The organism is Mameliella sp. CS4, assembly GCF_019392335.1.
Classification (GTDB): domain Bacteria; phylum Pseudomonadota; class Alphaproteobacteria; order Rhodobacterales; family Rhodobacteraceae; genus Antarctobacter.
The window spans coordinates 1-54,891 of the sequence record NZ_JAHXRQ010000010.1; the positions used below are offsets into that span (position 1 = coordinate 1).

Annotated in this window: 57 protein-coding genes and 1 pseudogene (1 of these 58 only partly in view); 25 read left to right on the forward strand and 33 right to left on the reverse strand. The window is 65.5% G+C overall.

Going from position 1 to position 54,891, the window contains the following annotated elements; genetic code table 11:
- Together KZZ07_RS13365 and KZZ07_RS13370 are read left to right on the forward strand one after the other, a co-directional pair.
- Positions 1-147 (forward strand): annotated as a pseudogene (locus KZZ07_RS13365) (bifunctional methylenetetrahydrofolate dehydrogenase/methenyltetrahydrofolate cyclohydrolase); the annotation flags it as partial.
- 146 nt (positions 148-293) lie between these two features.
- The gene (locus KZZ07_RS13370) at positions 294-1,181 is read left to right on the forward strand and encodes an NAD-dependent epimerase/dehydratase family protein (RefSeq protein WP_219514761.1); all 888 of its coding nucleotides are present in this window, start codon (positions 294-296) and stop codon (positions 1,179-1,181) included.
- Positions 1,182-1,193: 12 nt separating this feature from the next.
- Here the strand turns inward: KZZ07_RS13370 and KZZ07_RS13375 are convergent, their stop codons facing one another.
- The 4 genes from KZZ07_RS13375 to KZZ07_RS13390 form a co-directional block, all read right to left on the reverse strand.
- Positions 1,194-1,616, reverse strand: a complete 423-nt coding sequence (locus tag KZZ07_RS13375; RefSeq protein WP_219514762.1) for a PaaI family thioesterase — start codon at positions 1,614-1,616, stop codon at positions 1,194-1,196.
- A gap of 41 nt (positions 1,617-1,657) precedes the next feature.
- Positions 1,658-2,335: a ligase-associated DNA damage response endonuclease PdeM gene (pdeM, locus tag KZZ07_RS13380; protein WP_219514763.1), complete on the reverse strand. Its 678-nt coding sequence runs from the start codon at positions 2,333-2,335 to the stop codon at positions 1,658-1,660.
- 48 nt (positions 2,336-2,383) lie between these two features.
- Positions 2,384-2,782: a hypothetical protein gene (locus KZZ07_RS13385; protein ID WP_219514764.1), complete on the reverse strand. Its 399-nt coding sequence runs from the start codon at positions 2,780-2,782 to the stop codon at positions 2,384-2,386.
- A 170-nt stretch (positions 2,783-2,952) separates the two neighbouring features.
- The gene (locus tag KZZ07_RS13390; RefSeq protein WP_219514765.1) at positions 2,953-5,391 is read right to left on the reverse strand and encodes a ligase-associated DNA damage response DEXH box helicase; all 2,439 of its coding nucleotides are present in this window, start codon (positions 5,389-5,391) and stop codon (positions 2,953-2,955) included.
- 166 nt (positions 5,392-5,557) lie between these two features.
- Here KZZ07_RS13390 and KZZ07_RS13395 point away from each other — a divergent pair, with 166 nt between their 5' ends.
- Genes KZZ07_RS13395 through KZZ07_RS13405 form a run of 3 tightly spaced genes read left to right on the forward strand, consistent with a single transcriptional unit; the run spans position 5,558 to position 8,350 of the window.
- Positions 5,558-6,634 carry a CaiB/BaiF CoA transferase family protein gene (locus KZZ07_RS13395; protein WP_219514767.1) on the forward strand — a complete coding sequence of 359 codons (1,077 nt, stop codon included), beginning with the start codon at positions 5,558-5,560 and terminating at the stop codon, positions 6,632-6,634.
- On the forward strand, positions 6,631-7,299 hold the full coding sequence (locus tag KZZ07_RS13400; RefSeq protein ID WP_219514769.1) for a nitroreductase: 669 nt from the start codon (positions 6,631-6,633) through the stop codon (positions 7,297-7,299). The genes KZZ07_RS13395 and KZZ07_RS13400 overlap by 4 nt, the downstream gene beginning before the upstream one ends.
- Before the next feature lie 22 nt (positions 7,300-7,321).
- Positions 7,322-8,350, forward strand: coding sequence for a trans-3-hydroxy-L-proline dehydratase (locus tag KZZ07_RS13405; RefSeq protein WP_219514772.1), 1,029 nt, complete (start codon positions 7,322-7,324; stop codon positions 8,348-8,350).
- Here the strand turns inward: KZZ07_RS13405 and KZZ07_RS13410 are convergent.
- Positions 8,347-9,279, reverse strand: a complete 933-nt coding sequence (locus KZZ07_RS13410) for an aldo/keto reductase (RefSeq protein WP_219514774.1) — start codon at positions 9,277-9,279, stop codon at positions 8,347-8,349. The genes KZZ07_RS13405 and KZZ07_RS13410 overlap by 4 nt on opposite strands.
- A gap of 160 nt (positions 9,280-9,439) precedes the next feature.
- On the opposite strand from KZZ07_RS13410, the gene KZZ07_RS13415 reads away from it, so the two are divergent.
- Together KZZ07_RS13415 and KZZ07_RS13420 are read left to right on the forward strand one after the other, a co-directional pair.
- Positions 9,440-10,165, forward strand: coding sequence for a vWA domain-containing protein (locus KZZ07_RS13415; protein WP_255564340.1), 726 nt, complete (start codon positions 9,440-9,442; stop codon positions 10,163-10,165).
- Between the two features lie 112 nt (positions 10,166-10,277).
- Complete coding sequence (locus KZZ07_RS13420) at positions 10,278-10,784, forward strand: pilus assembly protein N-terminal domain-containing protein (RefSeq protein WP_219514776.1); 507 nt, start codon at positions 10,278-10,280, stop codon at positions 10,782-10,784.
- Positions 10,785-10,850: 66 nt separating this feature from the next.
- Here KZZ07_RS13420 and KZZ07_RS13425 read toward each other — a convergent pair whose 3' ends face one another.
- From KZZ07_RS13425 to KZZ07_RS13470, 10 genes are all read right to left on the reverse strand, one after another.
- On the reverse strand, positions 10,851-11,927 hold the full coding sequence (locus tag KZZ07_RS13425; RefSeq protein WP_219514778.1) for a BMP family ABC transporter substrate-binding protein: 1,077 nt from the start codon (positions 11,925-11,927) through the stop codon (positions 10,851-10,853).
- 30 nt (positions 11,928-11,957) lie between these two features.
- A complete protein-coding gene (locus tag KZZ07_RS13430) occupies positions 11,958-12,881 on the reverse strand; it encodes an ABC transporter permease (RefSeq protein ID WP_219514780.1) in 924 nt (307 codons plus the stop codon).
- Positions 12,881-13,966, reverse strand: a complete 1,086-nt coding sequence (locus KZZ07_RS13435; protein ID WP_219514782.1) for an ABC transporter permease — start codon at positions 13,964-13,966, stop codon at positions 12,881-12,883. The genes KZZ07_RS13430 and KZZ07_RS13435 overlap by 1 nt, the downstream gene beginning before the upstream one ends.
- 27 nt (positions 13,967-13,993) lie before the next feature.
- Positions 13,994-15,517, reverse strand: a complete 1,524-nt coding sequence (locus KZZ07_RS13440) for an ABC transporter ATP-binding protein (RefSeq protein ID WP_219514784.1) — start codon at positions 15,515-15,517, stop codon at positions 13,994-13,996.
- Positions 15,484-16,434 carry a xanthine dehydrogenase accessory protein XdhC gene (xdhC, locus tag KZZ07_RS13445; RefSeq protein WP_219514786.1) on the reverse strand — a complete coding sequence of 317 codons (951 nt, stop codon included), beginning with the start codon at positions 16,432-16,434 and terminating at the stop codon, positions 15,484-15,486. Before xdhC ends, KZZ07_RS13440 begins: the two co-directional genes overlap by 34 nt.
- A complete protein-coding gene (gene xdhB / locus KZZ07_RS13450; RefSeq protein WP_219514787.1) occupies positions 16,431-18,773 on the reverse strand; it encodes a xanthine dehydrogenase molybdopterin binding subunit in 2,343 nt (780 codons plus the stop codon). Before xdhB ends, xdhC begins: the two co-directional genes overlap by 4 nt.
- The gene (xdhA, locus tag KZZ07_RS13455) at positions 18,770-20,152 is read right to left on the reverse strand and encodes a xanthine dehydrogenase small subunit (protein WP_219514788.1); all 1,383 of its coding nucleotides are present in this window, start codon (positions 20,150-20,152) and stop codon (positions 18,770-18,772) included. The genes xdhB and xdhA overlap by 4 nt, the downstream gene beginning before the upstream one ends.
- Before the next feature lie 202 nt (positions 20,153-20,354).
- Positions 20,355-20,828: an SRPBCC family protein gene (locus tag KZZ07_RS13460; RefSeq protein ID WP_219514789.1), complete on the reverse strand. Its 474-nt coding sequence runs from the start codon at positions 20,826-20,828 to the stop codon at positions 20,355-20,357.
- Between the two features lie 2 nt (positions 20,829-20,830).
- Positions 20,831-21,166 carry an ArsR/SmtB family transcription factor gene (locus KZZ07_RS13465; protein WP_219514790.1) on the reverse strand — a complete coding sequence of 112 codons (336 nt, stop codon included), beginning with the start codon at positions 21,164-21,166 and terminating at the stop codon, positions 20,831-20,833.
- Between the two features lie 54 nt (positions 21,167-21,220).
- On the reverse strand, positions 21,221-21,823 hold the full coding sequence (locus tag KZZ07_RS13470; protein WP_219514791.1) for a MarR family winged helix-turn-helix transcriptional regulator: 603 nt from the start codon (positions 21,821-21,823) through the stop codon (positions 21,221-21,223).
- Between the two features lie 164 nt (positions 21,824-21,987).
- On the opposite strand from KZZ07_RS13470, the gene KZZ07_RS13475 reads away from it, so the two are divergent.
- Positions 21,988-23,496, forward strand: coding sequence for an MDR family MFS transporter (locus KZZ07_RS13475; protein ID WP_219514792.1), 1,509 nt, complete (start codon positions 21,988-21,990; stop codon positions 23,494-23,496).
- A 4-nt stretch (positions 23,497-23,500) separates the two neighbouring features.
- Here KZZ07_RS13475 and KZZ07_RS13480 read toward each other — a convergent pair whose 3' ends face one another.
- The gene (locus tag KZZ07_RS13480; RefSeq protein ID WP_219514793.1) at positions 23,501-24,430 is read right to left on the reverse strand and encodes an alpha/beta hydrolase family protein; all 930 of its coding nucleotides are present in this window, start codon (positions 24,428-24,430) and stop codon (positions 23,501-23,503) included.
- Between the two features lie 189 nt (positions 24,431-24,619).
- On the opposite strand from KZZ07_RS13480, the gene dnaE reads away from it, so the two are divergent.
- A complete protein-coding gene (dnaE, locus tag KZZ07_RS13485) occupies positions 24,620-28,156 on the forward strand; it encodes a DNA polymerase III subunit alpha (RefSeq protein ID WP_219514795.1) in 3,537 nt (1,178 codons plus the stop codon).
- A 97-nt stretch (positions 28,157-28,253) separates the two neighbouring features.
- Positions 28,254-29,072: a hypothetical protein gene (locus KZZ07_RS13490; protein ID WP_219514796.1), complete on the forward strand. Its 819-nt coding sequence runs from the start codon at positions 28,254-28,256 to the stop codon at positions 29,070-29,072.
- A 268-nt stretch (positions 29,073-29,340) separates the two neighbouring features.
- Here KZZ07_RS13490 and KZZ07_RS13495 read toward each other — a convergent pair whose 3' ends face one another.
- Positions 29,341-29,547: a SlyX family protein gene (locus tag KZZ07_RS13495; protein WP_255564341.1), complete on the reverse strand. Its 207-nt coding sequence runs from the start codon at positions 29,545-29,547 to the stop codon at positions 29,341-29,343.
- A gap of 128 nt (positions 29,548-29,675) precedes the next feature.
- Here KZZ07_RS13495 and hisS point away from each other — a divergent pair, with 128 nt between their 5' ends.
- The 3 genes from hisS to hisG are packed head-to-tail and all read left to right on the forward strand — an operon-like array spanning position 29,676 to position 32,916.
- Positions 29,676-31,148: a histidine--tRNA ligase gene (gene hisS, locus KZZ07_RS13500; protein WP_219514798.1), complete on the forward strand. Its 1,473-nt coding sequence runs from the start codon at positions 29,676-29,678 to the stop codon at positions 31,146-31,148.
- Positions 31,145-32,227: an ATP phosphoribosyltransferase regulatory subunit gene (locus KZZ07_RS13505; protein ID WP_219514799.1), complete on the forward strand. Its 1,083-nt coding sequence runs from the start codon at positions 31,145-31,147 to the stop codon at positions 32,225-32,227. Before hisS ends, KZZ07_RS13505 begins: the two co-directional genes overlap by 4 nt.
- On the forward strand, positions 32,224-32,916 hold the full coding sequence (gene hisG, locus KZZ07_RS13510) for an ATP phosphoribosyltransferase (protein WP_219514800.1): 693 nt from the start codon (positions 32,224-32,226) through the stop codon (positions 32,914-32,916). Before KZZ07_RS13505 ends, hisG begins: the two co-directional genes overlap by 4 nt.
- A 54-nt stretch (positions 32,917-32,970) precedes the next feature.
- Here hisG and yghU read toward each other — a convergent pair whose 3' ends face one another.
- On the reverse strand, positions 32,971-33,819 hold the full coding sequence (gene yghU, locus KZZ07_RS13515; RefSeq protein ID WP_219514801.1) for a glutathione-dependent disulfide-bond oxidoreductase: 849 nt from the start codon (positions 33,817-33,819) through the stop codon (positions 32,971-32,973).
- Positions 33,820-33,889: 70 nt separating this feature from the next.
- Between yghU and KZZ07_RS13520 the strand changes: the two genes are divergently transcribed.
- A complete protein-coding gene (locus KZZ07_RS13520) occupies positions 33,890-34,390 on the forward strand; it encodes a YdcF family protein (RefSeq protein WP_370631156.1) in 501 nt (166 codons plus the stop codon).
- Between the two features lie 16 nt (positions 34,391-34,406).
- On the opposite strand, the gene KZZ07_RS13525 is transcribed toward KZZ07_RS13520, so the two are convergent.
- From KZZ07_RS13525 to KZZ07_RS13545, 5 genes are all read right to left on the reverse strand, one after another.
- Positions 34,407-34,796, reverse strand: a complete 390-nt coding sequence (locus tag KZZ07_RS13525) for a hypothetical protein (RefSeq protein ID WP_219514803.1) — start codon at positions 34,794-34,796, stop codon at positions 34,407-34,409.
- A gap of 83 nt (positions 34,797-34,879) precedes the next feature.
- Complete coding sequence (locus tag KZZ07_RS13530; protein WP_219514804.1) at positions 34,880-35,311, reverse strand: DUF1489 family protein; 432 nt, start codon at positions 35,309-35,311, stop codon at positions 34,880-34,882.
- A 266-nt stretch (positions 35,312-35,577) separates the two neighbouring features.
- Positions 35,578-37,869: an adenosylcobalamin-dependent ribonucleoside-diphosphate reductase gene (locus tag KZZ07_RS13535; protein ID WP_219514806.1), complete on the reverse strand. Its 2,292-nt coding sequence runs from the start codon at positions 37,867-37,869 to the stop codon at positions 35,578-35,580.
- Positions 37,870-38,005: 136 nt separating this feature from the next.
- Positions 38,006-38,275 carry a hypothetical protein gene (locus KZZ07_RS13540; protein ID WP_219514808.1) on the reverse strand — a complete coding sequence of 90 codons (270 nt, stop codon included), beginning with the start codon at positions 38,273-38,275 and terminating at the stop codon, positions 38,006-38,008.
- A 130-nt stretch (positions 38,276-38,405) separates the two neighbouring features.
- Positions 38,406-39,290, reverse strand: a complete 885-nt coding sequence (locus KZZ07_RS13545) for a sulfotransferase (protein WP_219514809.1) — start codon at positions 39,288-39,290, stop codon at positions 38,406-38,408.
- A 267-nt stretch (positions 39,291-39,557) separates the two neighbouring features.
- Between KZZ07_RS13545 and KZZ07_RS13550 the strand changes: the two genes are divergently transcribed.
- The 4 genes from KZZ07_RS13550 to KZZ07_RS13565 are packed head-to-tail and all read left to right on the forward strand — an operon-like array spanning position 39,558 to position 43,469.
- Complete coding sequence (locus tag KZZ07_RS13550; protein WP_370631157.1) at positions 39,558-40,517, forward strand: metal ABC transporter solute-binding protein, Zn/Mn family; 960 nt, start codon at positions 39,558-39,560, stop codon at positions 40,515-40,517.
- A complete protein-coding gene (locus KZZ07_RS13555) occupies positions 40,514-41,329 on the forward strand; it encodes a metal ABC transporter ATP-binding protein (RefSeq protein ID WP_219514811.1) in 816 nt (271 codons plus the stop codon). Before KZZ07_RS13550 ends, KZZ07_RS13555 begins: the two co-directional genes overlap by 4 nt.
- Positions 41,326-42,543, forward strand: coding sequence for a metal ABC transporter permease (locus KZZ07_RS13560; RefSeq protein WP_219514814.1), 1,218 nt, complete (start codon positions 41,326-41,328; stop codon positions 42,541-42,543). The genes KZZ07_RS13555 and KZZ07_RS13560 overlap by 4 nt, the downstream gene beginning before the upstream one ends.
- Positions 42,540-43,469 (forward strand): metal ABC transporter permease, encoded by a 930-nt coding sequence (locus tag KZZ07_RS13565; protein ID WP_370631158.1) that lies wholly within the window; start codon positions 42,540-42,542, stop codon positions 43,467-43,469. Before KZZ07_RS13560 ends, KZZ07_RS13565 begins: the two co-directional genes overlap by 4 nt.
- A gap of 55 nt (positions 43,470-43,524) precedes the next feature.
- Here KZZ07_RS13565 and KZZ07_RS13570 read toward each other — a convergent pair whose 3' ends face one another.
- Together KZZ07_RS13570 and KZZ07_RS13575 are read right to left on the reverse strand one after the other, a co-directional pair.
- Positions 43,525-44,070: an RNA polymerase sigma factor gene (locus tag KZZ07_RS13570; protein ID WP_219514817.1), complete on the reverse strand. Its 546-nt coding sequence runs from the start codon at positions 44,068-44,070 to the stop codon at positions 43,525-43,527.
- Positions 44,063-44,245 (reverse strand): NepR family anti-sigma factor, encoded by a 183-nt coding sequence (locus KZZ07_RS13575; protein ID WP_255564342.1) that lies wholly within the window; start codon positions 44,243-44,245, stop codon positions 44,063-44,065. Before KZZ07_RS13575 ends, KZZ07_RS13570 begins: the two co-directional genes overlap by 8 nt.
- Before the next feature lie 90 nt (positions 44,246-44,335).
- On the opposite strand from KZZ07_RS13575, the gene KZZ07_RS13580 reads away from it, so the two are divergent.
- The gene (locus KZZ07_RS13580) at positions 44,336-45,148 is read left to right on the forward strand and encodes a response regulator (RefSeq protein ID WP_219514818.1); all 813 of its coding nucleotides are present in this window, start codon (positions 44,336-44,338) and stop codon (positions 45,146-45,148) included.
- A gap of 73 nt (positions 45,149-45,221) precedes the next feature.
- Here the strand turns inward: KZZ07_RS13580 and KZZ07_RS13585 are convergent, their stop codons facing one another.
- Positions 45,222-45,719, reverse strand: coding sequence for a Dps family protein (locus tag KZZ07_RS13585; RefSeq protein WP_219514819.1), 498 nt, complete (start codon positions 45,717-45,719; stop codon positions 45,222-45,224).
- Between the two features lie 127 nt (positions 45,720-45,846).
- On the opposite strand from KZZ07_RS13585, the gene KZZ07_RS13590 reads away from it, so the two are divergent.
- Positions 45,847-46,044 carry a hypothetical protein gene (locus KZZ07_RS13590; RefSeq protein WP_219514820.1) on the forward strand — a complete coding sequence of 66 codons (198 nt, stop codon included), beginning with the start codon at positions 45,847-45,849 and terminating at the stop codon, positions 46,042-46,044.
- Between the two features lie 67 nt (positions 46,045-46,111).
- Here the strand turns inward: KZZ07_RS13590 and KZZ07_RS13595 are convergent, their stop codons facing one another.
- Entirely contained in the window at positions 46,112-46,300 is a 189-nt protein-coding gene (locus tag KZZ07_RS13595; protein ID WP_370631168.1) for a PLDc N-terminal domain-containing protein, read from the reverse strand.
- Between the two features lie 36 nt (positions 46,301-46,336).
- The gene (locus tag KZZ07_RS13600; RefSeq protein WP_219514822.1) at positions 46,337-46,597 is read right to left on the reverse strand and encodes a DUF7218 family protein; all 261 of its coding nucleotides are present in this window, start codon (positions 46,595-46,597) and stop codon (positions 46,337-46,339) included.
- Between the two features lie 260 nt (positions 46,598-46,857).
- On the opposite strand from KZZ07_RS13600, the gene KZZ07_RS13605 reads away from it, so the two are divergent.
- Positions 46,858-47,754 carry an amidoligase family protein gene (locus KZZ07_RS13605; protein ID WP_219514823.1) on the forward strand — a complete coding sequence of 299 codons (897 nt, stop codon included), beginning with the start codon at positions 46,858-46,860 and terminating at the stop codon, positions 47,752-47,754.
- A complete protein-coding gene (locus tag KZZ07_RS13610) occupies positions 47,751-48,452 on the forward strand; it encodes a gamma-glutamyl-gamma-aminobutyrate hydrolase family protein (RefSeq protein ID WP_219514825.1) in 702 nt (233 codons plus the stop codon). The genes KZZ07_RS13605 and KZZ07_RS13610 overlap by 4 nt, the downstream gene beginning before the upstream one ends.
- A gap of 71 nt (positions 48,453-48,523) precedes the next feature.
- Here the strand turns inward: KZZ07_RS13610 and KZZ07_RS13615 are convergent, their stop codons facing one another.
- The 5 genes from KZZ07_RS13615 to KZZ07_RS13635 form a co-directional block, all read right to left on the reverse strand.
- A complete protein-coding gene (locus KZZ07_RS13615; RefSeq protein ID WP_219514827.1) occupies positions 48,524-48,721 on the reverse strand; it encodes a CsbD family protein in 198 nt (65 codons plus the stop codon).
- An 83-nt stretch (positions 48,722-48,804) separates the two neighbouring features.
- Entirely contained in the window at positions 48,805-49,272 is a 468-nt protein-coding gene (locus tag KZZ07_RS13620) for a baeRF12 domain-containing protein (protein ID WP_219514828.1), read from the reverse strand.
- A gap of 141 nt (positions 49,273-49,413) precedes the next feature.
- Positions 49,414-50,889 carry a phospholipase D family protein gene (locus KZZ07_RS13625; protein ID WP_219514829.1) on the reverse strand — a complete coding sequence of 492 codons (1,476 nt, stop codon included), beginning with the start codon at positions 50,887-50,889 and terminating at the stop codon, positions 49,414-49,416.
- Positions 50,890-50,902: 13 nt separating this feature from the next.
- Positions 50,903-52,618, reverse strand: a complete 1,716-nt coding sequence (locus KZZ07_RS13630) for a sensor histidine kinase (protein WP_219514830.1) — start codon at positions 52,616-52,618, stop codon at positions 50,903-50,905.
- Between the two features lie 228 nt (positions 52,619-52,846).
- Positions 52,847-54,001 carry a sensor histidine kinase gene (locus KZZ07_RS13635; RefSeq protein ID WP_219514832.1) on the reverse strand — a complete coding sequence of 385 codons (1,155 nt, stop codon included), beginning with the start codon at positions 53,999-54,001 and terminating at the stop codon, positions 52,847-52,849.
- 203 nt (positions 54,002-54,204) lie between these two features.
- Between KZZ07_RS13635 and KZZ07_RS13640 the strand changes: the two genes are divergently transcribed.
- The 3 genes from KZZ07_RS13640 to KZZ07_RS13650 form a co-directional block, all read left to right on the forward strand.
- Entirely contained in the window at positions 54,205-54,366 is a 162-nt protein-coding gene (locus KZZ07_RS13640) for a DUF1328 family protein (RefSeq protein ID WP_219514833.1), read from the forward strand.
- A 68-nt stretch (positions 54,367-54,434) separates the two neighbouring features.
- Positions 54,435-54,695 carry a hypothetical protein gene (locus KZZ07_RS13645; protein WP_219514836.1) on the forward strand — a complete coding sequence of 87 codons (261 nt, stop codon included), beginning with the start codon at positions 54,435-54,437 and terminating at the stop codon, positions 54,693-54,695.
- Positions 54,696-54,707: 12 nt separating this feature from the next.
- Positions 54,708-54,891, forward strand: the 5' portion of a protein-coding gene (locus KZZ07_RS13650) for a hypothetical protein (protein ID WP_219514837.1). 155 nt of this gene lie beyond the right edge of the window; only the first 184 of its 339 coding nucleotides appear in the window; the start codon lies at positions 54,708-54,710; the stop codon falls past the right edge of the window.

Here is a 54,891-nt window from a genome sequence, read left to right on the forward strand (position 1 = left end):
TACGAGAGCTGCGCCGAAGTGGCGGGCGCGATCACGCCGGTGCCCGGCGGGGTGGGGCCCATGACCATCGCCTGCCTGCTGGCCAACACGCTGACCGCCTGCTGCCGTGCCAACGGGTTGGAAGAACCGGAGGGGCTGACCGCCTGAGCGACAGATCCTGACACCAAGGACGCGCCCCATCGGGGCGCGTTTTCGTTTCCGTGGACATCGGCGCGGACCGGCACGGTCTGCGTCCTCTGGCCAATCTGACCAAGGACCGGCATGGTGCCCCCAAAAAGGGGAGGACAAGAACCATGCGTATTCTGTTTACCGGAGGCTCCGGCAAGGCCGGGCGTCACGTCGTTGCCTACTTGTTCGAACAGGGGCACCGGGTGCTGAACGTCGACCGGGTGCCGCTGGACCTGGACGGTGTCGACAACCGTCTCACCGATATCACCGATGCGGGGCAGGTCTATGACGTCATGAGCAGCCTTGCGGGTCTCGACGAACTGGAACCGGGCACCGGGGTGCCGAAATTCGATGCCGTGGTGCACTTTGCCGCCGTGCCCCGCATCTTGATCACGTCGGACAACGAATGCTACCGGGTCAACACGCTGGGCACTTACAACATCATCGACGCGGCGGTGAAATTCGGCATCCGCAAGATCGTCTTTGCCTCGTCCGAGACCACCTATGGCGTCTGTTTCGCCGATGGCGAGCGCAAGCCCGACTACCTGCCCATCGACGAGGAACACCCGACGGTGCCCGAGGACAGCTATGCCATGTCCAAGGTCTGCAACGAGGTCACGGCGCGCAGTTTCCAGGCGCGCAGCGGATTCGACATCTACGGCCTGCGGATCAACAACGTGATCGAGCCGCATGAATACGCGGAGAATTTTCCGGCTTACATGGAAGATCCGGCGCAGCGGCGACGCAATATCTTTGCCTATATCGACGCGCGTGATCTGGGGCAGATGGTCGACAAGTGCCTGGCGACCGACGGACTTGGCTACGAGGTCTTCAACGTGTCGAACGACGATCACTCGGTCGGGCTGACCACGCCGGACCTGATCGAACGGTTCTACAAGGGCGTGCCGGTCAAGGGCGAGATCGGAGAGACCGAGACCCTGTACAGCAACCGTAAGGCCAAGGACCTGCTGGGCTACCAGCCGCGTCACAGCTGGCGCGACGTACTGGGTTGAAAAGGCCGGGTGTCAGCCCGTTTTCAGGGGGACGCGGACCATCGTGCCGGTCATGCGGGCGATATGGCGTTCCTCGGTTCCGGTGACGGCAAAGACATCGGCTTGTGTCACCAGCATGCGCTTGCCCGGCTTGATGACGCTGCCACGGGCGACCAGCCGGTCCCCGATACCGGGCGCAAGATAGTGGATCGCCATTTCTGACGTCACGACGTCGCTCTCAGCGTCCAGCAGGGTGACGGCGGCATAGCCCGCCGCGCTGTCGCCGATGGCAAAGGGCAAGGCGCCATGCGCAAAGCCCTGCTGCTGTGACACCTCGGGCCGGATCGGCACCTCGATCTCGATCTCGCCGGGGGCGACGCGGGTCAGTGAGGCGCCAAGGGTGACAAGCATGCCCTGGCGGTCGAAACTGTTGCGAATGCGGGTGTCTAGGTCCATGTCGCGACTTGGCCATGCCCCGGCGCCAAGGGCAAGAGGGATCAGCCCGCCCGGGCGCGACGGGGCATCGGAATGGCCACGGGACGGGGACCGGTCAGGATGGCCTGGGCCTCGGGATCCATCAGCCCCGACAGGACCGGCGCATCACAGTAAAGCCCGCCGGTGTAGGCGCCATAGGCGGGCAGGATCAGGCGGGTGTCGTCGATCAGGAAACAGGGCCGGGTCACGCTGCGCCCCCTGAGGGACAGCCGCGCCTTGGGATGATAGTGGCCCGAAACCTCTGCCCGGCCATCGGGTGTGGCGATATGGCGAAAACTCAGCCCACCCTCAACGTGTTCTGCACGATGCGCACCGTTCAGCGTCACGGGGGCAGGATCGTGGTTTCCCGCGATCCAGATCCACTCTCGTCCGGCTTGCAGGCGTGTGATCCACAGTAGGTCCTCTTGCGGCAGCGCGGCCTCTATGCCCGGCGCATCGAAACTGTCGCCCAGGCAGATCACCGTCTGGGCCCCGGTGGCGGCAAGATCTTCGTCCAGCCGTTGCAGGGTTTCCCGCGTCTCGTAAGGCGGAAGCTGGGCGCCCCCCACGGCGGAAAGCCGGGCGGATTTGCCAAGATGCAGGTCAGAGACCACCAGTATCCCGGCCTCGGGCCAATTCAGCGCCCCGGACGACAGGGCCTGAAGGGCGGCGCCATGAAATGAGAACCCATGCGTGTTCATGGCTTGTTCTTGACACGCCGGGGCTGTGTCCGCAAGCGGGTGCAAGGCTCAGGCGGCCTTGCGTTCGTCCTCTACCGCGGTCCGGGTGTTGCCTGTCTTGCGGGCGGCTTTTTCGGCGCGTGCATCTGCGGCCCAGAGATCCAGCAGGTCCTGTGCGTCGGCCTTCCAGTCGTCGAGGGTGGGTGTTTCGGTCTGGCCACTGCTTGCCTGGCGCCGCTCCGCGACCAACGGCAGGATGACGGTCAGGGCCAGTGCCAAGGCGACCGTCACGACAGCACCGCCAACCCAGGCCGTCGCCAGGACCCAGCCCCAGTGCAGGCCGGCCACCTGTGCGGCGACGCCCATTCCCGTGATGCAAAGGATGTTCAGAACGAGGATCGAAAAGACGTTGAGAACGGCGGGGGTGTCATCGTGAAGCTGGTCGGGATCGAAATGGACAGACATCATTCGGGGCTTTCGTTGTGAGGGGGCAGCGTTCTGTCTGCCAGGACCTGCCCCGGGGCAGGCCGCCGTTTTGGCCCTGCAATTGCTATAGAGGACCACGCAGGACGGATCACGCGGGCGCTCGGGTGGTTCGGCGCGAAATCGGAGAGTGGGCCTATCCGATGGGATAGGGATTACCAGGGCACCCGCCAGGCTGGCTTCGTCTCGACCTGCGCCAGCCCGCTTTCGTTCAGCAGGCGGGTGATTTCTTCTTCCATCAGCCGTTCATCGGCAGAGCCGCGTACCGGCACTCGCCCCGGTTCCAGGAAAAGCGGCGCGGCCAGGGGCGTGACGCGGGAGAGACGCAGATGGTCGATCCGGTCACCCACGCGCTCGCACATCTCGCGGATCCGGGCGAAGTCGACCAGCCCGCGCATGGCCTCTTCGCGGGTGATCTGCATCAGCAGGTGCTCGGGGTCGTATTTCAGCAAGGTGTCGTAGAGGATGTCCGAGGACATGGTGGCCTGCCGCCCGGTCTTGCGCTGTCCGCCCACCTGCCGTTCGATCAGCCCGGCGATGGTGGCCGAGGCGCGAAAGGTGCGTTTCATCACCGCGTTGCCCGCCAACCAGCCGTCCAGCCCCTCTTCCAGCGCGGCCAGGTCGAAGAGCGGCACCGGGTCGGTGACGGCATCCAGGCCCCAGATCAGTGTGGCGTAGTCGGTGCTGACAAACCCCATCGGGGCAAGGCCCATCTCTTCCATCCGCTTGGTCAGCAACAGGCCCAGCGTCTGCTGCGCGTTGCGCCCCGCAAATCCGTAGACCACCAGTTGTTGCCGCCCGTCATGGGGGAAGCTTTCCACCAGCAGGCGGCCCGGTTCCGGCAGGCGCGAAACCTCGCGCTGCAGGTGCAGCCAGTCACGGGTGTGCGGCGGCAGGTCGGGCCAGTCCGCGGCCCGGAACATGCGCAGGATGCGGTCGCTCAGCTGCGTGGAGGTCGAGAATTTGGTGCCCATGAAGGTGGCGATCTTGGGCTTGCGGCCCGGGTCGCGCGTCACCTCGACCACCAGTTCGCGCAGGCCCTCGTATCGGACGATCTGCCCGCCGATCAGGAAGGTATCGCCCTTGGTCAGCGAGGCGGCAAAGCCTTCTTCGACCTCGCCCAGCGGCGCGCCACCCCGCCCGCGCCATTTCACCTTGAGCGTGTCGGTGTCCTGAATCGTGCCGATGTTCTGACGGATGCGCGTGGCAGAGCGTGGGTCGCGCAACTGCCATCGCCCGTCAGGGCGCTGTTGCAGGCGCTGCCACTGGTCGTAGGCGCGCAGCGCGTAGCCGCCGGTGGCGCAGAAATCGAGACAGGCATCGAATTGCGCCCGGGTCAGCCCGGCATAGGCGCCCGCGCCGCGCATTTCCTCATACAGGTCGTCGGCCTCGAACGGTCCGGAAGCGGCGGCGATCAGGATATGCTGGCAGAGCACGTCGCGCGGACCCGGCCCGCGCGGGTCGCCGTCGAGGTCATGGTCCTTGACCGCCTCCAGCGCCGCCAGGCATTCGACCACCTCGAAGCGGTTGGCGGGGACGAGGATCGCCTTGGACGGCGCGTTGTAGCGGTGGTTGGCGCGGCCGATCCTCTGCACCAGGCGTTTCACGTTCTTCGGCGCGCCCACCTGGATCACAAGGTCGACGTCCCCCCAGTCGATGCCAAGGTCGAGGCTGCCGGTGCAGACGATGGCGCGCAACTGACCCCCGACCATCGCGGCCTCTACCTTTTCCCGCTGGCCACGGTCCAGCGAGCCGTGGTGGATACCGATGGGCAAAGCGTCCTCGTTGGCCAGCCAGAGGTTGTGGAAATAGATTTCCGCCTGCGCGCGGGTGTTGTGAAAGATCAGCGTGGTCCTGTGGCGTTTGACCTCGTCCAGCACGGCGGGGATGGAATAGGCCGCACCGCCGCCCGACCAGGGCGGGGCCTGATCCGTGACCAGCATGGAAATATCCGGGTTCGGCCCGGGGTCGGCCTGCAGGATCTCGCAGGGCTGGCTGCCATGCGCCATGAGGCGCGCGATGGCCTGCGGGTCCTCGACCGTGGCCGAGAGGCCGACGCGCCGCAGGCCGGGGCAGAGCGCCTGCAGCCGCGCCAGCGCCAGCATGAGCTGGTCGCCGCGCTTGGATTCGCTCAGGGCGTGGATCTCGTCGATGACGACCCGCTGCAAGCCGGCAAACATGCGCGGCGCATCCTCGTAAGAGGTCAGCAGGGCGAGACTTTCAGGCGTGGTCAGAAGGATATGCGGCGGGTCGGCGCGCTGGCGTTTCTTGCGGCTGGCGGGCGTGTCGCCGGTGCGGTCTTCGACCCGGATCGGCAGGCCCGCCTCCTCGATGGGGATCAGCAGGTTGCGCCGGATATCGGCGGCCAGCGCCTTCAGCGGCGAGATATAGAGCGTGTGCAGCCCGTCGCGCGGCGCCTCGGCCAGTTCCGACAACGTCGGCAGGAAACCCGCCAGCGTCTTGCCGCCGCCGGTCGGCGCAATCAGCAGCAGCGCGGGGTTGGCGGCGCGCTCCAGCATGGCGCGCTGGTGCGGATGAACCTGCCATCCGCGCGCGTCGAACCAGCTTTGCAGACTGTCGGGGAGTTTCGTCATGCTCCAGAGATATGCTTTGCGACCGCAAAGCAACACGCTGCAATGCGTCTTTGGTTTGAAAAATCCCTTTTGATGAATTGGCCGCGAACTTGATCCGGGACCAAGAGGGCAGAGTCCCTTTCCTTTCACGTCGCGCTCGGCTTCACTGCGCGCGGGGAGGATCACCATGCTGAACGGCATTCGCATCATCGAGTTCGAGGCACTGGGGCCGGGACCCTTTGCCGCCATGCACCTTGCGGATCTGGGCGCCGAGGTCATCCTGATACAGCGCAAGGGGGGCGCGGCGAACCCGGCCAAGGGCGCCAGCCGCCTGTTGGACAGGGGCAAGCGGTCCATCGCGCTGGATCTCAAGGAGGCGGGCGACCTTGGCACCGCCCGCGCGCTGATCCGGTCCGCCGACGGTCTGATCGAGGGACTGCGCCCGGGCGTGATGGAGCGGTTGGGGCTGGGGCCGGAGGCGGCGCAGGCGCTCAACCCGCGTCTGGTCTACGGACGGATGACGGGCTGGGGGCAGGACGGGCCGCGCGCGACGCTTGCCGGGCATGACCTGAATTACCTGGGCTTGTCCGGCGCCCTGTTCTACGCCGGGTTGCCCGGACAGGTGCCGGGCGTGCCACCGACGATGCTGGGCGATATCGGGGCAGGTGCGCTGTATCTGACCGTGGGGATGCTGGCGGGGCTGTTGCAGGCGCGGGAAACGGGGCAGGGGACGGTTGTCGACGCGGCCATCGTGGACGGGGCGCAGCACATGATGGCGCTCTTGCGGTCGATGGGGGCGGGGTTCGACACCGGCGCGCGGGGGCGGTCCCTGCTGGACGGGCCGCATTGGTCGCGTTGCTACGCCTGCGCCTGCGGGGGATATGTGGCCGTGCAATGCCTGGAGCCGAAATTCTACAGGCTGTTCCTGGACCGGATGGGCCTGGCAGAGGATCCCGATTTCGCGGACCAGTTCGATCCCGACCGTTGGCCGGTGCAAGGCGCCCGGCTGGAACGGATCTTTGCCACGCAGCCGCGCGACTATTGGGCGGCGTTGTTTGAGGATAGCGATGCCTGTCTTGCCCCGGTCCTGACCCCGGACGAGGCGGCCCGCGATCCGCATATGGTGGCGCGCGGGCACGGGCCGGGCAGCGCCCTGCCGGCGCCGCGTTTCAATGGCACGGCAGCGGTGACACAACCTGCGCCGGAGCCGGGACAGGACGGGGCGGCGATCATGGATGAGTTGAGGGAAAGGGGCCTGTTGTGACCGAAGCCGAGACATTCGCCGCGCTGTTGAAAGCGCGCTATTCCTGCCGGGCCTACCGCCCCGATCCGGTCCCCCGAGAGGTGATCGAAAGCGCCCTGCGCGACGCGCAGCAGGTGCCCAGCTGGAACAACGTGCAGCCCTGGCAGGTGATTGCCCTCTCAGCGCCGGAAACATCCGCCTTCGCCGAGGCGTTTTATGCCCATGTGGAAACCGGAGAGCGGCAAAGCGACATCCCCTTTCCGCTGCGCTACGAGGGCATCTACCAGCAGCGACGGCGCACCTGCGGCTGGCAGCTGTATGGCGCATTGGGTATCGAAAAGGGCGACCGAGAGGCCTCGGGCAAGCAGATGCGTGAGAATTTCCGCCTGTTCGGGGCGCCGCATTGCCTTCTGATCACCGCGCCCAAGGACCTTGGCACCTATGGCGTGCTGGACTGCGGGGCCTATGTGACGGCCGTCATGCTGGCCCTGCAGGCGCGCGGACTGGCCAGTATCGCGATGGCGGCGGTGGCCAGTTTCTCGCCCTTCGTGCGCGACCGCTATAATATCGCGCCGGACCGCGATCTTGTCTGCGCGATTGCCTTTGGCCATGCCGATCCGGATCACCCCGCGAATTCCTATCGCACCGACCGTGCGGATCTTTCCGAGGTCGTGGACTGGCGTTGAGCGCGGAAACAGGGGACAGATCATGCGCAGCAACAAGACGGTCCATGTGATCTCGGCCCATGCCGAGGGCGAGGTGGGCGACGTGATCGTCGGAGGTGTCGCGCCACCGCCGGGAGAGACGCTCTGGGAGCAGAGTCGCTGGATCGCGCGGGACGGCGTCTTGCGGGACTTCGTCCTGAACGAGCCGCGCGGCGGCGTGTTCCGGCATGTCAATCTGCTGGTGCCGCCCAAGCACCCCGAGGCGGACGCGGCCTTTATCATCATGGAGCCGGAGGACACGCCGCCGATGTCGGGGTCGAACTCGATCTGCGTGGCGACCGTGCTGCTGGACGGGGGCATCCTGCCGATGCAGGAGCCGGTGACGGAATTCACGCTGGAGGCGCCGGGCGGGCTGGTGCGGGTGCGGGCCGAATGCCGTGACGGCAAGGCGCAACGTATTTTTGTCCGCAACCTGCCCAGTTTCGCGCAGGAACTGGCCGTGCCGCTGGAGGTCGAGGGGCTGGGCAGGCTGACCGTGGACACGGCATTTGGCGGCGACAGTTTCGTCATCGTCGAGGCCCAGGCGCTGGGCCTGAACCTGGTGCCCGACGAGGCGCATGAGATCGCCCGGACGGGTGCGCGGATCGCCCGGGCGGCGACCTCGGCGCTGGGTTTTCGCCATCCGACGAACCCGGATTGGCGGCACATCTCTTTCTGCCTGTTTGCCGGGCCGCTGGAGCGCGGGCGGGATGGGCTGCGCACAAGGTCGGCGGTGGCGATCCAGCCGGGCAAGGTGGATCGGTCCCCCACGGGCACGGCGCTGTCCGCCCGCATGGCGGTCCTGCACGCGAGGGGAGAGATGGCCGAAGGTGAGACCTTGACCGCCTCCTCGTTGATCGGGTCGACCTTCGCTGGGCGGATTGTCGGGACAACCACGGTGGGTGATGTGCCCGCCGTCTTGCCCGAGATCGGCGGGCGCGGCTGGATCACCGGCATTCATCAGCACATGCTGGACCCGGATGATCCCTGGCCGCGCGGCTATCGCCTGAGCGATACCTGGGGCGCGCGCTAGGAGGCTTCCTCCAGCCGGTCCGTCGCCGGGGGCGGCGTGGGGCTGAGGGCGGAGAGGCGGGCGTAAAGCGCGGCATCCATCTGGTAGCTCATGCCTGCCAGCGAGGGCTGCAATTGGGCCGTGTTGCGGGCCGACAGGATCGACGCCGGGCCGGACGGATGGGCGGCCACCCATGCCACCGCAAGCGTGGCCGCATCGGTGCCAAGCTCCGTGGCGATTTCGGCCAGGGCCTCGGCCGCCTGGTGCATCTCGGGGCGGGCATAGCGGTTGGCGTAACGGTCGTCCTCGGTCAGGCGGCCTTCTCCGCCCCGGGCATACTTGCCGGTCAGCAGTCCACCGCCCAGCGGCGAGTAGGGCACCGGCAGGATGCCTTCTGAGGCGCACATGGGCAGGATTTCCACCTCGGCCTGACGTTTCACCAGGTTGTACATGGGTTGCAGCACGTCGATACGGGTGCCGAAACCGGCGGCCACGCCCTGCGCCTTCATCACCTGCCAGGCGGCATAGTTGGACACGCCGATATGACGGATGGTCCCGGCTTGCTGCAATTCGGCCAGCGTCTCGAAACTCTCCTCCAGCGGCGTGTCACCGTCCCAGCGGTGCAGGTAGTAGAGGTCGATCACCTCCATGTTCAGGCGCTTGCGGCTTTCGTCCAGCGAGGTCCGTATGTTGTCGCGGCTGGCCCCGCCGGGGAAATTCGCCTTGGTGGCGATGAACAGCTCCTCGCGCGCGGCGGTCGCGAACTGTCCCAGCAGGCGTTCCGAGGCGCCGTCGGTATAGACATGGGCGGTGTCGAAATGGGCGATGCCCGCGGCGCGGCAGGCATCGAACATGGCGCGGCTGTCAGCCTCGGAGGCGCTGCCCCCGAACTGCATGCAGCCAAAGGCAAAGCGGGCGGGCGTCGTTCCCGAGAGCGTGGTCAGTGTCATGGCGTCAACCTGCCACGCGGCGCGCCAAAGTCAAAGCGCCTTTGGCGGATCATGGTGGGGACCTCCATCGCGCTGGCGCCTTGGGGCAAAGGTCGCGGGGCGAGCTGGCTCGACAGACTCGCGGGGGCCTGCCATGCTGTCAAGGAAAGGAGCCACGCCCATGCGCCTGCTGCCCCGACTGGCCGGCGCGGCCTGTCTGGCCGCCGCGAGTTCTGCGCCACTGGCGACGGGCGCCGGGGAAAGCTGTACCGAGGATGCGATGATCGTCTTCGACGGTTCGGGCAGCATGGCCGAGATCGGCTATAATGCCATCGGCGTGCCCCGCATCTCCGAGGCGCGCATGGCGATGCGCCGGGTGATCCCCTCTGTCGCTGCGGCGCGGCGGCTGGGCCTGGTGATCTACGGGCCCGCCGGGGACCGCACCTGTGCCAACACCGACCTGCGCTTTCCGCCGCAATGGCACGCCGGGCCGCGGATCCTGGCGGATGTCGATGCCCTGCGGCCCGCCGGGGGAACCTCGCTGACCGAAAGCGTCCGGCGCGCGGCCGAGACGCTGGATTATCTCAACCGTCCCGGGACCGTCGTTCTGGTGACAGACGGCAAGGAAACCTGCGGCGGCGCGCCATGCAGCCTTGCGGCAGAGATCGCCGCGATGGCGCCGGACCTGACGGTGCATGTGATCGGCTTCAAGGTGCGTGGCGATCATTTCGACTGGTCCAACCCGAACGACCAGGCGGCCACTACGGTGGCCCGCTGCCTGGCTGACCGGACGGGTGGGCGCTATGTCCGCGCCGAGACGGTGGACGAGCTGATCGGGGCTTTGCGGGTGACACTGGGCTGCAACGTGCTGGGTGCGCTGCCGGTGCAGGGGCGGCGCCTGCAGTAGGTTGCGTTCGCGGTCGGCCTATCCGGCTTTGACAGGAATCGGGGCAACGCGCAGTCTGTCCACATTATTATGGCGCGGACTTGGGCCGCTGCCGATTTTTGGAGGACAGATCGTGTTCAGGCAAGTTTCAATCATGGCGTTTGCCGCCACCATTGCGCTGTGCGGCAGTGCGCCGCTTTCTGCACAGGACAGGGGATTCGAGATCACCGGCGCCGCCGACACGATCGAGGTCGAGGCCAAGCAGGCGGTGACGCTTGCCTTTGACGATGCCTATGCCGAACTGTCCATCGGCGATCCCGAAATCGCGGATATCAGCTCTCTCAGCGGGACGCTGGTCTATCTCCTGGGCAAGGAGGTGGGGCAAACCACGCTGACGGTGATCCGCGACCGCGACAGCCTGGATCTGACCCATCTGACGGTGGTGGTCTATCGCGACATCGCGCCGATGCAGGGCTTCCTCGAAAAGGCCGGGGGCGACGTGACGCTGGACCGGTCGGGCGTGGTGGTGACCGCCTCGGGCTGTGTTGCCGGTGACCGCCAGCGGCAGGCGCTGGACGGGGTCGTGACCCAGCTCAAGTCCTGGGGCTATGTCGCCTTGGTCGACGTGGGCGGCTGCTGAGATACTGACAGGCGCAAACAGGGTGAAACGAAGGCCCCGGCCGGGGCCTTCGTTCCGTCATCGGGTTTACTGCGGGATTTCGGCGTCGATGCCTTCGACGTAGAAATCCATGCCCAGCAAGGTGCCGTCATCGGCCACTTCGCCCTCGGCCAGCCAGACAGAACCGTCGGCCTTGTTGAGCGGGCCGGTGAACGGGTGGTAGTCGCCCGAGGAAATGGCGGCTTTCAGGTCCAGCGCCTCGGCCTTGACCTCTTCGGGGACGGCGTCGGTGATCTCGCCGATGCCGACCATACCCGGGCCGATGCCGTCCCATGTGTCATCGCTGGTCCATGTGCCGTCCATCACCGCCTGGACGCGGTCGATGTAATAGGGCGCCCAGTTGTCGATGATCGAGGAAACGCGCGGATACGGCGCGTAGTCCGCCATGTCCGAGGCCTGGCCGAAGGTGATGACATCGCCCGCCTCGGCCGCTGCCGCATGGGGCGCGGTGGAGTCGGTGTGCTGCAGGATCACGTCGGCGCCGTTCTCGATCAGGGCGCGGGCGGCATCGGCCTCTTTCGCCGGGTCGAACCACGTGTAGGCCCAGATGATCGAGAATTCGACGTCCGGGTTCACCTTCTTGGCGTGGATATAGGCCGAGTTGATGCCGCGGATGACCTCGGGGATCGGGTAAGAGGCGATATAGCCGATCTTGTTGGTCTTGGTCATCGACCCGGCGATATGGCCCTGGATGGCGCGGCCCTCGTAGAAACGGGCCGAATAGGTGCCCACGTTCTCGGCGCGTTTGTAGCCGGTGGCGTGCTCGAACTTCACGTTCGGGAATTTTTCGGCAACGGCGATGGTCGGGTCCATGTAGCCGAAAGAGGTGGTAAAGATGATGTCTGCACCCGACAGGGCCATCTGCGTGATCGCGCGTTCAGCATCGGCGCCTTCGGGCACGCTTTCCTGGTAGATGGTCTTTACCTTGTCGCCAAACTGCTCTTCGACCGCCAGACGCGCCTTGTTGTGTTCGTAGGTCCAGCCGCCGTCACCCACCGGGCCGACGTAGATAAAGCCGGCGGTGACGTCCTGGGCCGCGGCGGCAGAGCCGAAGCCAAGCGTCAGCGCGAGGGCTGCGGTGGAGAGAAGGGTTCTTCTGTGCATTGTGGTCCCCTGTTGGTTGGTATCTGTGCCTCAGCTGGAGGCGTGGAAAGGCCGGCCCAGCGAGGCGGGCGCGGCATGCGCGCCGCGGGCCGAGATGATCACGAGCACGAGGATCGTGACAAGATAGGGCGAGGCCGACAAGAGCGCGACCGGCACGGCGGCGCCCGCCGCCTGCAGGTTCAGTTGCAACACCGTGACCCCGCCAAAGAGGTAGGCCCCGATGGCGACGCGGCCCGGCCGCCAAGAGGCGAAGACGACGATGGCCAGCGCGATCCAGCCGGCGCCCGCCGTCATCCCCTCGGTCCATTGCGGCACGCGCACAAGGCTGAGGTAGGCGCCGCCAAGGCCCGCACAGGCGCCGCCAAAGAGGATCGCCATGAGGCGGATGATCACCACCTTGTAGCCAAGCGCATGGGCGCTGTCGTGGCTTTCGCCGACCGCGCGCAGGATCAGCCCGGCGCGGGTGTGTTTCAGGAAGGCCCAGACCGCCACCACCAGCGCAAGGCTGAAATAGACCATCAGGTCATGGCTGAAGAGCATCCGCCCCAGCACCGGGATGTCGGACAGCACCGGAATGTCGAGTTTCGGCAGGGTCGGGCTCTTGATGCCCTCGTAGGGTTTGCCGATCAGGCTGGAGAGGCCAAGCCCCACCAGCGTCAGGCCAAGCCCGGTGGCGACCTGGTTCGACAGCAGGAACTGCGTCAGGAGGCCAAAGGCCAGCGACAAGAGCGCAGCGGCAGCGGCAGCCGCAACAAAGCCCAGCGCCGGTGAAGTGGAATTGACCGCCACGGCAAATCCCACCACGGCGCCGGTGATCATCATCCCCTCGACGCCCAGGTTCAGCACGCCGGATTTCTCGACCACCATCTCGCCGATCGCGGCCAGCAGGATCGGTGTGGCCGAGACCATGATGGAGGCCACGAGGAGGATCGGGTTGATTGAACTGAGGTCCATCAGGCGGCCTCCCTCTTGCCGATGCGCAGGCGGAAGTTGGTGAAGACATCCATCGCCAGCAGGAAGAACAGCAGCATCCCCTGGAACAGCTGGATCGAGGCGCCGGGCAGGCCCAGCATCAGCTGCGCCAGTTCGCCGCCGATATAGGTCAGCGCCATGAGCAGCCCCGCCAGCAGGATACCGATGGGATTGAGCCGCCCGAGGAAGGCCACGATGATCGCGGTGAACCCGTAGCCAGAACCGAAGTCGATGCTGACCTGGCCCGCAGGTCCGGTGACCTCGAAGAGGCCCGCCATGCCCGCAAGCGCGCCCGAAAGGCCAAGGCAGATCAGGATGATACGCGCCGGGTTCACGCCGGAAAACCGTGCGGCGCGCGGCGCCTCGCCGGTCAGGCGGATGTTGAAGCCCAGCACGTGCCGGGTCAGCAGGACATAGGCCCCGATCACCGCGATGAAGGCAAAGACCACGCCCCAGTGCATGCCCGTGTTGGCGATCAGGTCGCTGTTATGGGCGGCGTCCCACTGCTTGAAATTGCGCGACCCGGGAAAGCCGCGCCCCTCGGGGTTGCGCAGAAGGCCGGTGGCAACGGACCCAAGGATGTTCTCGGCCACATAGACCAGCATGAGCGAGACGAGGATCTCGTTGGTGCCGAATTTCGTTTTCAGGATGGCCGGGATCATCGCCCAGGCCCAGCCGCCAAGCGCCCCCGCAACGATCATCAGCGGGAAGATCAGGACGCTTTCCGATGGGTAGAACGCAAGACCGGCGGCGGCGCCGCAGATGGCGCCCATGATGTACTGACCTTCGGCGCCGATGTTCCAGATCCCGGCGCGAAAGCCGATGCTCAGGCCAATGGCGATCAGGATCAGAGGTCCCGCCTTGACCAGCAGTTGCGGGCGCGTAAAGCCCGCGAATTGCGCGTTAAAGAGCGGATCCCAGAAGATCGTGCGGATCGCCTCGACAGGGTTGGCGCCGAGAAAGGCAAAGAGCACGCCGCCGACCAGCATGGTCAGCAGCACGGCCAGCACCGGCGTCAGGTAGGTCCAGAGTTTCGAAGGCTGGGGGCGTTTTTCAAGCCGGATCATGGGCGTGTCCCCCTGTGGTGAGCGGCCTCAATCATCCACATGGGCCACCTCCATGTCATGCGCGCCGCCCATCATCAGGCCGATCTGTTCGATATCCAGGCTGGCGACGGGGCGCGTCGGTGACAGTCGCCCCTCGTTGAGGGCGCCAAACCGGTCCGAGACCTCCATCAACTCATCCAGGTCCTGGCTGATGACCACCACGGCGCCACCCTTGGCCGCTACGTCCAGGATCGACTGGCGAATAAAGGCCGCCGCCGCCGCGTCCACGCCCCAGGTGGGCTGGTTCAGAACCAGGACGCGCGGGCCTTGCAATATCTCGCGGCCGACGACGAATTTCTGCAGGTTCCCCCCGGACAGCGCCCGTGCCGCCGTACCGGGGCCGGGCGTGCGCACGTCGAAATGACCGATCACCTCTTCGGCGAACTGCCGGGCCTTGCCCCACGAGATAAACCCGTTCTTCAGCATCCCTTCGCGCCGCGCAGCTGTCAGCACGCCGTTTTCGATCAGGCTCATGTCCGGCGCGGCGGCATGGCCCAGCCGTTCTTCGGGCCCCGAGAGCACGCCAAGATCCCGGCGTGCAACGGGGCCTGCGCGGCTGATGTCCTTGCCTTCCAGCACGATGGACCCGGCGGGCGCCATGCGTTCGCCCGAAAGCGCGGCCAGCAACTCGTCCTGGCCGTTGCCCGCGACCCCGCCGATGCCCAGCACCTCGCCCGCGCGCACCTCGAAGCTGACCTCGCGCAGCGGGGTGCCAAAGGCCCCGGGTGCGGGCAGGCTCAACTCGTTCACCGCCAGCAACACCTCGCCGGTCTTGCCGCGCTTGGCCTCCGGCGTCGCGAAACTCGCGCCCACCATCATCTCGGCCAGCTGTCGGGCCGAGGTCTCGGCAGGTGTGCAGGTGGCCACCTTCTTGCCCAGCCGCAGGATCGTGGCCGTGTCGCAGAGCGCGCGGATTTCCTCCAGCTTGTGCGAGATATAGAGGATCGAGGTGCCTTCGGATTTCAGCTTGCGCAGGGTTTCGAAGAGGATTTCAACCTCCTGCGGGGTCAGCACGCTGGTCGGTTCGTCCATGATCAACAGGCGCGGGTTCTGCAGCAGGCAGCGAATGATCTCGACCCGTTGCCTCTCGCCCGCCGACAGCGTGCCCACCGTGCGCGAGGGGTCCAGCGGCAGACCGTAGGTCTCGGACACCTCGCGGATCTGGCGGGCAAGGTCCGACATGGGCGGCGGTGTTTCCATCCCCAGCGCCACGTTTTCCGCAACGTCCAGCGCATCGAAGAGCGAGAAATGCTGGAACACCATCGCGATCCCGGCCTGCCGCGCCTCGGACGGCTTCGACGGCTTGTAGGGCGCCCCGTCCAGCAGCATCTGCCCCTTGTCCGGTGCGTTCAGCCCATAGATCATCTTGACCAGTGTCGATTTTCCGGCGCCGTTCTCTCCCAACAGCGCGTGAATCTCGCCGCGCCCGATGTCGAAGGTGACGTCGTCGTTGGCGATCACGCCCGGGTAGATCTTGGTCAGGCCCTGGAGGCTGAGGAGTGTGTCGGCCACGCGTGGTCCTTTTCGTTCTGCCAGTTGAGTAGCTGCGCCACCGTGCCGATGGCAATGGCCTGCGGATGTTTGCCAAGGGCTTTGTGCCCGATCGGACAGCAGATGGCGTCGATTTGGGCGGATGTGTGGCCAAGCGCCTGCAATCGCTTGCGGAACCGTGCCCATTTCGTGTCAGAGCCGATCAGGCCGCAAAAGGCGAATCCATGGGACAGAGCCGCGTGACAGAGCGTCAGGTCAATCTCGTGGCTGTAGGTCAGGATCAGGTGGGCGGCGTCCCGCGGGGCCCGCGACATGGCGCGTTCCGGCGCGGGGACGGGCAGGGCGGTGACGCCCTCGGGGATGTCGTTTGGAAAGCGCTCGGGCCCGGTGTCGACCCAGGTCAGCACAACGTCCGGCAAAGGCGCCAGAACCGAGACCAGCGCTCGGCCGACATGGCCCGCGCCCCAGATCCAGACCGGCAGGGTAGGGCGGCGGACCGGTTCCACCATCCAGCCCTGGACCAGTTGCGCCCCGGGTACCTCGCCCCGCGCCCGGGCGCGGTCGATCACACGGCGCACGGCCAGAGGCATCTCGCCGGGCCCGCGCGCGATCACGTCGCGCCCGTCGAGGGCGGCCAGGGTCTGCGCGTCGAAATGTTCGGTCAAGAGCGTCACCGCCCCGCCGCAGCACTGGCCCAGCTCCGGCCCCAGAGGGTGCCGTGTCAGCCCTTTGCGGGTCAGCGCCGCCTCTGCGGCCATGAGTTCGAGCGCCCCGCCACCGATGGTGCCGCTCTGCCCGAAACCTGTCCCCTCGTCCCAGACCAGCATGGCGGCGCCGACCTCGCGCGGGGCCGAGCCCGCAACCTCGGCCACCACGACCCGGGCGACACGCCCGTGCCGTTCGACCGCGCGGCAGAGAAGCGCGAGGCCGAAACTCATCCCTGCACCCGTGCAATAGCGGCCAGCACCCGTTCCGGCGTTGCAGGTGCGTCCAGAGCCGGATAGCCCGGCCCGCAGGCCGCCACGGCATCCGAAAGCGCCATCAGTGCCGAAATCCCCAGCATGAAAGGCGGCTCGCCCACTGCCTTGGACCGATAGACCGTCTCCTCGCGGTTCCGACCCTGCCAAAGTGCCACGTTGAAGACATCCGGCGCGTCCGAACAGGCGGGGACCTTGTAGGTCGAAGGCGCATGGGTGCGCAGGCGGCCCTGCGAATCCCAGACCAGTTCCTCGGTCGTCAGCCAGCCCGCGCCCTGGATGAACCCGCCCTCGACCTGGCCGATGTCGATGGCCGGGTTCAGCGAGGCGCCCGCGTCATGCAGGATGTCGCTGCGCAGCATCCTGTATTCGCCGGTCAGCGTGTCAATCACCACTTCGGTGCAGGCCGCCCCGTGGGCAAAGTAGAAGAACGGCCGCCCTTCGCCTTTCATCCGATCCCAGGACAGTTTTGGCGTCTTGTAAAAGCCGGTGGCTGAAAGGCTGACGCGACCCGCGTAACAAAAGGCAGCCGCCTCGGCAAAGCTCATCTCCTGCGCGCCCGCCCGCACCCGACCGTCCGTGAAGGACACGTCCTCCGGGCGGCACTGGTGCAGCTGCGCCATGTGTTCCGCCATGCGGGCGCGGATCGTCTCGCAGGCGATCTTGACCGCGGCGCCGTTCAGGTCCGACCCGGACGAGGCGGCGGTGGCCGAGGTGTTGGGCACCTTGGCGGTGTCGGTTGCGGTGATGCGCACCACCTCTTGCGGCACGCCAAAGGCGCTGGCGGCCACCTGCGCCACCTTCTGGAACAACCCCTGTCCCATCTCGGTGCCGCCGTGGTTCATGGCGATGGAGCCGTCCTGGTAGACATGCACCAGCGCGCCCGCCTGGTTGAGATGCGTCAGGGTAAAGGAAATACCGAACTTCACCGGCGTCAGCGCGATCCCTTTCTTCAAGACCGGATTGGCCGCGTTCCACTCCGCCTGTGCCGCCCGCCGCGCGGCGTAGTCACATGAGCTTTCCAGCGCCTCGGTCATCTCGTGCAGGATGAAATCCTCGACCGTCTGGCCATAGGGCGTGACGGTCCTGGGCTTCTTCTCTCCGGAAATACCTCCGGGGGGGCTCGGCTCCGCCGAGCGGGGGGCAGCGCCCCCCTCCATCCGGTCGTAGTAGTTCGCCCGCCGCACCGCCAGCGGGTCGCGGCCCAGCACATGGGCGACGTGATCCATGACGCGCTCGATGCCCACCATGCCCTGCGGTCCGCCAAAGCCGCGATAGGCGGTGGCGCTGCAGATGTTGGTGCGTAGGCGGTGGCTCTCGATCCGCACGGCGGGCAGGAAATAGGCGTTGTCCGCGTGCAGCATGGCGCGGTCGGCCACGGGCAGGGACAGATCCTGCGACCAGCCGCAGCGGGTGTACTGCAGAAACTCGATCCCCTGCACCACGCCGTCCCCGTCTACACCGACGCGATAGTCGATGCGGAAATCATGCCGCTTGCCGGTGATGACCATGTCATCGTCGCGGTCATAGCGCATCTTGGCGGGGCGCCCGGTGGCGTCGGCCACCACCGCGCAGGCCACGGCCAGCGCGTTGCCCTGGCTTTCCTTGCCGCCAAACCCGCCTCCCATGCGGCGCGTTTCCACCCGGACATTGTGCATCGACAGGCCCAGGGCGTCGGCCACCTTGTGCTGGATCTCGGTCGGGTGCTGGGTCGAGGAATGGACCAGCATGTCGCCGTCTTCCTGCGGGAAAACCAGTGCCGCCTGGCCCTCGAGGTAGAAATGCTCCTGCCCGCCCATTTCGATCCGGCCTTCGATGACATGCGGCGCGCCGGTGATGGCCGCCTCCACATCGCCGCGCGCCCAGATGCGCGGGCCTTCCTCGAACCGGCTGTCGGCGGCCAGCGCTTCCTCGATGGTCAGGATCGGGCGGTCGGCCTCTGTCTCGATCTTCGCGCGGGCCACGGCGCGGCGCGCGGCGAGATGGCTTTCGGCGGCCACAAGGAAGACCGGCTGGCCCTGGTAATGCAGCGTGCCGTCCGACAGCAGCGGCTCGTCGTGCAGCGAGGGCGAGCAGTCGCACTCGGACGGCAGGTCGTCGAAGGCCCAGACCCCAACGACACCGGGCGCGGCGCGCACCGCGTCGAGGTCAAGTGCGGTCAGCCGCCCCGACGCGATCGGTGAGAGACCAAAGGCCAGGTGCAGGCAGTTGGCTGGCGCCGGGATGTCGTCGACGTAACGCGCCTTGCCGGTCACATGCAGCGGCGCGGCGTCATGGGGGAGGGGTTTGGTCACGCTCATGGGCTGACCTCCAGCACGCTGGTGGCATGGCCCATATCCTCGGCCAGCGCGCGGCGCAGCATGTTCTGCGCGGCGGTCAGGCGATAGTCGGCACTGGCGCGCATGTCGCTCATGGGGGTGAAGTCCTGCGCCCAGGCGGGGGCGGTGGCCTCCAGCGTGGCTTCCGTCCAGGGCTGTCCGGTGAGAGCGGCCTCCACATGCGTGGCGCGTTTGGGGATGCCCGCCAGACCGCCAAAGGCGATGCGGGCGGCGGTCACGATGCCGTCCGTGACAGTCAGATTGAAGGCGCCGCAGACGGCCGAGATGTCTTGGTCGAACCGTTTTGACAGTTTGTAGACGCGCAAGGAGTCCAGTGCTTTCGGCAGAGTGACGGCCTCGACGAATTCGCCGGGTGCGCGGTCCTGCTTGCCGTAGTCGAGAAAGAAATCCTCCAGCGGCAGATCGCGCCGGGTGTCGCCGTGGCGCAGGTGCAGCGTGGCGCCCGCCGCGATCAGGGCGGGCGGGTTGTCCCCGATGGGCGAGCCGTTGGCGATGTTGCCGCCGATGGTGGCGGCGCCCCGCACCTGGGTCGAGCCATAGCGGCGGATCATCTCGGCATAGCTGGGGCACAGCGGCTTCATCAGCGCGTGCACGCGGTCCATCGTGACCCCGGCGCCGATGCGATAGCCGCTGTCCGTCTCCTCGATCCGTTGCAGGTCGGCGCAGCGGTTCAGGAAGATCACCCTATCTAATTCGCGTAGTTGTTTCGTCACCCAGAGCCCCACGTCCGTGGCCCCGGCGACCAGCGTGGCCTGCGGATCCTCGGCGTAAAGACGCGCGAGATCGTCGGCGGTTTCGGGGGCGTGGCAGGTGGGCGAGCGGCTGTCCGCAATCTCAGGGTTACGGAAGTCCCGATCGGCGCTGAGCCAGTCCGGCACCGACCGATCCTCGGCGGCGCGGGCGGCGCGCAGGATCGGCGCGTAACCGGTGCAGCGGCAGAGATTGCCCGCCAGCGCGTCCTTGTGGCCGGTATCGCCGTTCAGGTGTGCCGTGGCCATCGAAACCGCGAAACCGGGCGTGCAGAATCCGCATTGGCTGCCGTGAAACTCCACCAGCGCCTGTTGCACCGGGTGCAGCGCCCCGTCCGGGCCGGAAAGGCCCTCGACCGTGCGCACCGCCTTGCCGTGCAGTTGCGGCAGGAAGAGGATGCAGGCATTCAGCGCACGGGTGCCATCTGCGTCCGTCACCATGACGGTGCAGGCGCCGCAGTCGCCTTCGTTGCAGCCTTCCTTGGTTCCGGTCAGGCCGCGCTTTTCGCGCAGCCAGTCGAGCAGCGTTTCGGTGGGTGACACCTCAGCCAGCTCCACGCTCTCTCCATTGAGAAGAAAGGCGATGTTCATCAGGTTGTGACCCGCCGCCTTACCGAATCCCCCGCGATTATTCGCGGGGTGCGCGCCCTCGATGCGGCGTAGAAAGCGCGCCCTTGTCCCTGTTGTCGAGCGTCAGGCTAGGCGGGCAGGATGCGGCAAGGCAAGGAAAAAACGCCTGCGGATTGATCGTTGCCGCCCGTTTCGCCGCCAAAACCGGCGATGGGCGCCGATGCTACAGGCTGTGTGCCAGTTCCAGCATCTGGTCGGCGGCGGTGTTCCAGCCCTGGCTGAATCCCATTTCCTCGTGCTTGTCGCGCGTCGCGGTGTCGTTGTGCAGCGCGGTGGCGGTGTAGAAGGTGCCGCCATCGCGCGGTTCGAACGTCACGATGGCGGTCATGAAGGGCTGCGCGGCGGGGCGCCAGCCAGCGTGCAAGGCATCGGTGAAGACCAGCCGGCGCTCGGGTTCGACGGAAAGGAAACAGCCTTCGTTCGGTATGTCGGCCTGGCTGCCGTCGGGCATCGGGCCTGCCATTCGGGTGAAAAAGCGTCCGCCCGGGCGCAGGTCGATCACCGCCTCAGTCACGTGCCAGGGTTTGGGGCAGAACCACTGTTTCAGCAGCTCCGGCTCGGTCCAGCAGCGCCAGAGCGTGGCGGGCGGCACGTCCATCAGGCGCTCAAGGCGCAGGTCGAGATCGGGGTTGAGCATGGTCAGTCCTTTCGGGATGTGGCGTCGAGGGATTTGGCGAAACTCTCCAACCGGTCGGTCTGTTCCTCCCAAAGGCGTCTTTGGCGGGCCAGCCAGTGTTCCGCCTCTGCCAGTGGCGCGGACTCGATATGGACCATGCGCACCCGGCCCCGTTTCTCGGACCGGATGAGGCCCGCGGCTTCGAGCTTGCCCAGGTGCTTGAGGAAGGAGGGGAGGGCCATGTCGTGCGGCGCGTGCAGTTCGGACACCGGGGCCGGGCCGCTGACCAGCCGTTCGATCACGGCGCGGCGGGTTGGATCGGCCATCGCGCCGAAGAAGCTGTCGAGATGGTTAGCCATTTGGCTATCTATTAGCCTGGCGCACCACGGGTCAAGAAAAACCTAGCCAACTGGCTAGGTGTTGTCCTCGTCGCGCGAGAGGTCGTCACGCAGCTTGGCGATTTCCTCGGCCACGGGGCCAGAGGGGCAGGCGGCCCGTTCCGACCAGGCCGAAAAGCGTTCCAGCAGCGGCAGGAAGGTCTGGATCTCTTCCATCGTCCAGTCCCTGAGATACGACCCCAGCACGAGAAACTTGTAGCTGCGCACGGCCTCGACCGCCCTTATTCCGGTGTCCGTCAGTTCCAGAACAGCGCGGCGCGCGTCCTGCTGGCTGACTGCCCGACGCAGGAGGCCGCGCTTGATCAACTGGCTTGTCAATCGGCTGGCGCGCGAGGGATCAATGGCCAGCCGTGTCGCCACGGTCGAGACCATCGTTTCCTCGCCAGAGGCTTCTCCGAACTCGTTGACCGGTGCCGAGACGGCCATCAGCACGTCCAGTTCCGCCAGTTCCAACCGCAGGCCAAGATCCTCGAGCGCGCGCAGGCCCAATTCCCGTTTGACCACCTTGCGGCGCCAGACCTGCAATACGGCGTCGATGTCGAAGGCGGCATTGGCCACTTCGCCCCCGATCCCGGCGCGGTCGAGTTGCGCTTTCAGTCTGTCATCCCGCGCGGTCATGCAGCCCCCGATGTGCAAAAATGCGTGTAACCGACAAATGCATGACGTTGACATGCTTTTGCGTGTGGCACATATTTAGGCCCAGATCACACGCGATGCAATCCGGTCGCCTGCGCCGAATCCGCCCGGTGCGGGCGCCCTGTCCCCGTTTCAAGGAAGTGTTCATGTCCCTGGCCGAAACCCCTGTTCCCCTTGCCGAAGATCGACCTGACCCGGCGACGCTGCGCCTGGCACTGATCGCGATCGCGGCGACCTTGCTCTTTGCCTCTCTTGGCCAGACCATCGTGTCCACCGCAATGCCGATCATGGTCGCGGACCTTGGCGGGATGGATCATATCACATGGGTGATCACTGCCTACCTCATGGCCTCGACGATCGGGGCGCCTGTGGCGGGAAAGCTCTCTGACCTCTACGGGCGCAAGATCGTCCTACAGGGCGGTATCCTGGTTTTTGTGCTGGGCGCGGTGATCTGCGGGACCGCGGGCTCGATGGAGATGGTGATTGCCGGGCGCGTGGTGCAGGGCCTGGGCGGTGGCGGGCTGATCGTCACCTGCATGACCACCGTGGGTGACCTGATGCCGCCGCGTGAGCGCGGCAAGGCGCAGGGATTCCTGGGCGCGGCCTTTGGCGTGTCGACGGTGATCGGCCCGCTCTTGGGGGGCGCCATCGTGCAGAGCATCGGCTGGCACTGGATCTTTTTCGTCAACCTCCCGGTTGGCGTGCTGGCCTTTGTCGTTCTGAACCGCGCACTGCCCTCGCCGGTGGAACGCTCGGGCAAGCCGGTCGATTACCTCGGTGCGGCGCTGCTGGCAGCGATCCTCGGGTGCATCGTTCTCTTGCCCAGCATCGCGGGCAGCTATGGTTGGACCAGCCCCGCGGTGACATGGTTGTTCATCGGTCTTGCCCTGGCGTTGGCCGGCTTTATCCGCACAGAGCGGCGCGCCGCGGAACCGATCCTGCCGCTGTCGCTGTTTTTCAACAACACCTTCCTGGTGATCAATGCGGTCGGCTTCCTGGTGGGCATGGGCATGTTCGGCACCATCACCTTTCTGCCGCTGTTTCTGCAGATGGTGAAGGACATCAGCCCGACCGCGTCCGGCCTGTTCCTGGTGCCGATGATGGGCGGGCTGATCCTGTCGTCTACCGTGGCGGGCAAGATCATGTCGGCGACCGGGCACTACAAGCTGATGCCTGTGCTGTCGACGGCGCTGCTGGCCCTGGCCCTGCTGGGCATGTCTCGGCTGGATGCCGCCAGCGCGCTGTGGTTCATCGGCGGGGTCATGGTGTTGGTGGGCCTGGGGCTGGGGCCGGTGTTCGCCGTTGGCGTGGCGGCGGTTCAGAATGCGGTGCCCCGGACGATGATGGGCATTGGCACGGCCTCGACCAACATGTTCCGGCTGATCGGCGGGTCCGTCGGCACGGCGGTCTTTGGTGCGATGTTCAGCGCCGGGCTGATGCGCAACCTCGCTGGTGAGATCCCCGGCGGCGTCTCGGGCGGCATCGGCTCGCTGGGCGCCAACGTCGTGCAGGCGCTTCCGAAAGAGGCGCAGGCGCGGGTGCTGGACGGGTTCTCGGACGCGTTGCACCCGATCTTCTGGGCAGCTGCTGCGGCCGCGTTGCTGGCCTGTCTTGCTTCGATGCTGCTGCGCGAGGAGCCTTTGGGCGAAAGCTGACCTGTCAGGTCCGGTCCGTCACCATGAACTCGGCAATGCGGTTGATTGCCGAAGTGACGTTCAGAATGCCATTGTGTCCGCCGTGATCGAATTCTTCCATCATTGCGCCGGGCCAGACGTCGGCAAGGGGCCGCGCCTTTTCGACCGGGGCGGCGTAATCATTGCGGGACTGGACGATCAACAGATCCTCATCCCGCGTTTCAGCGACCGGCCGCCAGGGTTTGTCGATGGTGCAGGGGGCGCCAAGCGCGCTCACCCGGTCCACGAATTGATCGAGACAACGGCCAGACAGCCCGTATTGTCGTCCGCCGAGACGGATCAGCCCCGGCAGGTCCAGCGGGACCGAGATCAGCGCCATGCGCGGGGACGACACGCCACGTTCGAGCGCATGGAACATCGCGTTCGCGGCGACACAATGGGCGACGATCCCGTCGTAAGGACCTTCGAACTGCGTGGCCCGGCAGATCGCATCCACGATGTCCGCAAGGCTGCATACCTTTCGCGACACGTGGCCGTGACCGGGATAGATCAGCATGTCGACCGTGGCGCCGCGTTTCTGCAGAGCTCGGGCAACGCGGGTGAACTGGCGGATATGTCCGTCGTGCCCGGGGGCGATCAACACGCGGGGCGCGTCGGCTGCATTCTTTCGGACCCGGGAGCGGAGGACAAAGGTGTCCTGTCTCAGGTCGACGATCTCGAACCGATGTGACCGACCCGCCAGGGTGTCCAGCACGGCCTGATCGGAGGTCAGGTAACGCCGCGCCAGCTTGTCGGCGGCCAGCCGAGGCGCCAGAACCGTCGCCGACAGCAGCACGGTACGGCGCAGCCGGGCCCGCAGGGTCGGGCGCGGTGTCACGGTCGGCTCGGAGGCGTCGGAAGACGCTGCGTCAGAGGCCGAGTCGATACCCGGTAAACTATCTGCATTGATCTGCATGGCTGCTAGTGAAATCCCGTCGGCGGCATGTGACTGTCCTGGATTCCTGAATAGCATAAAATACGAACAGGGCATGACTTTGACGTGATTGTGCCCGGGGAGGGGCCTTCCGCTTCAAGGCTGTCGATCCTGGAAACGGGGCACGGATTGGGGCTTTTGCGGGAGCGGACCACAGCATAGGGTATGCACATGGCCGATCCCCGATTCATTCACCTGCGTGTCCACACCGAATATTCCCTGCTCGAAGGCGCCGTGCGGCTGAAAAAGCTGCCCGGGCTCTGCGCGGACATGGGCATGCCAGCGGTGGCCGTGACCGACACCAACAATCTCTTTGCCGCGCTGGAGTTTTCCGTTGGCGCCAGCGGCGCCGGGGTGCAGCCGATCATCGGTTGCCAGGTGGACCTGCGCTATATCGATCCGCAGCCCGGGGAACGTCCAAAGCCGCCCGCGCCGCTGGTGCTGCTGGCCCAGACCGAGACGGGATATGAGCATCTGATGAAGCTCAATTCGTGTCTCTACCTGCGCAAGGACACCGAGCTGGCGCATGTGACGCTGGATGAACTCGCCGCGCATTCCGAGGATGTGATCTGCCTCAGTGGCGGGCCGGACGGGCCGGTGGGCCGCCACCTGCGGCAGGGCCATCGCGGGGCGGCGCAGGCCCTGATGACCCGGCTGGCCGGGATTTTCGGCGACAGGCTCTATGTCGAACTGCAGCGCCACCCAGGCGAGGACGGCACGCCGCCAGAGGCCGAACGCCTGACCGAACGTGGTTTCGTCGAGATGGCCTACGAGATGGACCTGCCGATGGTGGCCACCAACGACGTCTATTTCCCCAAGGAAAACATGTACGAGGCGCATGACGCGATGATCTGCATCGCCGATGGCGCCTATGTCGACCAGCAGGAACCGCGCCGCCGCCTGACGCCGCAGCATTATTTCAAGAGTCCGCAGGAAATGGCGGTGCTTTTCGCCGATCTCCCCGAGGCGCTGGACAATACCGTCGAGATCGCCAGGCGCTGCGCCTTTATGGCCTACAAGCGTGCGCCGATCCTGCCGAAATTCGCCGATGACGAGGTCGCGGAACTGCGCCGCATGGCCAACGAAGGTCTGCAGGCCCGTCTGGCAGTGATCCCTCATGCGGTCAGCGTCGAGGAGTATCAGGAGCGGCTGGATTTCGAGCTGGGCATCATCGAGGGGATGGGCTTTCCCGGCTATTTCCTGATCGTTGCGGACTTCATCCAGTGGGCCAAGGACAACACCATCCCGGTCGGCCCGGGGCGGGGATCGGGGGCGGGGAGCCTGGTGGCCTACGCGCTGACCATCACCGACCTTGACCCGCTGCGCTACTCGCTGCTCTTCGAACGCTTCCTGAACCCGGAACGCGTGTCGATGCCGGACTTCGACATCGACTTTTGCATGGATCGCCGCGAAGAGGTGATCCGCTACGTTCAGGACAAGTACGGCCATGACAAGGTGGCCCAAATCATCACCTTTGGCGCGCTTTTGTCCAAGGCGGCGGTGCGCGACATGGGGCGCGTTCTGCAGATGCCCTACGGGCAGGTGGACCGCCTGTCCAAGATGATCCCGGTCGAAGGCGTAAAACCCGTCTCGATCGAGAAAGCCCTGAAGGACGAACCGCGCCTGGCCGAGGAGGCGCGCAACGAGGAAGTCGTCGACCGCCTGCTGAAATACGGCATGCAGGTCGAGGGGCTGTTGCGCTCTGCCGGCACCCACGCGGCGGGGGTTGTCATCGCCGACCGGCCCACGGACGAGCTGGTGCCGCTGTATCGCGACCCCAGGTCGGACATGCCCGCCACCCAGTTCAACATGAAATGGGTCGAACAGGCGGGGCTGGTGAAATTCGACTTTCTGGGCTTGAAGACCCTGACCGTCATCCAGAACGCGATGGACCTGATCTTCAAGTCCGGGCGCCCGCTGCACGTGGCGGCGGATGGCACGGAACTGTACGAACCCGCAGAGGGGGCGGAGAACCACATCAACGCCATCCCGCTGGACGATGAGCCGACCTACAAGCTCTATGCCTCGGCCAAGACCGTGGCGGTGTTCCAGGTGGAAAGCTCGGGCATGATGGATGCGCTCAAGCGCATGAAGCCCACCTGCATCGAGGACATCGTGGCGCTTGTGGCGCTCTACCGTCCGGGCCCGATGGAGAACATCCCGAAATACTGCGAGGTCAAGAACGGGCTTTCCAAACGCGACAAGCTGCACCCCTCGGTGGACCATATCCTGGACGAGACGCAGGGCATCATCGTCTATCAGGAACAGGTGATGCAGATCGCGCAGGAAATGGCAGGCTATTCGCTTGGCGGCGCCGACCTGCTGCGCCGCGCGATGGGCAAGAAGATCCAAGAGGCGATGGACGCCGAAAAGCCCAAGTTCCTGTCCGGCGCCAAGGGAAACGGCGTCGATGAGAAAAAGGCGCTGGAAACCTGGGTTTTGCTCGACAAGTTCGCCAACTACGGCTTCAACAAGTCGCACGCGGCGGCCTATGCGGTGGTCAGCTATCAGACCGCCTGGCTGAAGGCGAACCATGCGGTGGAATTCATGGCCGGTGTCATGAACTGCGATATCCACCTGACGGACAAGCTGGCGGTCTATTTCGAGGAGGTCCGCAAGGGGCTGAAATTGCCTTGGGTGCCGCCCTGTGTGAACCGGTCGCAGGCGACCTTCGACGTGGTGAATGGCGAACTGGTCTATGCCCTGGGCGCATTGAAGAACGTCGGGCTGGAGGTCATGCGGCTGGTCGTCGCGGGGCGGGCCGGGGACACGCCGGACGGAGCCGACCGGCCTTTCGTCAACATCTATGACTTTGCGCGACGGGTGGACCTGAAGAAGATCGGCAAACGTCCGCTGGAGATGATGGCCCGCGCGGGCTGTTTCGACGTGCTGGATTCGAACCGGCGCCGGATCTTCGACTCGCTGGATGCGCTGGTGGCCTATTCGGCGGCGATCCACGAACAGAAGGCCAGCGCGCAGGTGTCGTTGTTTGGCGAGGCGGGCGAGGATCTGCCGGAACCGCGTCTGTCACCCGTGTCCGACTGGCTGCCCGCCGAACGGCTGGCGGAAGAATTCAAGGCGGTCGGCTTCTACCTGTCTGGCCACCCGCTGGACGATTATATGCCGCAGCTGCGCCGGGTCGAACGCAACGGCAATTTCGTGACGCTGGACGAGCTGACTCACAAGGTACAGTCCAACGGGCCGATGCTGGCCAAGCTGGCGGGTGTCGTGGCCGGGCGACAAGAGCGCAAGTCGGCGCGCGGCAACCGCTTTGCCTTTGCCCAGCTGTCGGACCCGACCGGGGCCTATGAGGTGACGCTGTTCTCGGAGGCGTTGGAGAAATCGCGCGAGCATCTGGAAAGCGGCTCCAAGGTCTTGGTCACGGTCGAGGCGACGATGGAGTCGGACCAGCTGAAGCTCTTGGGCCGCTCTGTCGCGCCGGTCGAGGTGGTGGTGGCCGGGGCGGGTGCCAGCGGACTGCGCATCTACGTCGAATCCGCCGGCGCGCTGCCGCAGGTCGCCTCTGTCCTTGGGCGCGCGGCGGAACAGATGCCGAAGGCGGCGCGCGGACCAATCCAGTTGTGCCTCAGCGGCCCCGGTCTGCCGGGCGAGGTCGAGCTGGACGCGGGCCTTGAATTCCCTGTCAGCCCCGAGATCAAGGGCGCGGTGAAATCGCTGGACGGGGTGCTGGCGGTAGAGGAAATCTGAACCGCGTCGGCGGGCCTTGGCGCAAACCGGTGACGTGCAAGGTGGACGCGGCACCCTTGGCCGGGCTACAACCCCCGGAGTTTTCGGGGAGAAAGACATGGGCGCTCGCGTGATCAGGGGGGGATTTGTCCTCTGCGTGGGACTTTTGCTGGCTGGTTGCGGCGATCCGTTGTCCGGCGTTCCCAAGTATCAGGATGTGCCGCTGGCCGATGATGCGGGCCAGGCAGATGCGCTTGCGCCGGAAACCCCGCGCGCGCCCGTGACGGAAGAGCCGCCCCGGCGTGGTCTTCTGGGCCTCTTCGGCGCCCGCGCCGCCGCGGCCAAGCGGGACGATGCCCCCGAACTGGCCGCAGCGGGTGGCGCCACCCTGGACAAGGATGACGACAGACCGAAAAAGCGCGCCCGTGCGCCGCGCCCCGGGGCGCCGGATGCGCGCGAGGTGCCCTTTGGCACGCGTTTGCCCTATGGTCAGATCGCCCGTGTCTGCAACGTGCCCCGCCGCAAGCTGGGCAAGAAGATCGAGGGCTATCCGGAGCGCCGCAGCACCTATGATCTTTACGACAGCGACCCGAACGCAAGCAGCGCGCGTACCTTCTATCTTACCGGGTTCGACGATGGCTGTGCCCGTCAGTTCACCGCGGCGTTGGTGATCTTCGGCTCGCCCGAAAGTTACGAGCAGATCCACTATGGCCCCTCCGGAGAGGCACAGCCGATCCTGGACACGGACAAGGCCTACGAGAGGGTCAAGCGCCGGGTCTGCGGTGTCCGCAAGGGCAAGCCCTGCGGGTCCAAGATGCGGCGCCTGGAGCGCGACACGGTCTTTGTCAGCGTTTATGAGCGGTTCGGCAGTAACCCCCGCTGGAAGAACATCCTGCTGCACGACGGCGAGGTCGTCGCGATGGACATGAAGGGCTGACGCGGCCGTCGAACGGCGCTCCTGCGCCCCTGCGGGCCGCAGATCGCCCCGCCCGCCGTCCCGCCAGGTGGCCCCGCGCGTGGACAGGTTCCCGATGTCGCAGCGTGGTGGCGTTACAGGGACGACTTTACCCTTTGTCGGGATATGCCGGCCGTGTTCGCCGTCGCAAACGGGGCGGCTGTGCCCGGCACGGAAGGGTGTGGCTGGTGGTCTTTCCTTTCGGAAAGACACCTCTGCCACCGGTCGTGTTTGCCGTCGCAAACACGACCTAGTAATGTGGCGGTTTCTCGTCACCGAAGACGACCCCGCCCGACCCTTCCGCCTCGCGCGCGGCTTCGCGTTGCAAAAGCATCTCGACCCGGGCGGTGAGGAGGGCGATCTCGCGGTCCTGGCGGGCGATGGTTTCCGAAAGGTCGTCGAGCGCGCGCAGGGCGTGGGCCAGACCCTCTTCCAGCTGGTCGATTCTGTCTGTCATGGGCTGCGCTCCTTGGCTGGGTCAGGGTTGAGTATTTGCACAGAGAAGAAGCTGCAAGGCGCTCTGCTTGCCCCGCACCGGTCGAAGGGATAGAGGAAGCGCGATAAATCCGACAACCGGGATGACTCATGGCCAAGCAGAAGAAAGCCCCGCGCCCCAAGGCGCAGACACCCAAGGGGTTCCGCGACTATTTCGGTCCCGAAGTGACCGAGCGCGCCGAGATGCTGAACACCATCGCCGGGGTTTACCATCAATACGGGTTCGATGCGCTGGAAAGCTCTGGCGTCGAGACGGTCGAGGCGCTGGGCAAGTTCCTGCCCGACGTGGATCGCCCGAACGAAGGTGTCTTTGCCTGGCAGGACGAGGACGACAGCTGGATGGCGCTGCGCTATGACCTGACGGCGCCGCTGGCGCGGGTCTATGCCCAGCACCGCAACGACCTGCCCTTGCCCTATCGGCGCTACGCGATGGGGCCGGTCTGGCGCAACGAAAAGCCGGGGCCGGGGCGGTATCGCCAGTTCTACCAGTGCGACGCGGATACCGTGGGTGCCGGCAGCGTGGCGGCGGATGCCGAGATCTGCGCGATGCTGGCGGACACGCTGGAAAAGGTCGGCATCCCGCGCGGCGACTACCTGATCCGGGTCAACAACCGGAAGGTTCTGAACGGCGTACTGGAATGCATGGGGCTGGACGATGATGCCCAGCGGGATGCGGTGCTGCGGACCATCGACAAGTTCGACAAGGTCGGTGAGGCCGGGGTGCGCGAGCTTTTGGGCAAGGGCCGGCTGGATGCCTCGGGGGCCTATATCGACGGCGTGGGGCTGAGCGCGGAACAGGCCGAGCCGGTCGTCGCTTTCCTGACGTCGGGCAGGCTGGAGGCGGCGGAGACGCTGGCCAACCTGCGTGCCGCCATCGGCGCGTCGACGGTGGGTGAAGAGGGCGTTGCCGAACTGGAACAGATTGCCGATTTGCTGGCGGCACAGGGATACGGGCCGGACCGGATCATCATCGATCCTTCGGTCGTCCGTGGTCTTGGCTACTACACCGGCCCGGTCTTCGAGGCCGAGCTGACCTTTGAAATTCTCGACGAAAAGGGCCGCAAACGTCAGTTCGGCTCGGTCGCGGGCGGCGGGCGCTATGACGATCTGGTCAAGCGCTTTACCGGGCAGGCGGTGCCGGCGACCGGCGTCAGCATCGGGGTGGACCGGCTGTTGGCGGCGCTGCGCGAAAAGGGCCGCATCGGTGGCAGCGTCCAGGGGCCTGTGGTCGTGACTGTGATGGACCGCGATCGGATGGGCGATTACCAGGCGATGGTGGCGGACCTGCGCCAGGCCGGGCTGCGGGCCGAGGTCTATCTTGGCAACCCCAAGAACTTTGGCAATCAGCTGAAATATGCGGACAAGCGCCAGAGCCCCGTCGCGGTGATCGAAGGCGGCGACGAAAAGGACAAGGGCGTGGTGCAGATCAAGGACCTGATCCTGGGCGCGAAGCTGGCCGAGGATGCCAGCCTGGCGGAATGGAAGGACCATCCCAGCCAGTACGAGGTGCCGCGCGACCAGCTGGTGGCCAAGGTTCAAGAGATCCTGGACCTGCACAAATGAGCCTTGCCGCGATCAAGCAAAAGGCGACCGTGCTGAAGGCGCGGTTCGTCGAGGGCGGCGCCTTGCCCGTCGATTGCCCCGTGCTGCTGCCTGCCGACACGCTGCTGGACCTCTATGGTGAGGACATCCGCACCCGTGCCTTCCTGACCCATGACCCGGTGCGGGGCGAAGTCATCCTGCGCCCGGACTTTACCGTGCCCGTGGTGCAGAAACACATGGCCGAAGGCGCCGAACCGGCCCGCTATACCTATGCCGGCGAGATCTTTCGCCGGCAGGAAGAGCACCCGGAGCGTCCCTCGGAATATCACCAGGTGGGATTCGAGGTCTTTGACCGGGCCGACCCGGCGGGCGCCGATGCCGAGGTCTTTGCCCGCTTCTCGGAGGTCCTTTCTCCTTTTGGGCTGCGGGCCGTTGTGGGCGATATCGGCATCCTGATCGCCGCTGTCGCAGGGCTTGAGACCAGCGAGGCGCGCAAATCCGCCTTGATGCGGCACATCTGGCGGCCCCGCCGGTTCCGGGCGCTTCTGGATCGCTATGCGGGCCGGGCGGCGGTCCCGGCCAGTCGGACCGCACTGTTGGCTTCGCCGGACCCGCTGTCGCTGGCCGGGCCGATGATCGGGTTGCGCGGCGCGGCAGAGATCGCGGCGCGAGTCGATGCACTGCGGGCGGATGCGCAGGACCCGGCGTTGCCGGGTGACCAGGTGGACCTGCTGGAGGCGCTGGTAAAGGTCTCCGAGACCTGCGGAAACGCGCTGGAACAGCTGCGCGACATTGCCGTGGACATGCCTGCCATCGCAGGGGCCGTCGAACGCATGGCAGCGCGGTGCGAGTCGCTGGCCGCGCAGGGGATCGACGTGACGTCGCTGATGTTCGATGCGAATTTCGGCCGGACCTCTATGGAATACTATGACGGTTTCGTCTTCGGCTTCTCGGCACCCGGGCGGCCTGACTGGCCGTTGGTGGCCTCTGGCGGGCGCTATGACGCGCTGACCCGGCAATTGGGACAGGGACGAGAGATCCCGGCAGTTGGCGGGGTGATCCGGCCCGGCTTGCTGGTCGACCTGGAGGAGGCGGCATGAGCGTCAAGCTTGGGGTGCCATCAAAGGGCCGTCTGATGGACAAGACCTTTGACTGGTTCAGAGCGCGCGGCATCGGGTTGGCGCGTAGCGGGTCCGAGCGCGAGTATTCGGGCGAGGTGACGGGCGTCGAGGGTGTCGAGCTGGTGCTGCTGAGCGCCGGGGAAATCCCGCGCGAACTGGCGGCGGGGCGTATTCACCTGGGCGTCACGGGCACTGACCTGGTGCAGGAAAAGCTGGTCCAGTGGGATCAGAAGGTAAGGCCACTGGCCGAGCTGGGCTTTGGCCATGCCGACCTGATCGTGGCGGTGCCCGCCTGCTGGGTGGATGTGAACACTCTGGACGATCTGGATGCGGCGGCTGCGGCCTTCCGTGCCCGGCACGGGTTCCGGATGCGGATCGCGACCAAGTACCACCGGCTTGTGCGCGCCTACCTGCACGAGGGCGGCGTGTCCGATTACCAGCTGGTCGACAGCCAGGGTGCGACCGAAGGGACCGTCAAGAACCTGACCGCCGAGGCCATCGCCGACATCACCTCTTCGGGGGAAACCCTGCGCGCCAATCACCTCAAGATCCTGGCCGAAGAGCCGGTGTTGCGCAGCCAGGCGACGCTGTTCAAGTCGCGCGTTGCCCCGCTGGGAGAGAGTGAGCGCGAGACCATGCGGGCCTTGCAGGACCGGCTGGGGCTGTAGACCTGCGCGCAAAGGAGTGTTCCCCCGGGCCCGCCTTGCGGACCCGGGGCGTTTTCAATCCGCCTCGGGCTTTACCAGCCCGGTTTCGAAATCGCTGGCCGCGTGGCGTTCGGGCAACATGCCCTCATCCGTCCGGTTCACGATACGCCCGCGTTGCACGGCGGGGCGCTCCAGGATCTCGTCGGCCCAACGCAGCACGTTGGTATAGCTCTTCACGTCCAGGAAGTCGCCCGCGTTGTAGGATTCACCGTGCACTGTGCGCCCGTACCAAGGCCAGATGGCCATGTCGGCAATCGTGTAATCCTCGCCCACCATGTAGCGGTTTTCGGCAAGGTGACGGTCCAGCACGTCAAGCTGGCGCTTGGTCTCCATCGCGAAACGGTTGATCGGATATTCCATCGGGTAGGGGGCATAGGCGTAGAAATGACCAAAGCCGCCGCCCAGGTAGGGCGCGCTGCCCATCTGCCAGAACAGCCAGCTGAGCATTTCGGCGCGCTTGGCACGAGGGCCCTGGAAGGCGTCGAATTTTTCGGCCAAATGCATCAGGATCGCGCCGGATTCGAAGACGCGGACCGGTTCCGGCCCGGACCGGTCCACCAGCGCCGGGATCTTCGAATTCGGGTTGATCTCGACAAAGCCCGACCCGAACTGGTCGCCCTTGCCGATGCGGATCAGCCAGGCGTCGTATTCGGCGTCGTGACCGTCGGCCAGCAGCTCTTCCAGCAGGATGGTGACCTTCACCCCGTTGGGCGTGCCCTGAGAGTAGAGCTGGAACGGATGGGTGCCGACGGGCAGCTCCTTGTCATGGGTGGCCCCGGCGATGGGGCGGTTCAAAGACCCCCAGGTGCCGCCGTTTTCCTTGTCCCAGGTCCAGACTTCGGGGGGCGTATACTGTTCGGTCATGGCGCATGTCCTTCTCATATCTCGTCGCAGAACCTATAGGTCCTGAAGCGAAATGCCAGAGGGGGCAGGGGTGCACAAAGCATGTGCAAAGACGCAAGGGGTGGCGCTGGTGCTGGGGGCCTCGGTGCGCCCGGATGGCAGGCCCTCTCCCGCGCTGACGCGCCGGGTCGCGCACGCGGTCGCGCTTTGGCAGGCGGGCAGGGTGGGGACGCTGGTGCTGTCCGGCGGCGTCCGCACGCACCCCCCGGCAGAGGCCGAGGTCATGGCCCGGCTGTGCCGCGAGGCGGGCGTGCCGGACGAGGCCCTGACGCTGGAGACGCGCGCGCTGACCACCGAGGACAACATGCGCTTTGCCCGCCCGCTGCTGGACGATCTGGGTTGTCGCGACGTGGTGATCGTGACCGACCGGTATCACGCCGCGCGGGCGCGGCTGGTTGCGCGGCGGGCCGGCTTGCGCGCCACAGCCAGTTGCCCGCGCCTGACCGGCGCCCCCTGGTGGCGGGTGCTGCGGGCCTGGACGCGCGAGGCTGTGGCGCTGGTCTGGTACTGGTTGCGCGGGGCGGGGCGCTGATCCTGCCCCGCTGCCGTCACCCGGGCAGGATAACCTCGACATATTGCATATAGCCATTCTGGCCATAGACGTTGACGATCACGTGCATGTTGCCCCGCATGATCGCATTGGCCACATGCGGCGGCATGTAGCCGTTGTTGACCATCTGCTCCAGCCGGGCGCGGGCGTTGATGTCGCCGAAATAGGGATCCCACTGGTCACCATATTGCGAGATGCCGAAGCGGTGGTAATTGGCCCGGTCCTGGCGCAGGACCTGCGCCGGGGTACTCAGCCGGACGCCTCTGGAGTTATACAGATCTCGTTGGCCGATGAAGGCGTTGTAGGATCCAAGCAACTGCTGCGCCTGCGCGGCGGCGGGCGCCACCAGCGCGAGGGCAAGGGCGGAAAGAAGGAAACGGCGCTTCATGATGGCCTCCCGTCATCTGTTTGCGATGGCAGGAGTCTAGCAGCGGCCCGTTGACGATACTTTGATTCAGGCCAAGCCGGGGGTCAGAGTACGCCGATTTCGGCCAGCGCCCCGGCGAGCGCGGGCGGCAGAGGCTCTTCCTCCGCGCGGCTGCCGGGCAGGTCGGGTGGGGCGTCTGCGGCGGCAAGATAGCGCCATCCCTGGAAGGCGCGCTTGGGCGCGGCGGCGGTGCGGGTGATCTCCGGGTCCAGCACAAGGGCACAGCGCTTGATCCCGTCCGCGCCCGTGACCGGGTCAAGCCGCAGGATACGTTGGCGGCATTGGATCAACCCCTTGATGACCCAGTAGATCGAGCCGCCGTTCAGCACCTCGTCCTCGCGCCGGGGCCACATGCGGGTGACATGGCGCGGCAGCCCGTCTTCGGTCTGGGCGCGCCGCGTGCCCTGCCAGTCCATCAGACTGTCGACGCTTTCCGTGCCCGCGCTGAGCTTTATCAGGTGAGTTGTCCTTGCCATGTCATCCCCTTGGCTGCCGAGGATCATAGCGGTGCCTGCCTCGGGTTCAAGCAGCGGAGGTGGAGATGCCCCCTGCCTCTGTCGTGGTCCGGATCAGTGGTTGGGGTCGCTCCGGTCGCCAGCGTTTCGGGAAGCAGGTCAAGAGCCGTGTTCGGACGGGAAGAAAATGCTGCGGGAAGGACGGCCAGACTGTCGTGCGGACAGCGGGACAACTGGGTGCATCAAGGCGGGAAAAAACCTGGAGCCGCCCCCCCAAATACTCGTCTCTACCCGCATTTCGAATGGCCACAGGAGGCACAGGTCATGCAGCCTTCGACCATGCGCATGTCGTATTGCCCGCAGTTGGGGCACGCCGGGCCGCGGGGCTGGTCGAGGTTCACAACCTGGGCTGTCGGGTCGCTCTTCAGGCCCATGCCTTCGCCTTCCAGGAAGCCGGTCGCGATCAAATGGCGCTCGATGACGCCACCGATGGCCGCCAGGATCGAAGGAATATACTTTCCCTGAACCCAGGCACCGCCGCGCGGGTCGAAGACGGCCTTCAGCTCCTCGACGACAAAGCTCACGTCGCCGCCGCGCCGGAACACTGCCGATATCATCCGGGTCAGGGCCACGGTCCAGGCAAAATGCTCCATGTTCTTGGAGTTTATGAAGACCTCGAAGGGTCGCCGGTGTCCGCCCACGATAATATCGTTGATCGTCAGGTAGATGGCGTGCTCGCTGTCGGGCCATTTCAGCTTGTAGGTCGCGCCTTCCAATGTCTGGGGGCGGTCCAGCGGTTCGGACATGTAGACCACCTCGGCGCCCTGCGCGCCTTCGCCCCGGGCCTGGTCCGGGGCTTCGCCGGGGGCCACGTCCTCGACTTCTGACACGCTCAGAACCGACCCTGTCACATCGTTTGGACGGTAGGTCGTGCAACCCTTGCAGCCGGTCTCGTAGGCCTGCAGGTAGACGTCCTTGAAGTCCTCGAAGGAGATGTCCTCGGGGCAGTTGATGGTCTTGGAAATCGACGAGTCGACCCATTTCTGGGCCGCGGCCTGCATGCGGACATGGTCAAGCGGGGCCAGGGTCTGGGCGTTGACAAAATACTCGGGCAGGGCCGCGTCGGTGCCAAAGGTCTCCCGGTACATCTGCACCGCGTAGTCGACGACCTCTTCCTCGGTCCGGGTTCCGTCCTTTTGCAGCACCTTGCGGGTGTAGGCATAGGCAAAGACCGGCTCGATCCCCGAAGAGACATTCCCGGCATAAAGCGAGATCGTCCCGGTGGGCGCAATCGACGTGACCAGGGCATTGCGGATCCCGTGTTGGCGGATGGCGTTGCGCACGTCCTCGTCCATGCCCAGCATCGTGCCGCTGGCCAGGTAGGCGTCGGCGTCAAAGAGCGGGAAGGCGCCTTTTTCCTTCGCCAATTGCACCGAGGCCCGGTATGCGGCGCGGGCGATCCGGTGCAACCAGCGTTCGGTCTGGCGCGCCGCTTCCTCAGTGCCGTAGCGCAGTCGGACCATCAGCAGCGCATCCGCCAGGCCAGTCACGCCCAGCCCGATGCGGCGTTTGTTCAAGGCCTCCTGGCGCTGCTCCTCCAGCGGAAAGCGCGAGGCATCGACGACGTTGTCCATCATCCGGACGGCTGTGGAGACCAGCTCGTCCAGCGCGTGTTCGTCAAGGTGCGCGTCGCCGGTAAAGGGATCGTTGACCAGACGGGCCAGGTTGACCGACCCCAGCAGGCAGGCGCCATAGGGGGGCAGGGGCTGCTCGCCGCAAGGGTTGGTGGCGGCGATGGTTTCGCAATAGCTGAGGTTGTTGGCCTGGTTGATCCGGTCGATAAAGATCACGCCCGGTTCGGCGTAGTCATAGGTGGCGCGCATGATCCGGTTCCACAGGTCGCGGGCGGGCAGGGTGTGATAGACCACGCCGTCAAAGACCAGTTCCCAGGGACCGTCCGCCTTGACCGCCTCCATGAAGGCATCCGTGACCAGGACCGAGAGGTTGAACATGCGCAGGCGCGCGCTGTCGGCCTTGGCGCCGATGAAATCCTCGATGTCCGGGTGATCGCAGCGCATGGTCGCCATCATCGCCCCTCGGCGCGAGCCGGCGGACATGATCGTGCGGCACATGGCGTCCCAGACATCCATGAAGCTGAGCGGCCCGGAGGCATCGGCCGCCACACCTGTCACGGGCGCCCCCTTTGGCCGGATGGTCGAGAAATCGTAACCGATGCCGCCGCCCTGCTGCATGGTCAGTGCCGCCTCGCGCAACTGGTCGAAAATACCGCCCATGTTGTCGGGGATCGTGCCCATGACGAAACAGTTGAACAGGGTCACGCTGCGGTCGGTGCCGGCCCCGGCCGTGATCCGGCCTGCGGGCAGGTATTTGAAATCCTCAAGTGCCTCGTAGAACCGCTCTTCCCAGTGGGCCGGGTCCATTTCGACCTTGGCCAGCGCCCGGGCGATCCGGCGCCAGCTGTCCTCGACACTGAGGTCCAGTGGCGTGCCGTCCGCCTGTTTCAGGCGGTACTTCATGTCCCAGATCTGTTCGGCAATGGGGGCGGCAAAGCGGGTCATGGCGATTCCCTCTGTTGGCAGGCTGAATAATGTAGCCGCAACCTGGGATTTCCACAACAGATTGACAGCCTCGCCGGCATGTCCCCCAGATCATGCGCCGAATGCAAGTGGTTTGCCTCGGCGCATGTCCCGCTGTTCAGAAAAAGAACTCGTCTCCGGGCACATAGTCTTCGATGTTCTGCCCATCGGGCCGGTCCTCCGGATCGTCCGCGAGCTTGCGGCGCGTGGCCGCCTGTACCGCCTCGCGTGCGGCGCCCAGGTGGTCGAACGCGGCTTCCTGGACGATGCGATCCGTCAGCTGGTCAAAGGTCCGGTGCACCGCGTGGTCATTGGCGATGAAGGGGCCGTTGTCCTGGCTGAAAAAGCGAAATCCGATGTCGTCGATGACAAGAGCGTCTTCGGGCATGGGTCTGGTCTCCTGGAATATCGCCCCGAACCGAGGGGCGGGAACACTGGTCAAGCACATCTCAGGGCTGCACCGGTGTCAGCGGTGTATCTGCCAGTATCCCCCATGCGCCAAGCCTTGGGCAGTCAGGTTAACCTTGCCACTGGTCAGGCAGGAAACCGCCGAACCGCGCGCGGCAAAAGGCGTATTGCGGGGCCAGCGCCGCGGTAAAGGCCTTGCGCGCCTCCCCGGGCAGGGCGGTCCCGACGCTGGTCGCGTTCCGGCGCAGCCGGGGCCCAGCTGGCCGCCATGAAACACCCAGAAAGTCGCAGAGCCGGGGCAGGGCATCGCCCTCGGCAAGATCCTCGTAGAAGAGGAACAGCAAGTCCTCGGGCGCGAAACAGTCGTCCAGCGCCGTGACGGTGGCCTGATAGTCGCCCCGTGCCATGATCGCCGGGGCGGCAAGGGCGTCGGCCCAGGCCTGTGTCGCGTCCTCGGTCAGGCCCTGCTGCTGCATGTGCCGCAACTGTGACCAGAGCCGCGCGACCGGGTCACGCATGACGAACAGCAGTTTCAGCCGGACGCCCTGCGTGGCGCAAAAGGCCCGCATGTGGGCAAAGCCTGCCGTCCCCAGGACAGAGTAGGCCGGGGTGACATCGCAAATCACCCGTGTCTGCGGGGTGCTGATCCGGGCCATGTGGCCGAAATAGGCGTTGTCGTCATAGATCATCTGCACCCGGTCCAGCGCCGCCTGGATCATGGGTGAGGAGGTCAGGTGCTCTGCCGGGTGACCCTCTTGCGACAGGAGCAGCGTCAATCGACGGATGGCCAGAAGGTCCATGTCACTTAGGGCGTTTTCGGGAAAATTCCGGCTGAAGAAGTGCAATTCCTTGAGCGGGGAGGGCGTCACGCCCTCCAGTTCGCCCATGTAGGCGTGCAGCCAGCTTGTCGCGCACTTCATGGCACCGACGCAGACCAGCAGTGTCTTGCCGTCCAGTTCGGGGTAGTGTCGGATATGCGAAAGCTCCGTTGCCATGCGCCCCTCCTGCGGGTTCGGAACAGGGCGTCAGGCTGACACGGGGGCGGGCACCGCTCAAGCCTGCAGACGCCTTTCATAGCCTATGCCATCAACATCGGACTTGCTGAAAAACCGGGCGTTCTTGTCTCCTGTCACAGGATTTCAGCGTCCCTAGTTGCGAATAATTCTCACTTTCATTGACTCTTGCGAATTAGTCGCACTATATCTCGCATGTAGACAGCCCGGGTGGACGCATGGCCGGGGACCGTATCGAGGAGGTACACAGTGACTTTGACCAAGCGAGAGCTTCTTGCCGGACTGGCGACCTTGCCGCTGGCCCTGTCGGCCACGGGTGTGGCGGCGCAGGGTGTGGCAACTGTCGTGGCGACCACCGGTATGATTGCCGATGCCGCGCGGCAGGTTGGGGGCGATCTTGTCGAGGTCCGTGGCCTGATGGGGCCGGGTGTCGATCCGCACAGCTATCGCCAGACCCGCAGCGACATCGTGGCGATGGCGCGCGCGGATGTCGTGCTCTGGCACGGTCTCTACCTCGAGGCGCAGATGGAAGAGTTCCTGCAGGATCTGGGCGAGCGCGGCACCACCTATGCTGTGGCCGAGACTCTGCCTCGTGACCTGCTGTTGGGCCATGATGATTACGAGGACAAGTTCGATCCGCACGTCTGGATGGTGCCGGATCTGTGGAAACACGTCGTGGAAAACGTGCGCGACGCGCTGAGCGCCGCGCGTCCCGACAGTGCCGAGGTCTTTGCCGCCAACGCCGCCGCGCATCTGGCAGAGCTGGACGAGCTGTCCACCTATGCCGCCGGTATCCTTGCCAGCGTCCCCGAGGAAAGCCGCGTGCTGGTAACGGCGCATGACGCCTTCAACTATTTCGGGCAGGCCTACGGGTTCGAGGTCATGGGCATCCAGGGCATCTCGACCGAATCCGAGGCCGGGCTGCGCCGGATCGCCGATCTCGTGGATGTTCTGGTGGATCGCCAGATCGGCGCGGTCTTTGTCGAAAGCTCGGTCTCCGACCGCAATATCCGCGCGCTGATCGAAGGCGCCGCCGCCAAGGGGCACAAGGTTGTCATCGGGGGCGAGCTGTTCTCGGACGCGATGGGAGAGCCGGGGACCTACGTCGGCACCTATATCGGGATGCTCGACCACAATGCGACCACCATTGCCGGCGCCCTGGGCGGTGACGTGCCGCAGGACGGCATGAAAGGACTGTTGAACGGATGAGCGAACCTTCTGTAACCTTGGCCGCATCCGGCGGACAGGCGGCGGCGCAGGCGCGCCCCGATGCCGCCCTCAGCCTGCGCGGGCTGACCGTGTCCTACGGTGAGAAACCGGCGGTCTTTTCCGTCGATGCCGCCTTTCCGGCGGGCCAGATGACGGCGATCATCGGGCCGAACGGGGCGGGCAAGTCCACCTTGCTCAAGGCCGCGCTGGGCGTGATCCCGCGGCTATCGGGCGAGGTCAGCGTCTTTGGCCAGCCGCTCGATGCGGTGCGCGGGCGTATCGCCTATGTTCCCCAGCGCGCCAGCGTCGACTGGGATTTCCCGACCACGGTGATCGACGTGGTGATGATGGGCCTGTACCGGCAGGTCGGCCTGCTGGGGCGGCTGACCGGCGCGCTGAAGGCGCGGGCACTGTCCTGTCTTGACCGGGTCGGCATGGCCAGTTTTTCCGATCGCCAGATCGGACAGCTGTCCGGCGGCCAGCAACAACGGGTCTTTCTGGCCCGTGCGCTGGCTCAGGATGCGGATCTCTACTTGCTGGACGAACCCTTTGCCGGGGTGGATGCCGCGACCGAACGGGCGATCATCGACGTGCTTAAATCGCTCAAGGCCGAGGGCAAGGCGGTGGTCTGCGTCCATCACGACCTGGCCACGGTGCGCGACTATTTCGACAATGTCTTCATGATCAACGTGCGCCGGATCGCCGAGGGGCCTGTTGCGACCACCTTCAACGGCGAGACGCTGAACGCCACCTATGGCGGGCGGCTTGCCGCCACGCATATCGACCAGCTGAATCTGGTGGAGGGGGCGTGACACCGTTGATCGAGGCGCTGTTTCTGCAGGCGGGCTACAATGCGGCGCTGGTCGCCGTGGGCGCGGCCTTGCTGGGCTTCGCGGCGGGGGCCGCCGGGACATTTCTTTTCCTGCGCAAGCGCGCGCTGGTGTCCGATGCCGTCGCCCATGCCACGTTGCCCGGCGTCGGCCTGGCCTTCATCGCGATGGTCTGGCTGGGCGGAGACGGGCGCAACCTGCTGGGCCTTCTGGCCGGCTCTGCCGTGACCGCCGGGATCGGCCTTCTGGCCGTGGAATGGGTGACCAGGCGGACGCGGCTGAGCGAGGACGCCGCCATTGGTGCGGTGCTCTCGGTCTTCTTCGGGCTGGGGATCGTCGTTCTGACCGTGATCCAGACCATGAGTTCCGGCCGCCAGGCGGGACTGGAGAGTTTTCTGCTGGGGTCGACCGCGGGGATGCTGTTCCAGGATGCCATCGTGATTGCCGTGGGCGGATCGCTGGCGGTTCTGGCGACCTGGGTGATGCGCCGTCCAATGACGCTGGTGGCCTTCGACGCGGAATACGCGGCGGCAAACGGTGTGAACGTGCCGGGGATCGACCGGCTGATGATGGCGCTGGTCATGGCGGTCACGGTGATCGGGCTCAAGATCGTCGGGCTGATCCTGATTGTCGCAATGCTGATCATCCCGCCGGTCACAGCACGGTTCTGGACCGAACGCAGCCAGTCGCTGATCTGGTACGCGGGTGGCATTGGCGGTGTGTCGGGCTACCTTGGCGCAGCGCTTTCGGCCTCGGCGCCGGATCTGCCCACCGGGCCGATCATCGTGCTGGTCGCCGCCGTGTTGTTCCTGCTGTCGCTGTTCCTGGCACCCGCGCGGGGCGTGGCGGCGGCGGTGTTCCGGCACCGGCGATTCCAGCGCAAGGTGCACCGGCGGCAAGGGCTGCTGGCGCTGGCGCGGCAGGAGCCGATCCACGACGAGCTGACCCTGCGGGTCCTGCGGAGCGAGGGGCTGATCCGTGCCGATGGCGTGGCCACGGAAACCGGGCGCGCACAGGCGGCCAAGATCGCCCGTGACGAGCGCCGCTGGGACGTGGCGCGCGAAATCCACCAGGACACCGGGCTGACTGGTCGGTACGACGGGCTGACTCCGATTGAAGAGATCTTTGCCCCCGACGAGATTGCCGAGTTCGACCGCCGCATCGGAGGTCCGCGTGCCATAGGGGAGGGGCTGTGATGGGCAGCGAATTTGTCATGTTCTCGCTGACGCCGATGCTGATCGGCGTGCTGGCCTCTGTCGCCTGTGCCTTGCCGGGAAACTTCCTGATCCTGCGGCGGCAGGCGCTGATCGGCGATGCCATCAGCCATGTCGTCCTGCCGGGGATCGTGGTGGCCTTTCTGCTGACTGGCGTCGTGGCCGCGATTCCGATGCTGCTGGGCGCGGCCGGGGCCGCCGTCGTGGCCGTGGTGCTGATCGAGGCGATCAAACGGCTGGGCCGGATTGAACCGGGCGCGGCGATGGGTGTGACCTTTACCACGCTTTTCGCGGGCGGGGTGCTGCTGCTGGAACAAAGCGACACCTCCAGCGTCCACCTGGACGTGGAACACGCGCTGATGGGCAACCTTGAATCGCTGGTCTGGTTGCGTGCGACGGATTGGTCTTCGCTGCTCGACCCCTGGGCCCTGGCCGGTGTGCCCGAGGAACTGCCGCGCATCGCGGTGGTCTGCGTGGGTGTGATCCTGCTGACGCTGGTCTTCTGGCGCTGGCTGAAGATCTCGACCTTCGACGAGGGCTTTGCCCAGGCATTGGGCTTGCCGGTGGGTGTGATCGGCATGGGGCTGGTCATCACGGCGGCGGTGGCCGCTGTTGCGGCTTTTGACGCGGTCGGCTCGATCATCGTGATCGCCATGTTCATCTGCCCGCCCGCCGCGGCGCGATTGATGACAAACGGGCTTGAACGCCAGGTCTGGTGGTCGGTGCTGTTCGCGGTGCTCTCTGCGGTGCTGGGGTATGTTCTGGCAGGCTATGGGCCGCTCTGGCTGGGCGGTGACAATGCCGTCAGCGCTGCGGGGATGATTGCCACGGTGTCGGGGATGATCCTGGCGCTGGCCTGCGCCTTTGGTCCGCACCGCTCGCGCGTGGGGGCGCGGGCCGAGGCCTGAAACCAAAAAACGGCCCGCGCAAGGCGGGCCGAGTGGCGTGAGCTGACACAGCGGATCAGGCAGCGGGGCGAGACCCTACAACGCCCTGTGTGACGGAATCCGTGATCTCGAGGCTTTCTTCCTCGGACAACTCCATCAATTCGGCCAATCGGGCGCGGGCGCGGCCGACGCGGCTCTTGATCGTGCCCACGGCCACGCCGCAGACCTCTGCCGCCTCTTCATAGGCCAGGCCCTGGGCGCCGATCAGCACCAGCGCTTCACGCTGGGTGTCGGGCAACTGGTCGAAGGCCACCTTGAAATCACGCAGGTTCAGACGTCCATCGTGGTCAGGCTTGGTCGCAAGGCCCTCGCTCATCGTGCCATCGGCGTCCTCAACCTCACGTTTGCGCTTGCGCCGCAGCGAATAGAACGTGTTGCGCAGGATCGTGAACAGCCAGGCGCGCATGTTGGTGCCCTGCTGAAAGCTGTCGATATTCGTCCATGCCTTGACCAGCGTCTCCTGCACCAGGTCGTCCGCCGTGGCAGAGTTCCGGGTCAGCGACAGCGCAAAGGCGCGCAACGAGCCGATATGATCGGTCAGTTCCTCGCGGGGGTCACGCATCTTGCTGGTCCCCGCTGTTCTTTTTCTCCTCGGCGGCCTTCAATTGCGCCAGCAGATCGGTGAACCGATCGGGCACAGGCTGTTCAGCCATGTCATCGAAGGCCTGCCTCAAGTTCCTGTCGATTTCCTCGACGACTCTTGAATTAAGCTGTTTTCGCGTCATGTGTTTTGTCATCTTTGGATCTCGCAACGCCTCACTATGGAACCAAAACGTTGCAGCATGCGTTCGGTTCCAAAGGTAGCACTAATAATTGGAGCAACAAGCATGACGGCTCAGTCATCTTCGGACATGACAACCGCAATCGGCGGTAACCTTCCCTACCTGCGCCGCTACGCCCGCGCGCTGACAGGGCGCCAGGACAGCGGCGACCGCTATGCCGCCGCAACGCTTGAGGCCATTCTGAACGACCCCGAGCTGTACGATTCCGGCGTAACCGACAAGGTGGCCCTGTTCCGTGTGTTCCACGCGATCTGGATGTCCTCGGGCATGCCGGTCGAGGACAGCGGCGAAACCGGGCTGGCGGCGCGAGCGCAGAAACATCTGTCGCGTTTGACGGAAAACACGCGCGAGGCGCTCTTGCTGCACACGATCGAGGAGTTCCCGATCGAAGAGGTTGCCCAGATCATGCAGGTCTCGGCAGAGGAGGCGGGACAATATGTCGACACGGCCTTCCTTGAAATGCGCGACGCGATTTCCGGCAAGATCATGATCATCGAGGACGAGGCGGTGATCGCGATGGACCTGGAAAGCATCGTGATGGACATGGGGCACCGCGTCACCGGTGTCGCACGCACCGAGGCCGCGGCTCTGGATCTTGCCGGCAGCGATGCCCCGGACCTAATCCTGTCGGACATCCAGCTGGCGGACGACTCCAGCGGGGTCGACGCGGTCAACCAGATCCTTGCGCGGGACGGCGACCGCCCCGTGATCTTTATCACCGCCTTCCCGGAACGGTTGTTGACGGGCGAGGGGCCGGAACCGGCCTTCCTGATCTCCAAACCCTATTCCGAGAACCAGGTGCGGTCCGCTGTCAGCCAGGCGCTGTTCTTTGCCTCGACAGAGACTTTGATCCGCTGACAAGCCCAACGAGGCGAACAAGAAAAAGGCCCGCCAATTTTGGCGGGCCTTTTTTTTTCGCGGGCGGGAGGCGTCAGCTTTTGGCCAGGGCGCGCAACATCCAAGCAGCCTTTTCGTGAAAGGCGCTGCGGGCGGTTGCCAGGTCTTCCGTCACCGGGTCGCGGTGCGTGCCGGCCAGTGCGATCAGCGCATGCAGCCGATGTGCCAGCTTCTCGTGATCATGGGCGAGGTCCTCGATCATGGCGGCGGTCGTGGCCTCGGCGGACAGGTCTTCGACCCGCGATCTCTTGGTCACGTCGTCCAGGCGCGCCGGGGCAAGATGCCCAAGGGCGCGGACCCGCTCTGCCAGATCGTCGGCGGCGGCAAAGAGATCCTGGTACTGTTCTTCGGTCAGGTTGTGCACGGAAAAGAACAGCGGCCCCTCGACGTTCCAGTGAATGGCATGCGTCTTGAACAGTAGCCGGTAGGTGTCGGCAAGCACGTCCGACAGGCCACTTGCCAGGGATTCAGTGTTGCGGACCCCGGTGGAAACGGAGTCTTCGGTCGGAATAACCTTTAGCGAGTCAGTCATCTGAGCCTCCTCATTCATTGGTTAGTCAGACAACGACCCGTGCCCGCAAAAGTTCCGGATCACGGGTGGCGGAACACAGGTCGTACGGTGCGCGTTTCCTACAGGAAGAACTATTGGAGGAAGCAATATGTCCGCACCTGACACGAACACCGAAAGACAAAAGCGCCGCCATCGCCCCGCCTTGATGGGCATCGGCACCGCGGGAGCCGTCGCGGTGGTCCTGCTGGCAGGTCTTCTGGTCTACGTCACCGTGACCGCGGATGCGCCGGAAGGCGCGGAAACACAGATCGACGGGCGCACAGGCGCGGTGGTCGATACCGATTGATCCCACACATCAAAAACGCCCGCGCAGCCTCTGCGCGGGCGTTTTTTCTTGTCCGATCTGCCACCAATCAGGCCAGGCGGCGCGCCGACCGCGGTCCGGCGATCAGCCAGACGATGAAGCCCAGCAGCGGCAGGAGCAGCACGAACAGAGTCCACAGGACCTTGCCGCCCGTGCTTGCGCTGGAATTGACGATGTTGACGATTGCCCAGACCGCAAGGCCCAACAGGATCAATCCGCCCAGACCTGCAATTTCAATACCCATGATAGTCTCCTTTCGATTTCCTGTGCCGCTTCAGCCGCGAAGCGCGTCGATCAGCTCCGATTTGGTCATCTTCGACCGCCCGTCGATATCCAGCTCTTGTGCCCGGTCGTACAGCTCATCGCGTGTCCACTCTTCGTAGGGTGGGGCTTTGCCGCCTTTGCGGGACGGGGTCATGTTGTCGTTCGCCTGTGCATTGGCGATCGCCGCCGCTTTCGACTTGCCGTAGCCCTTGTCGCGCAGGCTGTCGTAGGTTTCGTCGTCCTTGATCGAGGGGCCGTGCTTCTTGGTCATCGCGCCGTCTCCTGCAGTCCTTCTCGCGTGCGTCCAAGCCGGCGATTTCCAATGCCGTCCGGTCCGAAAACGCGAGATTGTTCAGGCAAGGAACGCCTGGCGCCCCCCAGCGGTTCCGGATGTTTCGCGGATGCCCCCGCAAAGAAAGACGGTTTTTTCGGGAACCCCCAGGGGAGAAGGCGCGTTACGCACGCATGGACAACGCAAACTGTGTCGGCGGGTTTCGTGCTCTGCCCAAAGAGAAAACACTTGCCGGCAAAATGCGCCGGTGCGGAATCGAGATAGAATTTTCAGGAGTAGATGAAGCCAATGCCGCGCAGATCGTGGCTCAGACCCTGGGCGGCCTGGTCAAGCGGCAGGGGCCGCATCTGTTCACCATCGAGGACAGCGATCTGGGAACGATCTGCGTCGAGTTGGACACGCGGTATGCGAAGCCGGGGAACCAGTTCCTGCCCGAAGGCGTGCTGGACGCGGCCCGCGCCGTCGTACCGGTGGAGGTGGTCACACCGCCTCTGTCTCCGGAGCAGATGGACCGCTTGCTTGACCTGACCGGTGCCCTGCAAAAGGCTGGCGGAAAAGGCACCTCCGATAGCCTGTTTGCCGGGTTCGGCATCCATTTCAATCCCGAGATCACCGGCTACGACGATCCCTACATGCTGCGGACGGTGATTGCCTATGGTCTGCTGGAACAGTGGTTAAGGCAATGGCGCCCGCTGGACATGTCGCGCCGCATCCTTCCCTTTGTCGATCCTTGGCCGGTGCATTTCACCGATGCGCTTGTGGAGGCGGACGACCTTGACCTGTCGGTGCTCCGGCAACTGGTTCACACCCACCTGAACGGGCGGAACTACGGGCTGGACCTCTTGCCGATCCTGCATGCCCATGACCCAGAGGGGTTTGCGGCAACCTTCGGAAAAGAGGCCAGCGGCGCCCGCCCGGCCTTTCACTTTCGCCTGCCGGATTGCCGCCTGGACGAGCCGGACTGGAGCATCGCGCACGAATGGGACCGCTGGTGGCTGGTCGAGGCGCTGGCGGCGGATGAAGCGCGCTATGACGCCTTGCGCGACGCATGGCGGCGTGGTGCGGGACACGGCGGGCTCTGGGTCGAGGAAGTGACCCGGCAGATCGGCAAGAACGGCGAGGAGCTGTTTCGGTGAGCCGCCCGCTGATCGCAGTGACCACCTCGACCCGCTCGGGGTGGCGCATCTTTCCGCTTGTCCGCCTGAATCTCTGGTTGGCGGGGGCGCGCGCCCTGCGCTGGACCACGCGGTCCGACATCGATCTTGGCCGCGTCGATGGCGTCATTATCGGTGGCGGCGACGATATCTCGCCCGATCTTTACGGCGCCCGGCTGGAAGTAACCGCGCGGCTGGACCATGACCGCGATGCGATGGAACATGACATCGCGCGCAAGGCGCTGGCCAGCGGTATCCCTGTTCTGGGCATCTGCCGCGGCGCCCAGATGCTCAACGTCGCGGCCGGCGGTACGCTGCACCAGGACGCCTGGTCGCTTTATCCCGAGGCACAGCCGATCAAGACCATCCTGCCGCGGCGCGAAGTCCAGGTCGAAGCGGGCTCGCACCTTGCTGCCTGGTCGGGCGAGGCGCCGATGCGCGTGAATGCCCTGCATACCCAGGCGGTCGACGAGCTGGGCCAGGGCTTTCGCGTCGCGGCGCGTGACACGCACGGCATGGTGCAGGCCATCGAGCGCTGCCGCGATCCCTTTGCGATGGGCGTGCAATGGCATCCTGAACACCTGTTTTACGCGCATCGCCAACGCGCGATCTTCCGCGCTTTGAGCCGTGCTGCGTCCGGCTATGCGGAAAACCGTGCGCAAATTCTCGCACCCGCCTGAGCCGCTACCGAACGCAGCAAAAGGCCCGCCAATGTGGCGGGCCTTTTCGTATTTGTTCAGATGTCTCAGCGTCAAACCTGTTCAAGGATCTGGTCCAGCGTCTTGCGGGCCTCGTCCTTGGTCTGGCCCAACCGCTGCTGCAGCTTGCCTTCAAGCTGCTCGCGGTCGCCGCGTGCCTCTTCCAGTTCGTCGTCCGAAAGCACGCCATAGGCTTCGCGCAGGCGTCCCTTGATCTCGGTCCATTTTCCTTCCAGGCGATCCCTGTCCATCGGATATCTCCTTTGCGTTTCGCTGCCCGGATCCGTTCCGGGCCTCTGATATGACAACGCTTCAGGGGCAGTTCCGTTCCGTTTCAGGCCGCCTCTTCCAGTGCCCGGGTGATCGCGGTCTCGATTTCGTCCAGCGGATGGTTTGTCAGCACCTTGGGCAGATCCAGCACCAGTTTCGAGGTGACCTCTTCGTGCATTTCCTCGCGCAGGGCGCTCAGGACCGGACGGCTTGCAGCGATGATGAGATGGTCGAATTTGCCAGCATGGGCGGCCTTGTAGAGCTCCTGGCTGATGGTCTTGGCGAAACGTTCCTTTTCCAGCTCATGCCAATCGGTGTCATCCACCGCCGAGCGATGGTCGCCGGGGCCGTCGCTGAAACGTCCGGGGCGGTTGGCGGCCCAGTCCTGCGCCTTGGGATTCTCCTGTTCCGCGCGGTCCCGGACCACAAGATGCAGATGCGCCTTGTCGCCCTTGTTGACGAGGTACAGCGCCTTTTCTCCATCAGCGATCAGCACCCAGGTGCCATGTGGCACGCCTTTGGCTCTCATCATGTCGTGATCCTCCTCTTTTAACGTGGTGACAATCAGGCGGGCAAGCGCCTGCCTGCGGGCAGGGCCAGTCCGGGCATGCGGGCCAGTTGGACCGCACGCTTTCATAACACAAACGCGCAACGGCTGGCTCCCGTTCCGTGTTCAGACGATATCCTCGGTCACGCCGGGCAGTTCCTGCGCCAAGTCAGCACCTTCCTTGGCGTCGAATGGCACCAGGAAACCGCTCCGGTTCTCGGGGCGGCGCAGCCCGTTGCGGCGGATCTCGTCGCGCCACAGGGGATAGAGCGTCTCTGGCGACATGGCTTCGGGCGCAAGCGGATCATGCCACCAGTGTGACAGCAGGCGGTCGCGCGCCTTTTCCACGCGGTCGGGCCGGGTGATCTCCACCGCCAGTTCGGTGTCCCAGCGCATCGATCGCCCGTTCAGATTGGCCGACCCGATCAGGACAGAGTCCGCATCGCGGATCAGAACCTTGTTGTGGACGTGGATCAGCGGCGATCCGGCCAATGTCTCGCAGGTCTCGCGCGCGGCCAAGATGGGGCGCACGGGCGTCGCGATAGTGAGCCTTGGCCCGAAGCTCTCGCGCAGGGTGGCAACCGCCTGCTGGCGCAGGGCAAGGCCGTACTTGGCATCGAGGCTCTCGGAAGAGTCGAAGGCCACGTCTTCGGGCAGGCCCGGCATGACGATGATGGCGTTCAGGTCGCTATTCCTTGCGGCAGCTTCCGCCAGCGCTTCGGCGATCCGGCTTGAGCGGATGAACTGGGTCTCGATATGGATCAGGTGGCGGGCCTTGCGAAAGGTCGCCAGATGCGCCTCCTCGATCTCGGACACCAGCGTGCGGGGCGAGAGATAGGGCAGCTGCAGGCGTCGGGGCGCCGACAGGGTGCGTTTCAGCCCGGGGCAGGGCGGTGGGGCCGCGCGGCCCTCTGTCACTGCCTGGAAACTCTCCAGATGTCGGCGTGCGGCCGCGGCTTCGGGACCGCGCAGCATGACCTGCACGTCGGACCAGGTGTGCTGCGCCGGGCGATCATGATCGGGGCTGTCGTAGCGCCGTTCGTTCAGATCCAGCCCGCCGATATACAGCCATTCGTCGTCGATCACGGCCGCCTTATGGTGATGGGACACCGTGTGCAGGTTCGGCATGACGCTGCTTTCCAGCCCGACGGCCTCGAATCTGCGTTCAACCGGGGTCGTCTCGCGCAGCCGGTCCCAGCGGCGGCGCAGGACGGCAGGCAGAAAGGCAAGGCGCGGCAGCATCCCGGCACGCGCGCTGTGCTGGTGGGCACGGATGTTCAGCAGGTCCTTTCCCGCGCCCGTTGCCTCGGACAGGGCCACACCCTGTCGTACGGTGCGCCAGCTGAGGGCATGCAAACCGGTTGCCATGACTGGGTCAAAATCGCTGACGGTCAGGTCGATCCGCACCCCACGCCGCAGGGCATGCGCCAGCAGATCGAACCAGTCCTTGCCGATCTCGCGCGCCTCGGCGCTGCGCAGCCCGGTCGACAGATCAAAGATCCGGAAACCGGCCACCACATGTTTGCGCGCAGCCAGAACCGCGCGCTCGAACGCAGGCCAAGCCTCGTCGGCCGTGATCAACACTTCGAAGTCGCCGGCCATCCGGCCCCCTCTGTCAGGCGCCGTAGGTGGCGCGTGGAAACATCACTGTCACCCGGTAACGTCCGTCGTCCGAAGTGGTTTCCATCTTTCCGCCCAATTGCCGCAGAAAGGCGGCGATCATCTTTTGCGCCATGCCGTCGGGGCGCGGTGTCTCTGCCCCGGCGGCAACAGGGGTGGCGGGGGCGCTGTCGATGCACAGCCGCACTTGGTCACCGCCGCTCGAGGTCAGCTTGACCCCGATCCGGTCGCTCGGGCCGGAGTTGCAGGTCTGCCGGATCGCTGTGTTCAGCGTCTCGGCCACGAAAAGCGACAGGGGAATGGCTTGGTCGGGATAGAGCGCCACATGCTCCAGCGCCGTGTCGATTTCGATCTTGCCCAGCGGGGCAACCAGGTCCTGCGTGTCGCGGACCACCGCCTGCACGAGGTCGGCGGCATCCACCGTGGTGCTGGTCGGCGTGTTGTAGAGCGCGCGGTGCAGCACGGCCATGCCGCGCACCCGGCGCTGAAGCTCGGACACGACATGTTTGGCCTCTTCTGTTTCCAGGTCGCGCGATTGCATGTTCATGATCGAGGCGATCAGTTGCAGGTTGTTCTTGACCCTGTGATGCACCTCTCGGAGCAGCACTTCCTTGTCCCTGAGGTCCTGTTCGCGGCGTTGTTCACCCTCTGCAATCAGCAAGGCCATGCGGTTGAAGGCGCGCTGTGCCTCTTCCAGTTCCGCCGGTGGATCGCGCAGGTCCAGCGTGGTTTCCTCGCGTTCACCCAGGGCAAAGCGGCGCATCGCATTGCGCAGTTGCGCGACATGGCGGATCACAAGGCGCTGGATACCGAACAGGGCGACCCCGACCCCGGCCAGCCACATCAGCACCGGCAGCGAGCTTGCGATCACGCTTTGCAGGCGGCTGTCGGCATCGGGCACGGCCGAGAGAGGCCAGCTGCCCAGCAGGATGACCTTGCCTGGCACCATCTGGGTGACGGCGAAATAGCGCGTCTCGCCCGATCCGCTGACAGCGCGGAACGTCTGGCCGGGGGTCTGTACGATCTCGGACAGGAGCATGTCGCGGGGAAGGTAGTCCGGCGCGGCTGTACGGCCCAGCGAGGCTGCAAGAATTTCGCCCTCGGTGTTCAGCGCCGCCAGCCGCAATGCGCCGTCGTGGTCGGGATCTTCAAGGGCCGCGTTCAGAATTGCATGGGGGATCGACAACGAGACATAACCGACCATCTCGCCGCCTTCGCGTACGGGGTGGGTGACCATGATGACGTTGCGCCCGGTCACGGCGCCTTCGGGATTGACCTGTACGCTTTCGCCACCGCGCGCCATCGCGGTCTTGAAAAGCGGGCGTTGCGACAGGTCCATCCGGTCGGCGGTTGAACTGCAGGTCAGCCAGCCCGAGGCCCGGACGAACCCTGCAAAGGCATAGGTTTCGTTGCTTTCGACAAAGCCTTTCAGAATGTCGCTGCAATCTTCCTCGCCCAGCTTGGTGATCAGGACGGCCAGCCCCTGCGCTGCGGCCAGCGCGCTTTCGATGGTTTTGGTCTGGGGCGTGGCCTCGGCGCGCAACTGCGCCGCAAGCGAGGCTCGGTTCTGTTCGCGTGCGCCCTCGATCACGGCCTGGGTCTGGTAGACTGCGATCAGGCCCACCGGCAACATGGCTATGGTCATCAGGCAGGCGATGCGCGCCGGCAGACTACGGGACAGTCGGTAGAGGCTGTTCAGACGTTTGGGCATGGACGGCAGGTCTTGCAGGCAAGGGGACAGGCAGGAACGTGAGGCAAGGTGCCGCGCGCAACTGGCGGCGCGATCATCCCGTGTCCGGCGGAACAATCCCCGGATGCCACGCCCCGATCACGCGGATTTCGCCGCTGCCTGCTCATGCGGTTACCCCATCTGGAAATTGCAGTGCCCTCAAGACGAATGCCTCAAGTCGCGAATTGGTTCCCAAGATTCTCGAGAGGGTCAGGACTGCAGGCTGATCAGGGGGATCTGCAACCGGCGGCGGAACATGTCGGCCTCGATCTGGGTGGCGATCTCGCCGGCCAATTGCCCCTCGACGGCGATCGAAAGAAGCCGCGAGCCGAAGCCCGAGCGCGGCAGCGTCTGGGTATCCCAGGACAGGCCGGTTTCCTCCCAGTTGATGACGACGTCGTCGGTGTCAGTGCGTTCCCATTTCACCGCCAGTTGACCGCCATCGGTGGACAGCCCGCCGTACTTGGCGGCATTGGTCGCCAGTTCGTGCAGTGCCAGCGTCAGGTAGACCGCGGCCTTGGGGCCGACGGGAACGTGTTCGCCCTGGATCGTGATCCGTGTCTCGCGTGCCGTTCCATGCGGCGCCAAAAGCTTGTGCGACAGCGCGTCGAGTGTTGTGGTCGCCCCTTCGCTGCGGCGGGCGTTGACGACGGGCACGATCATCTCATGTGCATCACTCAGGGCCTTGAGGCGGGCGCCCACGCTAGCGGCCAGTTCGTCGGCGGTCTCGTGCGCGTTGCGTTCCATCCGCAGGATGCTGTTGATGACGGTAAAGAGGTTCTTCACACGATGCGTCATCTCCTGCATTACGATATCTCGTTCTTCGAGGGTCTCGCGCAGGCGCAGATCGGATTCGACCATATCCGCGATGTCGCGCATCTTGGCGATGTCATCGACCGTCCAGTTGCGGGGCTTGTCGTCGATGACGCAGAAAGACCCAAGCACATGACCGTCAGGGGACCGGATCGGCACGCCCAGATAGGCCCTGACGTTCAGGTCCTGAACGGCGCCGTTGTCGCAGACCAGGCTGTTGGCCTCCGCGTCCGGCACGACCAGCGGCTCTTCGGAAGAGACGACATACTGGCAGAAGGAATGGCTGAGCGGCGTGCCGCGCTGGGCGGCGGCCTCTCCGGTGATTCCGGTCTGGGCAGAGAAAAACTGCCGCTCGTCGTCCACGAAGGAGACGAGGCTGACCGGAACATCCATCAGCCGTGCGGCTATGCGTGCGGCTCTTTGGTGTGCTCCGGGGGCGGGGCTGTCCATCAGCCCGGTCCGGTCCAGCGCCCGCAGGCGCTCCGGATCCTGAAGCCGGTCTTCGTGGGTCACGTCCTGAACCTCTGTCCTGAATTCCGGAGTATCTTTCATTGGACAGGTCCAATCAGCAATCATCACTTGGAGTAAATAGCGCGGCAAATCCAAGGAAAACTCCTCTGAGAGCGATTTTTTGCTCTTTTGACCGGGCGCTTGGCGCTCCTCGGCAAGAATGACGGGAACCATTGCGCAGCACGCCACGTTCCTTTGTCAGAGCGCCAAAGACGGCGCACGGGAAAAACACAAGGAGACTTACCATGCTTGGCTGGGCCCTGACGTTCCTCATCATCGCACTTATCGCGGCTGCACTCGGCTTTGGCGGCATCGCCGGCGCATCCGCCGGGATCGCGCAAATTCTGTTCTTTGTGTTCCTCGTCCTCTTCGTCGTGTCGCTGGTGGCGCGCGTGGTCCGAGGATGACCTGAGACACGGCCCGGAGGACTTCGGGCCGCGCACCCTGCAATGGCACTTAAAAAAGGACGGACGACATGAGCAAGAACACGCAAGACCGCTTTCGCAACGGCGCCTCCGAAGCCGCAGAGGCCGGCGCCGCCTACGCCAGTGCCGCAGGCGAGCGGCTGGATGAGGCGCAGGCTTCGATTGACCGCGCCATCGAAGGGGGCCGCGAGGAAATCGAGCGCGCGGCGCGGCAGTCGACGCAGATGGTGCGTGACAACCCTGTTCTGGCCGTCGCCGGTGCGGTTGGCGTCGGGCTGCTTCTGGGGTTGGCCATGCGCAAGAAGGGGTGACTTCCCAATAGGTTGTCTGATGAAAAGGGCGTCGCGAAAGCGGCGCCCCTTTTCTTTGGGTCGGTGTTCCCAAAGGATCTGGCGCAGGTTGTAGGGCAGGGGGTATCTGTCGATCTGACGGTCGAGGATCCTGCCGCCGATTTTGAGTGCCGCTCGTTCGAGATTGCTCTGGCCCCCGGAGGCTGGATGCTTCGGA

Coding starts and splice junctions, on each gene's coding strand:
- KZZ07_RS13555 (WP_219514811.1), top strand. CDS start 40,514: ATGAGCGAACCTTCTGTAACCTTGGCCGCATCCGGCGGACAGGCGGCG.
- hisS (WP_219514798.1), top strand. CDS start 29,676: ATGGCCAAGCAGAAGAAAGCCCCGCGCCCCAAGGCGCAGACACCCAAG.
- KZZ07_RS13615 (WP_219514827.1), bottom strand. CDS start 48,721: ATGGACAGGGATCGCCTGGAAGGAAAATGGACCGAGATCAAGGGACGC.
- KZZ07_RS13405 (WP_219514772.1), top strand. CDS start 7,322: ATGCGCAGCAACAAGACGGTCCATGTGATCTCGGCCCATGCCGAGGGC.
- KZZ07_RS13635 (WP_219514832.1), bottom strand. CDS start 54,001: ATGAAAGATACTCCGGAATTCAGGACAGAGGTTCAGGACGTGACCCAC.
- KZZ07_RS13435 (WP_219514782.1), bottom strand. CDS start 13,966: ATGATCCGGCTTGAAAAACGCCCCCAGCCTTCGAAACTCTGGACCTAC.
- KZZ07_RS13495 (WP_255564341.1), bottom strand. CDS start 29,547: ATGACAGACAGAATCGACCAGCTGGAAGAGGGTCTGGCCCACGCCCTG.
- xdhC (WP_219514786.1), bottom strand. CDS start 16,434: ATGAGTTTCGGCCTCGCGCTTCTCTGCCGCGCGGTCGAACGGCACGGG.
- KZZ07_RS13475 (WP_219514792.1), top strand. CDS start 21,988: ATGTCCCTGGCCGAAACCCCTGTTCCCCTTGCCGAAGATCGACCTGAC.
- KZZ07_RS13525 (WP_219514803.1), bottom strand. CDS start 34,796: ATGAAGCGCCGTTTCCTTCTTTCCGCCCTTGCCCTCGCGCTGGTGGCG.
- KZZ07_RS13470 (WP_219514791.1), bottom strand. CDS start 21,823: ATGACCGCGCGGGATGACAGACTGAAAGCGCAACTCGACCGCGCCGGG.
- KZZ07_RS13430 (WP_219514780.1), bottom strand. CDS start 12,881: ATGGACCTCAGTTCAATCAACCCGATCCTCCTCGTGGCCTCCATCATG.
- KZZ07_RS13395 (WP_219514767.1), top strand. CDS start 5,558: ATGCTGAACGGCATTCGCATCATCGAGTTCGAGGCACTGGGGCCGGGA.
- KZZ07_RS13580 (WP_219514818.1), top strand. CDS start 44,336: ATGACGGCTCAGTCATCTTCGGACATGACAACCGCAATCGGCGGTAAC.
- yghU (WP_219514801.1), bottom strand. CDS start 33,819: ATGACCGAACAGTATACGCCCCCCGAAGTCTGGACCTGGGACAAGGAA.
- KZZ07_RS13505 (WP_219514799.1), top strand. CDS start 31,145: ATGAGCCTTGCCGCGATCAAGCAAAAGGCGACCGTGCTGAAGGCGCGG.
- KZZ07_RS13415 (WP_255564340.1), top strand. CDS start 9,440: ATGCGCCTGCTGCCCCGACTGGCCGGCGCGGCCTGTCTGGCCGCCGCG.
- xdhA (WP_219514788.1), bottom strand. CDS start 20,152: ATGAACATCGCCTTTCTTCTCAATGGAGAGAGCGTGGAGCTGGCTGAG.
- KZZ07_RS13375 (WP_219514762.1), bottom strand. CDS start 1,616: ATGGACCTAGACACCCGCATTCGCAACAGTTTCGACCGCCAGGGCATG.
- KZZ07_RS13390 (WP_219514765.1), bottom strand. CDS start 5,391: ATGACGAAACTCCCCGACAGTCTGCAAAGCTGGTTCGACGCGCGCGGA.
- KZZ07_RS13625 (WP_219514829.1), bottom strand. CDS start 50,889: ATGGCCGGCGACTTCGAAGTGTTGATCACGGCCGACGAGGCTTGGCCT.
- dnaE (WP_219514795.1), top strand. CDS start 24,620: ATGGCCGATCCCCGATTCATTCACCTGCGTGTCCACACCGAATATTCC.
- KZZ07_RS13425 (WP_219514778.1), bottom strand. CDS start 11,927: ATGCACAGAAGAACCCTTCTCTCCACCGCAGCCCTCGCGCTGACGCTT.
- pdeM (WP_219514763.1), bottom strand. CDS start 2,335: ATGAACACGCATGGGTTCTCATTTCATGGCGCCGCCCTTCAGGCCCTG.
- KZZ07_RS13600 (WP_219514822.1), bottom strand. CDS start 46,597: ATGACCAAGAAGCACGGCCCCTCGATCAAGGACGACGAAACCTACGAC.
- KZZ07_RS13570 (WP_219514817.1), bottom strand. CDS start 44,070: ATGCGTGACCCCCGCGAGGAACTGACCGATCATATCGGCTCGTTGCGC.
- KZZ07_RS13480 (WP_219514793.1), bottom strand. CDS start 24,430: ATGCAGATCAATGCAGATAGTTTACCGGGTATCGACTCGGCCTCTGAC.
- KZZ07_RS13630 (WP_219514830.1), bottom strand. CDS start 52,618: ATGCCCAAACGTCTGAACAGCCTCTACCGACTGTCCCGTAGTCTGCCG.
- KZZ07_RS13370 (WP_219514761.1), top strand. CDS start 294: ATGCGTATTCTGTTTACCGGAGGCTCCGGCAAGGCCGGGCGTCACGTC.
- KZZ07_RS13460 (WP_219514789.1), bottom strand. CDS start 20,828: ATGCTCAACCCCGATCTCGACCTGCGCCTTGAGCGCCTGATGGACGTG.
- KZZ07_RS13605 (WP_219514823.1), top strand. CDS start 46,858: ATGCGCCGGTGCGGAATCGAGATAGAATTTTCAGGAGTAGATGAAGCC.
- KZZ07_RS13590 (WP_219514820.1), top strand. CDS start 45,847: ATGTCCGCACCTGACACGAACACCGAAAGACAAAAGCGCCGCCATCGC.
- KZZ07_RS13585 (WP_219514819.1), bottom strand. CDS start 45,719: ATGACTGACTCGCTAAAGGTTATTCCGACCGAAGACTCCGTTTCCACC.
- KZZ07_RS13465 (WP_219514790.1), bottom strand. CDS start 21,166: ATGGCTAACCATCTCGACAGCTTCTTCGGCGCGATGGCCGATCCAACC.
- KZZ07_RS13645 (WP_219514836.1), top strand. CDS start 54,435: ATGAGCAAGAACACGCAAGACCGCTTTCGCAACGGCGCCTCCGAAGCC.
- KZZ07_RS13575 (WP_255564342.1), bottom strand. CDS start 44,245: ATGACAAAACACATGACGCGAAAACAGCTTAATTCAAGAGTCGTCGAG.
- KZZ07_RS13535 (WP_219514806.1), bottom strand. CDS start 37,869: ATGACCCGCTTTGCCGCCCCCATTGCCGAACAGATCTGGGACATGAAG.
- KZZ07_RS13490 (WP_219514796.1), top strand. CDS start 28,254: ATGGGCGCTCGCGTGATCAGGGGGGGATTTGTCCTCTGCGTGGGACTT.
- KZZ07_RS13620 (WP_219514828.1), bottom strand. CDS start 49,272: ATGATGAGAGCCAAAGGCGTGCCACATGGCACCTGGGTGCTGATCGCT.
- KZZ07_RS13545 (WP_219514809.1), bottom strand. CDS start 39,290: ATGGCAACGGAGCTTTCGCATATCCGACACTACCCCGAACTGGACGGC.
- KZZ07_RS13640 (WP_219514833.1), top strand. CDS start 54,205: ATGCTTGGCTGGGCCCTGACGTTCCTCATCATCGCACTTATCGCGGCT.
- KZZ07_RS13410 (WP_219514774.1), bottom strand. CDS start 9,279: ATGACACTGACCACGCTCTCGGGAACGACGCCCGCCCGCTTTGCCTTT.
- KZZ07_RS13385 (WP_219514764.1), bottom strand. CDS start 2,782: ATGATGTCTGTCCATTTCGATCCCGACCAGCTTCACGATGACACCCCC.
- xdhB (WP_219514787.1), bottom strand. CDS start 18,773: ATGAGCGTGACCAAACCCCTCCCCCATGACGCCGCGCCGCTGCATGTG.
- hisG (WP_219514800.1), top strand. CDS start 32,224: ATGAGCGTCAAGCTTGGGGTGCCATCAAAGGGCCGTCTGATGGACAAG.
- KZZ07_RS13530 (WP_219514804.1), bottom strand. CDS start 35,311: ATGGCAAGGACAACTCACCTGATAAAGCTCAGCGCGGGCACGGAAAGC.
- KZZ07_RS13540 (WP_219514808.1), bottom strand. CDS start 38,275: ATGCCCGAAGACGCTCTTGTCATCGACGACATCGGATTTCGCTTTTTC.